Raw genomic sequence first — 55,501 nt, 5'->3', positions numbered from 1 at the left:
GCGCGACAAATACCTTTCCGGAACCACCATCCAGAGCTACCAGTCGGTGCGTCGGGCCCTGGAGGCCGTTGCCTTCGGTCAGGCGGACTTCTACGTCGGGGATGCCTTCAGTGCTCAGTATCTGATCAGCCAGGGGTACCTGGCGAACCTCAAGCCGCTGAATTTCGCCGGCTTCGATGGCCTGGGGTTCAGCTTCGCCGTCATCTCCTCCGGGCATGAGCTGCTGGATATTCTCAACCATACCCTGGCTGCCATTCCACGCCAGACCAAGAGCGCAATCCAGCGACGCTGGAGTCCTGGCGGGGCATTCTCGATCGTCAATCAGCGACTCATCCTCACTCCCCGGGAACAGCGCTGGCTTGATCTTCATCCGCGCCCGGTGGTCGTCGTGGATCAGGCTCTGGCTCCCGTCTCATTTTTCGATGCTCAGGGGCAGTTCCGCGGCATTGCCGCGGACGTACTGGACCTCGTCCAGAGCCGCACTGGCCTCGACTTCGAGGTACGTCCTCAGCCCAGCGTCACGGCAATGCTGGAGCAGGTGAAAACGGGCAAAGCAGACATCATCTCAGCGTTGACACCGACGGCTCAGCGTGAAGAGTGGCTCGGCTTCACTCGTCCTTACATGACCGCCTCCTTCGTGGTCGTGGTGTCCGGAAAGAGTGACTGGCTACATTCGCTGGGTGATCTGGATGGGCGTCGAGTAGCGGTTCCAAAGGGCTCTGTCATCGCCGACTTTCTGCGTATGCATCATCCTCAGGCCAAACTGGTTGAGGTCGAAAACAACGTCGATGATCTGTCGATGATCAGCGAAGGCAAGGTCGATGCAGGAATTCATCTGCTGTCTTCCGCCAATTACCTGATCTCTCGCTATTACCCGGAGCTGCGTGTGGCACTTGCCCTCGACCGGGAGCCGGGCCAGTTCTCCCTGGCCGTTTCCCAGACGGACCCGGAGCTTCTCGGTATTCTGAACAAGGCGATCCTCGCCATTTCCCCCGAGGATATGAGCAACATCGTTACCCGCTGGTCCGCCAGCATGGAAAAGCCGGACAGCATCTGGCAAGGCTATCGCACGCAATTCATCCAGTTCGCGTGGGCCGCAACACTGTTGCTGCTCCTGCTATTGTTGTGGAACTGGCGCTTGTGGTTGAAGGTCCGGCACCGACAGGACTCCGAGCGCGAGCTCAATTACCGACTCGCATTCAAGCGTGCCCTGATCGATGGTATTCCCCAGCCGGTGGCCGTACGGGACCGCGAAGGACGTCTTGTCACCTGCAATATCGGATTCCTGACCGAGACCGGCATGTCCCACGACACGGTTGGCGGCACCCGAGTTGCCGATTGCTCGTGGCTGGATGCGCGCGACGCAGCCACGCTCCAGCTGATTCATCAGCAGGCTATGGAGCAGAATGGCAAAGTGGCCTCCGATCTGATGCTGCAGATTTGCGGCAATGTTCGTGAAATCCATTACTGGGCGACGCCATACCGTGGGCCCGGTGGGGAGCTCTCCGGCGTGGTGACCGGTTGGATCGATGTGACCGAGCGAGAGCGCCTGCATCACCAACTGGAGGCGGCCAAGGAGCAGGCCGAGGAAGCCAACCGTGCCAAGAGTACCTTCCTGGCGACCATGAGTCATGAGATCCGCACTCCCATGAACGCAGTGATCGGGATGCTGGAGCTGGCGTTGACTCGCGCCGATCAAGGCCACTGGGAGCGCGAACCGGTGGAAGTAGCCTATGACTCTGCGCACTCGCTGCTGACGTTGATCGGTGACATTCTCGACGTGGCCAAGATCGAGTCCGGACGACTGACCCTCCTGCCGGAGCGCGCGCACCTGCGCGAACTGGTGGAGTCCGTGGCCCGGGTGTTCGACGGGCTGGCCCGACAGAAGGCACTGGAACTGCGGCTGGAGATCGAGGCGGACGCCGCCTGTGACGTGCTCATCGATCCGCTGCGGTTCAAGCAGATTCTTTCCAACTTGGTCAGCAATGCCATCAAGTTCACCGATATTGGCCATGTGCGAATCCACGTCTCCGGAGAGAGGGTCGCTGGTGAGCGCCTGTCCCTCGAAGTCAGCGTGAAAGACAGCGGTATTGGGATTTCCGAAGAGGATCAGCGGCAGTTGTTCGAGCCCTTCAGCCAGGTTGCCCGCAGCAGCCACGCAAGTCGTGGCGGCACTGGGTTGGGCCTGACCATCTGCCGCAAGTTAGCGGAAATGATGGGCGGCACGGTGCGTATGGAGAGCCGCCCCGGCGTAGGAACGACGGTCACCGTGCGGTTGTTGCTGCAAACACTCGAGAGCCTGCCCGAAGGAGATGTGCGTCCGGCGCCGGATGTGCCGAGGTCTGTGCATTCGCTCAAGGTGCTGGTGGTCGACGACCACGCTGCCAACAGGATGTTACTGACCCAGCAACTGGAGCACCTGGGGCACCGGGTCGAAGTGGCGTCCGATGGTTCTCTGGCACTTCAGGCATGGCATCCGGGCGATTTTGATTTGGTCATTACCGACTGCAACATGCCGGTTCTCAACGGCTATGGCCTGGCGCGCAGAATTCGCGAACTGGAAGCGGAGATGGAGGCTGAGCCTTGCGTGATCTTCGGTTTCACCGCCAATGCCCAACCGGACGAGGTCGAGAACTGTCGACGCGCCGGGATGGACGATTGCCTGTTCAAGCCCATTGGTCTGGACAATTTGCGGGTACGGCTGGAAACAGTACCGAAGATCACCGCTGCCGATGACCGACCAAGAGACGCCCAGAGCAAGCGAGCCGATGGGGTTGACCTGAAGTCCCTGCGGGAGATGACCGGCGGTGACCCCGGTCTGATTCGCCGCCTGCTGGAGGAGTTGCACAGCAGCAACCGGCTCGATATTGACCAGGTTCGGCCTCTATGGGAGGCGGGTGACTGGAAGCAACTGGCGGACCTCGCCCACCGCATGAAAGGTGCCGCTCGCTTGGTCAACGCGGGTGCGCTTCAGGAGTTGTGCGGTCAGCTTGAAGGCGGCTGCAAGGATGGCCTGAGCAGCAAGGAGGTGCTCAATCGGGCATTGGCGGTGGAGCAGGCGATGGCGCTTTTGCAGGACGAATTGCTGGCGCAACTGCGGACACTCGTCGCCTAGTCGGCGCGACCGCTTCAGCTGGGGCTGGAGCGGCCGGTCATCTCGCGAGCCATCTCTGTGGCGTAGCTGTCCGTCATCCCGGCGATGAAGTCGATGACTCGAAGGAACGCGCGATAGAGCGTCCAGTCCGGTTCCGGTGCATTGTTGCCGAGCAGATCAAGGATGCGTTGGTTCTTGAATGACGGTTTACTCCGGCCGTACTGCTCGAGTGCCGCGCCGCAGAAGGAATTCAGCAGGATTTCAAGGGTGGTGTAGGCGCCGATCTCGTGCAGTGTCTTGCGCTTGTCCTGGAATATCTTTTCTCGCGCCATGGCCTTGGCTCGCTGCACGCAGTGTTTGGCGGGACCATGCATGTGCTCCACCAGGTCGCCTGGCAGGCTGCCGGCGAGCAGAGCAGGTTCCTGTTCGACGAAGGCTCGTGCGGCGGCGTTGGTCAGGTGCTCGATAGCCTTGCCGCGCAGGATGGCTAGCTTGCGCCGGCGTGAATCCTTCGGGCCAAGCTGGCGGTAGGTTTCCGGCAGGTCATCCCCCACCAGGTCGAGTAGCAGCGATTCGACTTCCGCGTAATCGAGCAACTCCATTTCCAGGCCGTCCTCCAGGTCGATCAGTCCATAGCAGATGTCATCGGCAGCCTCCATCAGATAGACCAGCGGGTGCCGCGCCCAGCGTTCGTCCTCCAATTGCGGCATGCCGAGCTTTTGGGTGATCTGCTCCAGCAACGGTAGTTCGCTGCGGTAGCAACCGAACTTGTGCTTCTTGTAGCCGAGGGAGTCGGCATGGCGTGCCGTCCAGGGGTATTTCAGGTAGGTGCCGAGGGTGGCGTAAGTCAGGCGAGTTCCACCGTCGAACTGGTGGTATTCGAGTTGCGTGAGGACGCGGAAGCCCTGGGCGTTGCCTTCGAAGTTCAGAAAGTCGGAGCTCTCCTCTTCGCTCATCCCATCCAACCAGCCGCGCCCGGCGGCCTGCTGGAACCAGTGGCGGATGGCATCCTCGCCGGAATGGCCGAAGGGCGGGTTACCGATATCGTGGGCGAGGCATGCGGACTGCACTATGACGCCCATGTCCCCCGGGTCGCACCATTCAGGCAGGCGATCGCGGAGGATTTCACCGACGCGCATGCCCAGCGAGCGGCCGACGCAGGCCACTTCCAGGGAGTGGGTCAGGCGGGTATGGATGTGGTCGTTGCTCGATACCGGGTGCACCTGAGTCTTGCGCCCCAGGCGGCGGAAGGCGCCGGAGAAGATGATGCGGTCGTGGTCCTTGTGGAAGGCGCTGCGGCCGAGTTCGGCGCTGCTGTGCACCGGTTTGCCGAGGCGTTCTCGAGGGAGCAGGGTGTGCCAATCCATTCTTCTTTCCGCAATCGAGAGAGTTACTGGCAACGCTAGCCGTTCGTGCCGGCAATCTCAATCGTGGCGCTAGAGACCTTCGGCGTCGATGTCGATGAGCAGAAGCCGTCGACCCTGGTCGATGAATTGCCCGGCAGTCATGCAGTATTGGTTGGTGGTGGCGTCGCGGTAGGTGTTGGAGAGTGTCAGGCGGCGTTCTTCCCAGCCCTCGGCGAGCAGTTGGTAGAAGTACGGACGCCAGGACCAGTTGTGCCCCAGGTAGCGGCGGTTTTCCTTCCAGAACAGGCCGTTCCACTCCAGGTTTGGCGAGGTCTGGGTGCCGTGGCGGTCGCACTGGTAAATGCGCAGCAGGCGGCTGAAGGACTCCGGCGCTGGTGGCAGGCTGCTGAGCATGGCGCCGCCTTCGGCCCAGGGGCGCAGCATGTTCATCAGTTCGGAGAGTTGTTGCCGCAACTGGATGAGGTTGGCGCGCTCCCGCAGCTTGCGATTCACGTAATGGTCGCGGCGCTGGGCAAAGGCGGCCCGGAAGGCGTCGCTGGCGGGAAACTCCAACGCAGGCTTGGCGAACAGGTAGCCCTGCACATAGCGCGCACCGCACTCCAGGGCGAAGTCCATCTCCTCTTCGGTTTCCACGCCCTCGGCGATGATCCAGCAGCCGGTCTTCTCGGCCATCTGCGCCAGGGCTTTCACTACCTCGCCGCTGGGGCCGCCGCGTGCTGCCTCCTGGAACAGGCGCATGTCCAGCTTGAGGATGTCCGGTTGCAGCGCCAGCACGCGATCCAACTGCGAGTAACCGGCACCGAAGTCGTCGATGGCGATACGCGCACCTGCGTCTCGATAGCGCGCCACCACTTCGGGCAGACGCTGGTGGGCACCGCCCAACTCGGTGATCTCGAAGACCACCCGTTCGGGCGGCACGCCTTGCTGTTGCAGTTGCTTGAGGCTGGGCAGTGGCTGGTTCGGGCGTAGGCGGCTGATCCAGCGCGGCGAAATGTTCAGGCTGAGGAACCAGTCCTTGGGCGCCTCATGGATGCGGGCGAGGGCGGCATCGCGGATTTGCCGGTCGAGGCGGCGCAGTTCGGCGAGGCCGACTCGCGGGTTGAAGAACAGCGGGCCGACCGATTGCAGGTCACCGTTGTCCTGGCGCAACCGCCCCAGCGCCTCGACACCGGCGATCAGGCCGGTCGCGGTGTCGATGAATGGCTGGAAGCAGGCGATGGGTTGCCCGTCGATCAAGGGACACATCCTTAGTGGCGTGACAGGAAAGCGCCGGAGCGCTGCTCCATGTCACTTTGCAAGAATGTGGCCAGTATGGACGTCAGAGGTGCGTCGAGGGCGCGGGAGGGTCCTGATGGTCGGGCTTCCTGCGCATCTGCAGGATGACTGGCGCCAGGGCGATCCCCAGCCGCAGCAGCCGTATCCAGCGACGCTTGCGTCCGAACAGGAGTGCCAGGGCTGCGGCACCGCCGGCGCCCCACAGCGGGATATTGCCGGCCAGTCCACCACGCAAGCTCTGGCCGACATGGCGAACCTGTTTCAGGGGTTGCAGCAGCAATTCACCTTCCTGGCGAAGCTGCTGGCGTTGCATTTCCAGGCGCAGGCGGACGATGGCCTTGCGCAGCTCGGCCCGGCTCAGGTTGCGGGCGTCCGGCATTTCACTCATGGCAACAGGCGCTCCCGGTCGCGGGCCAGTTCATCGAGGGTGGCACTGAAGGGCGAGCCTTCATCGGTGACCAACAGGTGCAGACGCCACGCGCAGAGCAGGCTACCGCCGACGTAAAAGAGGCACAGGCCGATGGCGGCCTGCAGGCGGTAGCTGTCCCAGAAGACAATCAACACCAGCACCGACAGCGCAACCAGCAGGAGCAAGGCGAAGACCAGTGCGAGGCCGGCCATCAGGAGCATCTGCACGGTACGGGTCTTCTGTTCCTGCAGCTCGATGCCCAACAGCTCGATGTGACCGTGCAGCAGGCCAAGGGCTGCGGCGCCGAAGCGCCGCAGGGAAGGAGAGTTGGCCGAGGACTTCGGCCCGGCGTCCATTCCGTCGCTCATCGGTCAGCGCCGGCTGACCAGCAAGCCGAGGAGGAAGCCGACACCGGCGGCGATACCCACGGCCTGCCAGGGGTGGTCACCGACGTAGTCCTCGGTGGCGTCCACGGCGGCCTTGCCCTGGTCGCGCACGGAGTCCTTGGTGGAGTAGATGGCATCGCGGGCACGCTTGAGGCTCTCGTGGATCTGCGTGCGCATCTGGTCGGCTTCGGCGCCGGCCAGGTCGGCGGAGCTCTGCAGGAGTTTCTCGGTGTCGCTGACGAGGGCTTGGAATTCGGCCAGGAGTTCATCCTTGGCGGCGTTCACTGCGGTCTTGCGAGGCATGTGATGCTCCTTGTGCGGGTTGAGGTTCCTAGTTTTCGAGCCCCGGGGGCGGAGGAAAGTTTCTCATAAATTCACCACGGGGCCGCTCTTGCGTGCGAGATGAAGCCTAGCTGTTGATGACCTGACTGGTGGTATGACGCTTGCATTTCTCTGGTGCGCATGGAGAGCAGAGCGCCCCACGGCGGGGCGTTTCCGGTGTCTTGACCGGCGCGGAAAATAAGCTCAAATCATTGAAAAACATAAGGAAGTACAGGAAATTGCGAAGCTGGTCGGTTGGCCTGTGGGCCAGTCTGGGTCAGCGCTCGGCTCTTCTGCGGTGCATCACTGCTTCAGCGTGGTGCGGCGCAGGGTCGCCGCGAGCCGTTTTGGTGCTTTCCCCTTGACCTCCGGGGCTGCCTGTAGCGATGGAAAACCTCAATAGTGCCGTAGAGACGCTGGTCCACGGCTCCAACACGCTGTTCCTCCTGATGGGCGCGGTCATGGTGCTGGCCATGCACGCGGGCTTCGCTTTCCTGGAAGTTGGCACGGTGCGCCTGAAGAACCAGGTCAATGCGTTGTCGAAAATTCTCTCGGACTTCGCTATCTCGGCCCTGGCCTATTTCTTCGTCGGCTACTGGATCGCCTATGGCGTGACTTTTCTGCAGCCGGCGGCGCAACTGACGAACGAAAACGGCTACGCGCTGGTGAAGTTCTTCTTCCTGCTGACCTTCGCCGCAGCGATTCCCGCGATCATCTCGGGCGGCATCGCCGAGCGGGCAAAGTTCGGCCCGCAGCTGATGGCGACCGCGCTGATCGTGGCTTTTGTCTATCCCTTCTTCGAAGGGCTGATCTGGAACGGCAACTTCGGTTTTCAGGACTGGCTCAAGGCCGAGTTCGGCGCGGCTTTCCATGATTTCGCCGGTTCCGTGGTGGTGCACGCCTTTGGCGGCTGGCTAGCGCTGGCGGCGGTGGTCCTGCTGGGGCAGCGCAATGGCCGTTATCGCGAAGGGCGCCTGGTGGCCTTCGCGCCGTCGAACATTCCATTCCTGGCGGCGGGCTCCTGGATTCTCATCGTTGGCTGGTTCGGCTTCAACGTGATGAGCGCTCAGTCGCTGGCTGGCGCCAGCGGCCTGGTGGCGGTGAACTCACTGCTGGCGATGGTCGGCGGCACGGTGGCGTCGCTGCTGGTTGGCCGCAACGATCCGGGCTTCCTGCACAACGGCCCGCTGGCCGGGCTGGTCGCCGTCTGTGCCGGTTCCGACCTGATGCACCCCATCGGTGCCTTGGCCACCGGCATGGTGGCCGGCGCGCTGTTCGTCTGGGCGTTCACCGCGACCCAGGTGCGCTGGAAGATCGACGACGTACTCGGTGTCTGGCCGCTGCATGGCCTGTGCGGCGCCTGGGGCGGGATCGCCTGCGGGATCTTCGGGCATCAGGCGCTTGGCGGCTTGGGCGGTGTGAGTCTTGCCAGCCAGGCGATCGGGACATTGCTGGGAGTCGTCGTGGCCTTCGCCGGTGGTCTGCTGGTGTACGGCCTGGTGAAGTCGGCAGTGGGAATTCGTCTGACGAAGGAAGAGGAGTACTACGGCGCCGACCTGTCGATCCACAAGATCGGGGCGCTCAGCCAGGACTGATCGGTCCATGACGAGACAAAGAAAAAGCCCGGCATCCGCCGGGCTTTTTCGTCATGCCGTGAGGGTTACCAGAGCGGCATGGTGTAGCTGACGATCAGACGGTTCTCGTCATAATCGTTGGTGTAGTTGGTGCGCATGGTCGCGTTACGCCACTTCACGCCCAGATTCTTCAGCGGGCCGTCCTGGAAGACGTAGGCGATGTCGGTGTCGCGTTCCCATTCCTTGCCTTCGCCGTCGGTGGTGATCAGGTCGATGTTGTCGCCCTTCACATAGCGGGTCATGAAGGTCAGACCGGGGATCCCGAGGCCGGCGAAGTTGTAGTCGTAGCGCGCCTGCCAGGATTTCTCGTCCTTGTTGGCGAAGTCGCCGATCTGGATGTAGTTCACCAGGTAGGGGTCGGTACCGTTGATGTAGGCGAAGCCGGTGTCGCCGCTCATCTTCTGGTAGCCCAGGCCGAAGGCGTGGTAGCCCAGGGCATAGGTGAACATGGCGTTGAGCGCCTTGTTGTCGATGTTGCTGCCGCCGTCGTCATTGGACTTGGCCCAGCGGATGTCGGACTTCAGCGACTGCTTGTCGGCGATCGGCAATACGTGGATCAGGCCCAGGTAGTGCTGCTTGTAGATGTCTTCCAGGCCGCCGTAGTGGTAGCTGGTGCTCAGACTGTCGGTCCACTTGTAGGTGAGGCCGCCGAACAGGAACTTGTTGGACGTCAGGCTATCGCCGAGCTTGATGTTGCGCTTGCCGCCGCCGGTGATGGTCATGTCCTCGTAGTCCGAGGAGTCGCGCTGGTTGACCTGGTAGAGGCGGCCGCCGTCGACGGTCAGGCCGTCCAGTTCGGCGGAGTTCAGGGCGAAGCCGCTGAAGGTCTGCGGCAGCAGGCGGGTGTCGTTGAACTGCACCACCGGCATCTTCGGCATCAGGGTGCCGCCCTTGAGCGTGGTCTTGGACGCGCGCAGCTTGGCGGTAACGCCCAGGTCGCCATAGCTGTCCTCTGCGCGCTTGTCGCTGGAGGAGCGTTGCAGCAGGCCGGTGCCGCTGCGGTCAGGCGAGGAGTCGAGTTTCAGGCCCAGGGTGCCCAGGGCATCGACGCCAACGCCGATGGTGCCGTCGGTGTAGCCGGACTCGTACTTGAGGATGAAGCCCTGGGCCCACTCCTCGGCCTTGTTCTGGGCAGGGGCCGGGCTGTCCTGGCGGAAGTCGCGGTTGAAGTAGAAGTTGCGCAGTTCGACGGTGGCCTTGCTGTCCTTGATGAAGTCAGCGTGGGCGAGTGTCGGAAGGATAAAGCTGGTACCCAGCGTGGACAAAGCCACGGCACGGGCGATCGGGGTCTTGCTCATTGTTATTGTCTCCTCGAGCGCTTGGGGCAGTTCGGTGATGCCGGTGGATCGGGCCGGCATGTCGATCTGTTACAGCCTACCTACTAAATCATTACCGAATGTTGACGACCCTTAGACCTTAGTCGCTGATTAGTGAGCTGGCTATTGAAGCGCCGAGTGACAGCTGGCGTAGCTTTCAGTCGATCCAATGGGGGTAGTAGCCGAGTTTGTCCTGCACCTGGGCATCGTGGGCAGGCACGACGGTCAACTTTGGATACGCACGCATCAATTCGTGTACGCGGGCCACTTCGGCCAGGGTCCGCTCGCGGTCGCTGTCCACCAGTTTGCGGCTGACCCAGAACTTCTCGCGGGGGCCGGTGAAACCGGACAGGCGCCAGGTGGTATCGCCGCTGAAGAAGAAGCGCCGACCGTCGTCGAGGGTGATGAACAGGCCGACCGCGCCGGGGGTATGGCCGTGCATCGGCACCAGCACCAGGCTGCCGTCGCCGAACAGGTCGAGGCTGCGGTCATAGCTCAGGAAGGGGCCGGATTCGAACTGGAACGGTACCCATTTCAGTGGATGGCGGAACTGGCTGGGGAATACCGCCGGAGGCTGGGCGATGTGGGCGTAGTTGATTTCCTCGTAGGTCGCCCAGACCGGCACGTCCGGGAAGTCGGACAGGCCGGAGGCATGGTCCCAGTGAGCATGGGAGAGAATGATCCGGTCGATGCGGATGCCGCTGCCCTGCAACTGTTCGCGCACCGGCTTCAGCCCTTGGTACTGGAACAGCGGCTTGTCCCACCAGGGCATGTCCTGCTTGAACTGCGCGTCCGCCTGGCTGCCCAGTCCGGTATCGAACAGCAAGGTCGCAGCGTGGTGCTGGATCAATACCGCGGTGTGGTTGAGCGGGACCTTCTGCGTCCAGTTGCCGCCGGCCACAGTGAATGCATCGAGGGTGGTTACGCCGGAGGTGCGGATCAGCGAGAAGCGCAGGTCGGCGGCCTGGCTGTTCAGGCCGGCGAGGGCGAGCAGCCCGGCCAGCAGTAGGGATGGCAGACGCATCGAGATTTCCTTTTCGTGGAGCGGAGAAGGGCGCCGCCAGGTTCGCGGCGGCGCGCAGATTCAGAGGGCGGGTTGTGCCACGTAGCCGGGCAGGGCGCGCACGCGGGCCAGCCAATCCTGCACATAGGGATAGCCGGATGGCTCGAGCCCGCCTTCCGGCGCCAGGGCGACGTAGGGGTAGACGGCAATGTCGGCGATGCTGGGCCTTTCCGTCTGCGCCAGCCAGCGGTGGTCGGCCAGCGTCGCGTCCAGCAGTTCCAGTGCATGGCGGCCCTTTGCCTGCGCCGTAGCCAGGTCGCCGGGGCGCTTGAATAGTTGGATCACCCGTGCCTGGGCCAGGCCGTGCTGCACCTCGTTGGCCGAGAAGCTCAGCCAGCTGGCGATTCGCCCCTGGGTCATGGCGTCCTGGGGATGCCAGTGCGGCTCGCCGTACTGCCGTGCGAGGTAGGCCAGGATGGCGTGGGAGTCGCCCAGGCGCAGTTCGCCGTCTTCCAGCGCGGGCACCTGGCCGCGCGGATTGATTGCCAGAAAGGCCGGGCGCTTGTGCGCGCCGCCCTGCAGGTCCACCTGCACCAGTTCAGCCTTGTGGCCGATGAGCCCGAGGAACAGACGAACCTTGTAGCAGTTACCGGAAAGCGCGACGTCGTGGAGTTTCATGGCGAGAGCCCTGTGCATTGTTGTGGGGACGGCGGAATAGATATTAGACAGACAGGTCTGTATAGTTCAAGCGAAATGACCGTCCACCCACCGGCACTTGCGCGGTCCTCCCTGCAACGCTCCGGCTCCCCATGGGCGCCGAGCCTCGCGCATAATGTCCGGTCAGGAGGTAATGCCATGGCATCCAGCAAACGCGAGCTGCTGCTCACCACCGCTCAGGACCTGTTCTACCGCGAGGGCTACCACGCTACCGGCATCGACCGAATCCTTGCCGAGTCGGGCGTGGCGAAGATGACGCTGTACAAGCACTTCAAGTCCAAGGACGAGCTGATCATGGCGGCGCTGGAAGAGCGCCACGCCCGCATGGTCGAGCGCATGGAGGTGGCCGGACGCATCCTCGCGCCGCGCGAGTCGATCCTGGCGATCTTCGACGGCCTGCAGGAGGTGCTCGACAGCCCGGACTTCTGCGGCTGCGCCTTCATCCACGCCGCGGGCGAATTCCACAACCGCGAACACCCCATCCACCAGCAGGCCGCTGAACACAAGGCCTTTCTCGGCCGCTTCTTCGCCGCCCAGCTGATGCGCCTTGGTGCTGCGGAGCCGGAGGCTCTGGCCCGCCAGCTGCAATACCTGCTCGAGGGCGTGCTGGTGATGGCGCATATGCAGGGCCCGGCGCAGCAAGGGCGAGAAGCCCGCGCCATGGCCGACACCTTGCTCAAGCACGCCGGAGTCTGAACCTATGCCGCCACCCCTGGAGCCTCACATGCCCCCGGAATGCCAACTCTTCGGCACCCTTGGCTGCCATCTCTGCGAAGTGGCCGAAGCCGTGCTGATGACCTTTGTCGAACACGGACTGTTGGTCGAGTTGGTGGACATCGCCGATCGCGAGGAATGGGTCGAGCAATATGGCTTGAGCATTCCCGTGTTGCGCCGCTGCGACTCCGGCGCCGAGCTGAACTGGCCCTTCGACGCCGAGCAGGTCGCCATTTTCCTCCGCCGCTGATGCCTTTGGCGGCTTTTCCTCTCCTCAATCAACTGATGCGAGGCGCATTGCAATGAAGATCGGATTTCTCGGATTGGGCGGCATGGGTGCTGCCATGGCTGCAAACCTCATCAAGGCCGGCCACCAGGTTGTCGTCTGGAACCGTTCGCCAGCGGCTGCCGAGCCCCTGGTGGCGCTGGGTGCCGTTGCCGCCACCACGCCTGTGCAGGCTTTCGACGTCGAGCTGGTGATTTCCATGCTGGCCGACGACAACTCCACCCGCACCGTGCTGCTGGACAGCGGCGCCCTGGCCTCGGCCAAGGCAGGGCTGGTGCACCTGAGCATGGCCACGCTGTCCACCGCCCTCGTCACCGAGCTGGTGGAGCTGCATCGCGAACAGGGCGTCGAGTTTGTTGCTGCGCCGGTGTTTGGTCGCACCGACGTTGCCGCCGCCGGCAAGCTGAACATCCTGGTCGCCGGCCCCGAGACGGCTATCGCCAAGGCGCAGCCGGTCCTTGATGTGCTGGGACAGAAGACCTGGCCGCTGGGCGACGACCCTTTGCGCGCCGTTGCGGTGAAAATCGCCGGCAATTTCATGATTGCCAGCGCCATCGAGGCGATGGGGGAGAGCACTGCGCTGGTGAAAACCTACGGGGTGGCGCCGGGCGAGTTCATGGAGATCATGGGCAACACCCTGTTCAACGCGCCGGTGTATCGCAACTATGGCGCCCTGATCGCCGAGCAGCGCTTCGATCCGGCGGCGTTCCGCCTGGTGCTGGGCCTCAAGGACGTGGGGCTGGCGTTGTCGGCCGGGCAGGAGCAGCGCGTGCCGCTGCCGTTCGCCAGCGTCCTGCGTGACAACCTGCTCGAAGCCATTGCCCACGGCGATGGCGATCTGGACTGGAGCGCGCTATCGCAGGTGGCGCTGCGCAAGTCCGGGCAGCTCTGATTCGCCCATGAAAAAGCCCGTCCGGCTGGACGGGCTTTTTTGTGCCTGATGATTGGTCTGCATGCAAAATCACAGGCAATAAAAAACCCGCCGTTAGGCGGGTTTTTCGGGATTTGGTCGGAGCGACTGGATTCGAACCAGCGACCTTCTCGTCCCGAACGAGACGCGCTACCAAGCTGCGCTACGCTCCGTTTGATGGCGCGCATTCTACCGAAAAACTTTTGACGCACAAGGGGTTAGCGAAAAATATTTTTCGCCCCCCGGTAAAACGCGAACGCCCCGCAGACCGGTCAGGGGCTGCGGGGCGTTTTCACCGCCGGGAGAATCAGAGGTCCTTGACGGTCCGTACCTGATCCTTGTTCACGCGGGCGGTTTTGCCATCCAGCTGTTCGAACTCATAGAAGCCGGATTCTTCGTCGTACTTGGGTTTGTCGACCGACTGAATCTCGCGACCATCGTTCAGGGTGATGACCGACGGAGTGGAGCAACCAGCGAGCACTCCGAAGCCCAGGGCGAGCAGGAAGGCGGGAAGCATCCGTTTGTTCATTAGTGAATCTCCTGATGAGCGAACATAAAGGTACGAAAAGTCTGACAGGGTGCTTCTTGGCATAGTTCCCGGAAAATTTTCGAATACGTCGCTATCGTGCGTGATAGAGCAGCTCTGGCGTGTTGAGATTGGCCAGGCGCGGGTCGTTCGCCGGGCAATCCACTGCCTGAAGCCCCAGGTTCGAGAACACATGGCGCGGGCTGCGGTCGCCCTGGTGCCAGGCCTGTTCTATCGGTTCGCGCATCGCCACCGGAATGATGCTGAACAGCGGCTCCCACTGCGTGCCGCAGCGCAGCATGTGCACGACGTCCGGCGCTTCAGCCGATGCGAGCAGCAGGCGCTCCAGCAGTTCGGTGTCCAGCAGCGGCGCGTCGCAGGGCAGCACCAGCAGGTGTGAGTGGCGTGCAGCGGCGAGACCCGCGCGAATGCCGGCCAGCGGGCCGGGGAAGTCCGGGCTGTCGTCCTGTACCAGGCGGTCGGCGTAGCCCGCGTAGACGTTCGCGTTGCGGTTGCAGGAAATGATCAGGTCGTCGCTGTACGGGCGGGCGAGGGCGGCGGCGTAGCTCACCAGCGGCTTGCCCTGCCAGTCCAGCAGGCCCTTGTCCTGGCCACCCATGCGCTGGCCGCGTCCTCCGGCGAGAATCAGGACGGAACAGCGGGGTAGCGGGGCTTGTGGCATGTCAGGGTCTCCAGGGGCGGGCCTGTGATATAACACCGCGCATTCCAACCTCACAAGCAAGGGCCCTCATCATGAGCCACAAGGCCGAGCAGCCATTCGTCCCGCTGAACATCGCCGTTCTTACCGTCAGCGACACCCGTACCCTGGAAACCGACACCTCCGGCCAGCTCTTCGTCGACCGCCTTAAGGCCGCCGGCCACAACCTCGCCGCTCGCGTCCTGCTCAAGGATGACCTCTATCGCATCCGCGCCCAGGTCGCGACCTGGATCGCCGAGGACGAGGTCCAGGTCGTGCTGATCACCGGTGGCACCGGCTTCACCGGCCGCGACAGCACCCCGGAAGCCGTGACTTGCCTGCTGGACAAGGTAGTGGACGGCTTCGGCGAGCTGTTCCGGCAGATTTCCGTGGCCGACATCGGCACCTCCACGGTGCAGTCCCGCGCGCTGGCGGGGCTCTCCAACGGCACCCTGGTCTGCTGCCTGCCGGGTTCCACCAACGCCTGCCGCACTGCCTGGGACGGCATCCTCGGCGAACAGCTGGACGCCAGTCATCGTCCCTGCAACTTTGTGCCGCACCTGAAGAAGGCGGCGCCCTGCGAGAGCCGCGGATGAGCTGCTGCGACAAGCCCGGCCTGCTGCCGGTCGAGGAAGCCCTGGCGCGCTTGTTGGCGCTGGCCGAACAGTCTCCGGTCTCCGAGTGCGAAACCTTGCCGTTGGCCGACGCCGATGGCCGCGTGCTGGCCGAGCCGCTGCTGGCCGGCCTGGACCTGCCGCCATGGCCGAACAGCGCCATGGACGGCTACGCGCTGCGCCTGGCCGACTGGCGGGGCGAAGCGCTGCCGGTAAGCCAGAAGATCTTCGCCGGCCAGGCCGGTGAACCGCTGCAACCGGGCACCTGTGTGCGCATCTTCACCGGCGCGCCTGTGCCGCAAGGCGCCGACTGCGTGGAAATGCAGGAAAACGCCGAGGTGCTGGAGGATGGCCGTGTGCGCTTCCTCGAAGCGATGGAAGCCGGCCAGCACATTCGCCCGCAGGGCCAGGAAACCCGCAAGGGAGACTGCGTGCTGCCCAACGGCACGCGCATCGGCCCCATCGAGATCGGCCTGGCCGCGTCCCTCGGCCACGCTGAATTGAAAGTACGTCGCCGCCCGCGCGTGGCGCTGCTGTCCACCGGCGACGAACTGGTCGAGCCGGGCACGCCGCTGGCGCTCGGGCAGATCTACAACAGCAACCGTCACCTGCTGCGCACCTGGCTGCTGCGCTTGGGTTGCGAGGTAGTGGACGCTGGCATCCTTCCGGACGACCTGGAGCGCACCCGCGCCGCACTGGCGGGGCTGTCGAACGTCGAGCTGATCCTCTCCACCGGTGGCGTGTCCGTCGGCGAGGCGGACTTCCTCGGAGCGGCCTTGCGCGAAGCAGGTGATCTGGCGCTGTGGAAGCTGGCGATCAAGCCGGGCAAGCCGCTGACCGTCGGCCACTACCAGGGCGTGCCGGTGATCGGGCTGCCGGGTAACCCCGCATCCACCCTGGTGACTTTCGCCCTGCTGGCGCGGCCCTACCTGATGCGCCGCCTCGGCATGCAGAAGGTCGAGCCGCTGCGCCTGCAGGTCCCGGCCGGCTTCAACCGGACCAAGCCGGGCAACCGTCGTGAGTACTTGCGCGCGCGTTTGGAAAATGGCCGTGCAGTGCCCTACGCCAATCAGAGCTCCGGCGTGCTGCTTAGCGCAGCCTGGGCCGAAGGGCTGGTGGAAGTGCGCGAGGGCACGACCTTGGCCGAAGGCGATTGGCTGAACTTCATTCCCTTCAGTGAGTTGCTGGACTGAGTGCTGGGAGCACCATGAACAACGCCGGTCTCAGACCGGCGTTTTCTTATGCTGCTGGCGATACTCGCCCGGTGTCTGGTCGGTCCAGCCCTTGAAGCTGCGGTGGAACGAGCGCGACTCGGTGAAGCCCAGATACTGGGCGATGTCCTGGATCGGCAGGTCGCTGTGTACCAGGTAATGCTCGGCCAGCTCCTGGCGCAGCTCGTCGAGGATCTGCTGGTAGCTGGTGCCGGCCTGCTGCAGGTGGCGCTGCAGGGTGCGCACCGTCATCTCGAAACGTTCGGCGACACGCTCCTTGCGCGGCAGGCCATCCTTGAGCAGCAGGCGCAGGGCGTTCTTCACCCGCAGCGGCAGCGGCTCGTCGTCGTCCAGCTCGGCCATCAGCGCCAGGGCGTGCTCTTCCAGGGTGCGCAGCAGGTTGGCGTCGGCCTGGCGCAGGGGATAGCTCAGCAGTTGCAGGGGCACCAGCAGGGCGCTGAAGGGTTGCTCGAAACGCACCGGGCAGCCGAATAGCTGCTCGTACTCGGCGATATCGGTGCCCTCGGGCTGTGCGTGTTCGAACCAGACTTCCTGCGGGGAGCCGCTGGTGTCGGCGATCCAGCGCGCATACAGCAGCCAGGACGCCAGCACGTTCTCCACCATGTGCCGGCGGATCTGCGCGGCCTCGTGGCGGCAATTCCAGATCAGCTTGATGTGGTCTCCGCCAGGCTCCAGGCGGCTGACGCCCATGTCGCCGACCAGCTTCTCGTAGGGAATGATGCGGCCCATGGCTTCGCCCAGGTTGGCGCAGTTCATGGTGATGTAGCCCAGCACGCTCCACGAGCCCGGCTGCACGAAGCGTGCAGAGTGCAGGCCGAACAGCGGGTCGCCGGAATGCGCGCACAAATGCTGCAGCAGGCGTTCGTGAGCCTCGCTGGGCAGGCGCTGGCTGTTGTCGCTCAGTTGCGAGCGCGCAAGGCCCGCGGCCTTGAGGGCGACGTCCAGGTCCATGCCGAGGGACTCGGCGTGGCGCAGGTATTTCAGCAATGCGGGGACGGAGGTATAGCCGAGGGAATGCATGGCGTTCGTTCTTGTTCTGGTGTCTCGATCGGCAACTGCGCCTGTCTTGATCCGACAGTGACAGGGCAGGGCGGCTGGCTAGTATAGGCAGCCATCAAGCGGCACCGAAATAGCAATCGAAATTGCAGACAGAGACCCTGAATAAAAGGAGCGGGCATGCGACGCTGGAACGGCTGGGGTGAAGAAACGACGGTGGTGGAACTGCCCGACAACGGACGCAGTTTTCTCGCCGAACTGGTCGGCCCGGGCCTGACGCTGCCGGACGCGACGCTGGAGCAGGTACTGGCCAAGGTACCGGCCTCGCGCCTGCCCGAGCATCCGCTGGTGGTGCGCGAAGCCCGCGACCGCCTGCTGCACGCCCGAGGCCAGAGCCTGCCGGACTGGCTGGCGATGCGCGAAGGCGAGTTCGGTGTGTTCCCCGATGGCGTGGCCTACCCGCAGACTGCCGAGCAGATCCGCGAGCTGCTGAAGTTCGCCGAGCTCTGGGACTGCCTGGTGATCCCCTACGGCGGCGGTACCTCGGTGGCCGGCCATATCAACCCGCCGGAGTCCGACAAGGCGGTGCTCACCGTTTCCCTGGAACACATGAACCGCCTGCTGGAGCTGGACGAGCAGAGCCTGATCGCCAGTTTTGGCCCCGGCGCCAACGGCCCGCAGGTGGAAAGCCAGCTGCGTGCCCGTGGTTACACCCTCGGCCACTTCCCGCAGTCCTGGGAGCTTTCCACCCTCGGCGGCTGGGTTGCCAGCCGCTCCAGTGGCCAGCAGTCGCTGCGCTACGGGCGCATCGAGCAACTGTTCGCCGGCGGCACACTGGAAACCTTCGCCGGCAGCCTGGAGATCCCGACCTTCCCGGCGTCCTCCGCAGGCCCGGACCTGCGCGAGATGGTGATGGGTTCCGAAGGCCGTTTCGGCATCCTCTCGTCGGTGAAGGTGCGGGTCACGCGCATCGCCGACGATGAGCGTTTCTATGCGGTGTTCCTGCCATCCTGGGAGCAGGCGCTGGAAGGCATCCGCACCCTGGTGCAGGCGCGCGTGCCGCTGTCGATGTTGCGCTTGTCGAATGCCATCGAGACCACCACTCAACTGGCCCTGGCCGGCCATCCGGGACAGATCGCCTGGCTGGAGCGCTACCTGAAGATGCGCGGCGCGGCCGAGGGCAAGTGCATGCTGACCTTCGGCGTCACCGGTGACCGCGCGCAGAACGCGACGTCGCTGCGCGCCGCGCGCCGCCTGCTCAAGGGCTTCGGCGGCGTGTTCACCGGCACCCTGCTGGGCAGGAAATGGGCGCAGAACCGCTTCCGCTTCCCCTACCTGCGCGAAGCGCTGTGGGAGAACGGCTACGTGGTCGATACCCTGGAAACCGCCACCGACTGGTCCAACGTGGACAACCTGCTCAACCGTATCGAGGCCTGCCTGCGCGAAGGCCTGGCCGCCGAGGGCGAGCGCGTGCACGTGTTCACCCACCTGTCGCACGTCTACGGCGAGGGTTCTAGCATCTACACCACCTACGTGTTCCGCCCGGCCGCCAGCTATGCGCAGACACACGAGCGCTGGCGCAAGCTCAAGCATGCCGCCAGCCAGACCATCGCCCAGAACCGCGGCACCATCAGCCACCAGCACGGCGTGGGCAAGGACCACGCGCCTTACCTGCCGGTGGAAAAGGGCCCGCTGGGCATGGCGGCGATCAAGGCGCTGGCCGGGCATTTCGATCCCTCCGGCCGGCTGAACCCCGGCACCTTGCTGCAGGACTGAACCCATGCCTGCCTGGAACGCAGCCTGGCGCGCGCAGGCGCTGCCGGAGCTGGCGGCACGCGACTGGGACCTGATCGTGGTCGGCGGCGGCATCACCGGCGCCGGCATCCTGCGCGAAGCGGCACGGCGCGGATGGCGCTGCCTGCTGGTCGAGCAGCGCGATTTCGCCTGGGGCACCTCCAGCCGCTCATCGAAGATGGTTCACGGCGGCCTGCGCTACATCGCCAAGGGCCAGTTCGGCCTGACCCGTGACTCGGTGCGCGAGCGCCAGCGCCTGCTGGGCGAGGCGCCGGGGCTGGTCGATCCGCTGAGCTTCATCATGCCGCACTACCAGGGCGGCTTCCCCGGCCCGCGGGTGTTCGGCACCCTGCTGTCGCTGTACGACGCGCTGGCGGGGCGGCGCAATCACCTGTTTCATCGCCTGGAGGAACTGCGCTACCTGGCGCCGGGCCTGAAGGAAGATCGCCTGCTGGGCGGCACCCGCTTCCAGGATGCGGTAACCGATGACGCGCGCCTGGTCATGCGTGTGCTGGGCGAAGCGCGAGCCGAGGGCGGCGAAGCACTGAATGGTTTGAAGGTGATCGAACTGGATCGCCGCGATGGTCGCGTTCAGGGGCTGGTTGCCGAGGATCGCGAGAGCGGCGAGCGCTTCACCTTCCGTAGCCGCGCCGTGGCCTTGGCCACTGGCGCCTGGGCCGATGCGCTGCGGCAGAAGCACGGCAGCGAGCACATCCGCCCGCTGCGTGGCAGCCACCTGTTACTGCCGGCCTGGCGCCTGCCGGTCACCCATGCGTTCAGCTTCATGCACGGGCAGGACAAGCGTCCGGTCTTTGTCTTCCCCTGGGAAGGGGCGACCGTGGTCGGCACCACCGACCTGGATCACCGGGAAACCCTGGACGATGACGCAGCCATCAGCCGCGAAGAGCTGGAGTACTTGCTGGCCGCCTGCGCGCAGCAGTTTCCTGCTGCGCAGATCACCGCCGGCGATGTGCGCTCCACCTGGGCCGGTGTACGCCCGGTGGTCAGCGATGGCACGCCCTCGCTCAAGCCGTCGGATGAAAAACGCGAGCATGCGCTGTGGGTCGAGCCCGGGTGCGTGACTCTTGCTGGCGGCAAGCTCACGACCTTCCGCCTGCTGGCGCTGGAGGTGCTTGCCGCTTGTGCGCCAATGCTGGAGCGCCAGCTGGAAACTGCGCCTGACCACGTCTTCGCGGCCGTCGAGGACGTCGTCCTGCCGGGCCTCATTCCACCTCAGCAGCGCCGCCTGCGCGGGCGCCATGGGCGCTCCTTGCCGGAACTGGCGCGCCTTCTGAACGAGGTGGGCAGCGAGTGTATCGGCCATACCGATTCGCTCTGGGCCGAGCTGGCCTGGGCGGCGGAAGGCGAACTGGTGCTGCACCTGGACGACCTGCTGCTGCGTCGCACCCGCATTGGCCTGCTGCTGGCCGATGGTGGCGCTGCCGAGTTGCCGAGGATTCGCGCCTTGTGTCAGCGCCGCCTGGGCTGGGACGACGCGCGCTGGAAACAGGAAGAACAGGACTACCTGGAGCTGTGGCGCCGCAGCTACAGCGTTCCGCACTGACCGACCCTCCATGACCAAGAGCCCCATGAATAACAACAACTACCTGCTGGCCATCGACAACGGCACTCAGAGCGTGCGCGCGCTGCTCTTCGATCTCCAGGGCAACCTGGTGGGCAAGGGCAAGGTCGAACTGGAGGCGTATTTCTCCTCGCAGCCCGGTTGGGCGGAGCAGCACCCGGACTATTACTGGGAGCAGCTGGGCGAGGCGTGCAAGCGCCTGTGGGCCAGTGTCGACATCGACCGCAGCCGCATTCGTGGCGTGTCGCTGACTACCCAACGCGGCACGGTGATTCACCTCGACGAAGCCGGCCAGGCCCTGCGCCCGGCGATCATCTGGCTGGACCAGCGCCGCGCGGAGCTGGGCGATCCGATCAAGGGGCCCTGGGGCTGGCTGTTCAAGCTGGTGGGCGCGCAGGGCGCGGTGGACTACTTCCGCACCCAGGCCGAAGCGAACTGGGTGGCCCAGCAGCAGCCGGACATCCACCAGCGCACCCACAAGCTGCTGCTGCTCTCGGGCTTCCTCACCCAGCGCCTGTGCGGGCGTTACGTGGACTCGGTGGCCTGCAGCGTTGCCTACCTGCCGTTCGACTACAAGAAGCTCGCCTGGGCTGCGCCGCGGGACTGGAAGTGGCAGGCGATCGACGTGCGCCCCGAGCAATTGCCGGAGCTGTACAAGCCCGGTGAGAAACTGGGCGAGATCACCGCCGAGGCCAGCCGCCTGACCGGTATTCCCGAAGGCCTGCCGCTGATCGCCGCGGGTGCCGACAAGGCCTGCGAAGTACTCGGCGCGGGCGCGATCGACCCGAGCGTGGCGTGCCTGTCGTACGGCACCACCGCGACCATCAACACCACCCGTTCGCGCTACCTGGAAACCATCCCGCTGATCCCGCCGTACCCGGCGGCGATTCCCGATCACTACAACACCGAGGTGATGATCTACCGCGGCTTCTGGATGGTCAGTTGGTTCAAGCGCGAGTTCGGCCTGCGCGAGATGCAGCGTGCCGAGGAGCTGGGCGTCGAGCCGGAGAAACTCTTCGACGAACTGGTCAACAGCGTGCCAGCCGGCTCCATGGGCCTGATGCTGCAACCCTACTGGACGCCGGGCATCCGCGAGCCGGGCCTGGAGGCCAAGGGCTCGATCATCGGTTTCGGCGACGTGCACACCCGCGCGCACATCTACCGCGCCATCCTCGAAGGCCTGGCCTACGCGCTGCGCCAGGGCAAGGAGCGCATCGAGAAACGCTCCGGCACCCGCATCCAGCGCCTGCGCGTGGCCGGTGGCGGCTCGCAGAGCGACGCGGCGATGCAGCTTACTGCCGACATCTTCGGCCTGCCGGCGGAGCGCCCGCACGTCTACGAAGCCTCCGGCCTGGGCGCTGCCATCGATTGCGCGGTGGGGCTGAAGCTTTATCCGGACTTCGCCAGCGCCATCGCCGCCATGACCCGCGTCGGCGACGTCTTCCACCCGCGCCCCGAGGCGCAGCGGACCTACGAGCGGCTGTACAACGAGGTCTACCAGCGCATGTACAAGCAGCTCAAGCCGCTGTACCAGAGCATTCGGGAGATCACCGGCTACCCGGCCTGAACCGCCCATTCCCGATTCAGTGATGAAAAGCGAGGAAATTTTCCCGCGCTACTCTGGGTCCATTAGTTGACGCTCAATGGACTACTCGCGAGGAAGCCGACCATGACCCAGCCCAGGGCCCTGCTGATCCTGCACGGCAAGCAAGCCGCCAACGACGAAGTGCGTGCCGCCGTGCTGGCCACGCGCGAAGCGGGGCGCCAGTTGGATGTCAGGGTGACCTGGGAGGGCGGTGATGCTCGGCGGCTGGTGGAGGAGGGCCTGGCGGCGGGATACACCACGCTGATCGCCGGCGGTGGCGACGGCACCGTGCGCGACGTCGCCGAGGCGCTGGTCCAGGCCGGCGGCAAGGCCAGCCTGGCCATCCTGCCGCTGGGCACCGCCAACGACTTCGCCCGCGCCGCCGGCGTTCCGCTCGAACCCGCGGCCGCGCTGGCCTTGCTGGACGTGCCGCCGCGCCCTATCGACCTGGGGGAGGTCGACGGACAGTTCTTCCTGAACATGGCCACGGGTGGCTTCGGTTCGAAGGTCACCGCCAACACCCCGGAAGACTTGAAGAAGCTGCTCGGCGGCGCAGCCTACCTGCTGACCGGCCTGACGCGCTTTTCTGAAGTCCATGCGGCCCAGGGGCGCTTTACCGGACCGGATTTCGAGTGGGAAGGCGAATTCCTCGCCCTGGGCATCGGCAATGGCCGACAGGCTGGCGGCGGACATGTGCTCTGCCCGCAGGCCACGGCGGATGACGGGCTGCTGGACGTGAGCATCCTGCCCACCCCGCAGGACATGGTCGGTACGCTGGGCGCCTTGCTGGGCAGTAGCGGGTTCGGCATCCAGGACGTCTTCATCCGGGCGCGCCTGCCCTGGGTTGAGGTCGAAGCCCGCGAGGGCCTGGACGTCAATCTCGACGGTGAGCCGCTGGAGGGCCGCAAGCTGCGCTTCGAGGTGCGCCCGGCAGCGCTCGCCATGCACCTGCCGGCAGACTCGCCGCTGCTCTCGTCCACTGGGCGGCTCGTTGCCGAACAAGGCTGATCGCGCTGGTCCGGACCGGACAAGTCGTGCATGATGGCGCACGGCCAGTATCTTGTTGGTGTCGATACGGCCGATAGCTCTCCCGCACGACTCATTCCGAATCTGGAGCAGGCATGGCCGGTATTCTCGACACTGTCGATCAACGCACCCAACTGGTAGGCGAGAATCGCCTGGAAATCCTGGTCTTCCGCCTCGCCGGGCGGCAACAGTTCGCGATCAACGTGTTCAAGGTGCAGGAGGTGCTGCAGCTGCCGCGCCTGACGCTGATCCCGCAGCGCCATCCGATGATCTGCGGGGTGATCAACCTGCGCGGCCAGACGCTGCCGGTGATCGACCTGTCGCGCGCCATCGGCATGCGCGCGCTGACCCCGGATGCCAACAGCACCATCATCGTTACCGAGTACAACCGCTCGGTGCAGGCGTTCCTGGTGGGTGGGGTGGAGCGCATCCTCAACCTCAACTGGGAATCGATCCAGCCGCCGCCCGGTGGCGCCGGCCGCCAGCATTACCTGACCGCGATCACCAAGGTGGAAGACCGCCTGGTGGAGATCATTGACGTGGAGAAGGTGCTCGCGGAGATCGTACCGATGAACACCCGTGTCTCCAGCGACCGCCTGGACGGCACGCTGCTCAGCCAGACCCGAGGCCGCGAAGTGCTGGTGGTGGACGACTCCAGTGTCGCTATCTCTCAGCTGCGCGATACCCTTGGCCAGCTCGGCCTGCGCCTGCATGTGGCGACCGACGGCCTGCGCGCGCTGCAGCAACTCAAGCGCTGGGCCGATGAAGGCCTGGACATGGAAGAGAAGCTGCTGATGATCTTCACCGACGCCGAGATGCCGGAAATGGACGGCTACCGGCTGACTACCGAGATCCGCAACGACCCGCGCCTGCGTGACCTCTACGTGGTGCTGCACACCTCGCTGTCGGGTAGCTTCAACGACGCCATGGTGAAGAAGGTCGGCTGCGACGACTTCCTCTCCAAGTTCCAGCCGGACCAGCTGGTGGAGGTGGTACGCCGCCGCCTGCAGAAAGTTCCCGCCTAGCTCCGATCTCCCTGTAGGAGCGAGGGGGGACGCCTAGTTCTTGCTCGCGAACGCTCGTCGTCGGATATACCGGCATCCAGCTGTTCGCTAGCAAGCCCGCTCCTGCAGGAGAGTGCCCATTGCTAGACGCCCGTTCCACACCGTATAAGGTCGCTTTCGCCTGCACGAAAGGAAGCCTCCGATGTACACCCTCAGCGAGCTCTACCGCTACCCGGTCAAATCCACTGCCTACGAGCCCCTGGAGTCCGTTCGCCTGGACGCCCTGGGCCTGGAAGGGGATCGACGCTGGATGGTGGTCGACTCCGCCAACGGGCGCTTCCTCACCCAGCGCCTGCTGCCGCAGATGGGCCGTATCGAGGCGCGCTGGCAGGACGAATTCCAGGCGTTGCGCCTGCGTGCACCGGGCATGGACGACCTGCTGGTGCAAGTGCCGGGACGCGATGACAACCTGCGTGGCGTGCTGATTTGGCGTGACATGCTGCAGGTGCCGGATGCCGGCGATGCCGCCGCGCAGTGGCTGAGCGCATTCCTCGAGCGTGATGTGCGCCTGGTGCAGATGCCCGAGCAGCGTGCGCGGCAGGTGGACACCGCCTACGCCTCGCCCGGCGAGCACGTGCACTTCGCCGATGGCTTCCCGCTGCTGCTGATCGGCCAGGGCTCGCTGGACGACCTGTCGACGAAGGTTGGCCGCCCGCTGGAGATGCTGCGCTTCCGCCCGAACCTGGTGGTCACTGGCGCCGAACCGTTTGCGGAAGACGGCTGGAAGCGCATCCGCATCGGCGACGTCACCTTCAAGGTGGCCAAGCCCTGCGCGCGCTGCATCCTCACCACCATCGACCCGCATACTGGCGAGCGCGACGCTGCCCGTGAACCGCTGGCCACGCTACTGGGTTATCGCAACGTCAATGGCGAGGCGCTGTTCGGCGAGAATCTGATCGCCCTGAACAGCGGGACACTGCGCGTGGGTATGGAAGTAGAAGTTCTGGAGTAGGGCGCATAGTCACATCACGCGTAGGGTTGTGCGCCTGGCCCCAACGTGCAGGAGCGAGCTTGCTCGCGAACCCGCCTGCCGCCTGTGCCGCCGGAAACTTTTCGCGAGCAAGCTAGCGCCTGCAGGTAACCGCAGGGCGAACAACTTTCACGGTTGTTCGCCGTCGGCGCCTTACAGCTTGCTGTCGACGCAACCGGTGCTCTGGCACTCGCGCTCACGCTCGCGCAGCACGGCCAGGCGCTCGTTGGTCTTGTCCACGGCGCACTGCAGGTTGACGAAGTAACCGCCGTCGCGCTCGTAGCTGCACTGGGCGTCGCGGTCCTTGATCCAGGCGATCTGGCTCTTCTTCAGCGCGGCCTTCTGGCCGTCGTTGAGCATCTTGCGCAGGGTGCCGAATTCATTGTTCAGCTCGCGGTCGACCTGGGCGTACTCGGTGCTCAGGCAGTACACGCTGTCGAAGGCGTTGCGCGGCTTCTCGCAGGCGGCGAGGGCGAGGTCGGCGCTGAGCAGGCCTGCGGCAAGCATGGAAAGGGAGAGAACGGTCTTGCGCATGGAAATTTCCTTTTTTCCTTGAGGGAATGAAAACCGCCCGGCGGGTGCCGGGCGGTGGAGGGGTGTCAGAGCTCGTCGAAGAAGCGTTCGTGCCAGTCGACGATGGGTTGTGGCGCATTGAGCTTCTGTCCGTAGATCACCGCGTAGGACAGCACGTTCTGCACGTAGGAACGGGTCTCGTCGAACGGAATGGTCTCCACCCAGACGTCGAAGGCCAGGTGGCGCGCATCCTTCAGCCATTGCCTTACGCGGCCGGGGCCGGCGTTGTAGGCGGCGGTGGCGAGCACGCGGTTGCCGTTGAACTGGCCGTGAACCTGGCTCAGGTAGGCGGCGCCGAGCTGGATGTTCACATCCGGCACTATCAGTTGCTGCGGCGAGGCCAGCGGGATGCCGAACTTACGCGAGGTTTCCTTGGCGGTGGCCGGCATCAGTTGCATCAGGCCGGTGGCGCCGACGCCAGAGCGCGCATCGGACATGAAGGCGCTTTCCTGGCGGGTGATGGCGAACACCCAGCTGGAATGCAGGCCGCGGTTGCGCGCCTCGCGCACCAGGGTGTTGCGGTAGGCCATCGGGAAACGGATATCCAGGTCGTCCCAGTACTTGGCCTGGCTGATGGCGCGAATGGCCGGGAAGTACCACTGCATGTCGTAGGCGATCTTGGCCTGGGCCAGCAGCTCATCGTGGCTCAGGTGGCGGGCGGCGTGGTACCACTCGCGGCGGGCGTTGATGATCTCGCCACGGGCGTAGAATTCCAGCGCGCGGCGGGTACTCGGCGCATTGCGAACGCGTTGCATGGTGCCGGCATCCGGCGAAACCGGGCGGTTGTTCAGCTGGTACGGTGCATTGATCCGGTCGGCGGCGAGGAAGCCATAGAAGTCACGCTCGTCGGCCACTGGCTTGTACAGGCTGACGGCTTGCTTGTTCTGCGGCTGCGCCAGTTGCAGCGAGCGCGCCTGCCAGTACTTCCAGCGGTTGGTCTCGGCCAGCGACGGCGGCAGCGCGCGGGTCAGCTCGTAGGCGTCTTCCCAGCGGCCCAGGCGCAGCAGCAGGCGCAGGCGCCATTCGGTGACGGTGTCGTCGCGCAGTTGCGGGTCGTACTTGACCATCATCGGCAGGGCGCGCGGATCGTAGCGGCGCGCCAGGCTCAGGCCGATCTCGCGGGCGATGGAGACCTTCTCGTCGCTGGAGAAGGGCAGCACCGAACTGTAGTAGTCCAGCAGGGTGATGGCCTTTTCCGGGTCCTGCTTGGCCAGGCGGCGCAGACCCAGGCCGACGACGTCGGCGGTAGCATGGTCGCGGGCGCCAAAGCGGGTGGTCTGGCTCAGCTGCGCGGGGTTCTGCGCCACGTTGACCATCAGTGCGCCCTGGCTGCCGAGGGTCGGCAGGCGCTTGGAGAGCACGGTGGCGAGGCTGTAGTTGCCTTTCTCGGCGGCCAGCTTCAGGCGCTTCCAGACCTTCTCTTCGGTGAGCTGGCCATCGGCCTGCCACATGGCGAAGGTAGTGTCGCAGGCGTCGGGCTGCGGCTTGCCGACCAACCAGAGCTTCTCGGCGGTGGCATAGCCCTCGGCCTTGTTGCCATGGCCGAGCTGATACTGGCCGTAGAGACAGTCCAGTTCGGTGAAGTTCATCTTCGGGTCGTAATAACGGACGAAGGTGTTCCAGTCGCCCTGATCGGCCAGCTGGCGCATCCAGCGCAGCTTCAACCAGTTGATCTGCGGCAGGTCGCCGTGCTGCTCGATGAAGCGCTCGATCTCGGCGTTGCTGGCGCTTTTCAGGCGGTTGGTCAGCTCGTCATAGGCCAGGTACGGCTGCAGCGGATAATCGGCCAATGCCGACTGGTAGCGGAAATACGGGCCGCTGTCATTGCGCGCCAGTGCCTTCTGCGCCTCGTCGTACATCTGGCGCTGCTGGGGCAGGGACGCTGCATTGGCTGTCGAAGCGGACAGGCTGAGGATCAGGCAGGAGAACAGTGAGAAAAGGCGACCGCGCATGGCTCTTCCGGGAAGATGATCGGTGGGCGCTGGATGGCGCGCGCCCGCTGCCCTGTAGCTTAGCCTGTTGCGCGAGGGCGGCGAAAGCGCCACCACAGATGCACCGCGCAAAGGCGGACGCCTGTCTCGCTGCGCGAGTTTGCGCGCGACCCTCTGACTTTTCCGCGCTTTCCCTTAAACTGCGCGCCCTGTTTGTGGAGATACCCAATGACCCTGCTCAAGTTCACCGACGTGTCACTCGCCTTTGGCACCACTCCGCTGCTGGATAAGGTGTCCTGGCAGATCGCCCGGGGTGAGCGGGTGTGCGTCATTGGCCGCAACGGTACCGGCAAGTCGAGCATGCTCAAGCTGGTCAAGGGCGAGCAGAAGCCCGACGACGGCGACATCTGGCGCGCCCCGGCGCTGAAGATCGGCGAACTGCCGCAGGAGTTGCCGCGCGCCGACGACCGCACCGTCTACGACGTGGTCGCTGAAGGTCTGGCCGAGGTGGGCGAGCTGCTGGCGCGCTATCACCACCTGAGCATGCACATCGAAAGCGAAGAGGACCTGAACAAGCTGGCGCGCGTCCAGCAGGAGCTGGAGGCCCGCGACGGCTGGCGCCTGGGGCAACTGGTGGACACCACACTGACGCGCCTGCAACTGCCGGCCGACAAGACCCTCGCCGAGCTCTCCGGTGGCTGGCGCCGCCGCGTGCTGCTGGCCCAGGCGCTGGTGGCCGAGCCCGACCTGCTGCTGCTGGACGAGCCGACCAACCACCTGGACATCGGTGCCATCGCCTGGCTGGAAAATGCCCTGGCCGACTTCCCCGGCGCCGTGCTGTTCATCACCCACGACCGTGCCTTCCTGCAGGCCGTGGCCACCCGTATCCTCGAACTGGATCGCGGCCACCTGATCGACTGGAACGGCGACTACGCCAGCTTCCTCGTGCATAAAGAGCAGGAATTGGCTGCGGAAGAGGCAGCCAACGCGCTGTTCGACAAGCGCCTGGCCCAGGAGGAAGTGTGGATTCGCCAGGGCATCAAGGCCCGTCGTACCCGTAACGAGGGCCGTGTGCGAGCGCTGAAGGCAATGCGCAACGAGCGTGCCGATCGCCGTGAGCGCCAGGGCAAGGCCAGTTTCCAGCTGGAGACTGCGGAGAAGTCCGGCAAGCAGGTCATCGTCGTCGAGAACGCCGGCTTCGCCCACCCGGGCGGCCCGGCGCTGATTCGTGATTTCTCCCTGGTGCTGCAGCGCGGTGACCGCATCGGCCTGCTGGGCGCCAACGGCACCGGCAAGACCACCCTGCTCAAGCTGCTGCTGGGCGACCTGCAGCCGACTTCCGGCAGCGTCAAGGAAGGCACCCGACTGGAAGTGGCTTATTTCGACCAGTTGCGTCACCAGCTGGAGCCGGAAAAGACCGTCATCGACAACATTGCCGAAGGTCGCGAATTCATCACGATCAACGGGCAGAACCGCCACGTTCTCAGCTACCTGGGCGACTTCCTGTTCTCCCCCCAGCGCGCCCGCACTCCGGTGAAGGCGCTCTCCGGAGGCGAGCGGGCACGCCTGTTGCTGGCGAAGCTGTTCAGCAAGCCGGCCAACCTGCTGGTGCTGGACGAACCGACCAACGACCTGGACGTGGAAACCCTGGAGCTGCTCGAAGAAGTGCTGCTGACCTTCGACGGCACCGTACTGATGGTCAGCCACGATCGAGCCTTCCTCGACAATGTGGTCACCAGCACCCTGGTGTTCGAAGGTGAAGGTCGCGTGCGCGAATTCGTCGGCGGCTACCAGGACTGGCTGCGCCAGGGCGGTTCGCCCAAGTTGCTCGGTGTAGGTGAAGAGAAGGGTGACAAGCCCGCTGCTGCTGCCGTTGCCGAGCAGCCGGTGGCTGTCAGTGCGCCGGCGGAAGCCGCGCCGAAGAAGAAACTCAGTTACAAATTGCAGCGCGAGCTGGAAGCCATCCCCGGGCAGATCGAGGCCCTGGAAAGCGAGATGGCAGCGTTGCAGGAAGAAACCGCGTCGCCGGATTTCTACCAGCGCCCGCAGGGCGAAACCCAGGCCGCCCTGGCGCGCCTGAGCTCCCTGCAGGAAGAGCTGGACCGGCTGATCGAGCGCTGGGCCGAACTGGAAGAATAATCCGGTCGGTCCGGCGATGTGCCCGTGCATATCGCTGATCAAAGACTGCTAGGAATGGCCGAATGGCAATCGAGTACCGCATCACCCTGGATGATGAGCACGAGTTCAGTTACCGCATCGAGCTGGAGCGCCAGTACGATCCGCAGATAGCCGCCCAGGCGCCGCGCTGGACGCGCCTGGAGAACAACCGCTGTAGCAATTGCCCGCTGAGCACGGCGCAATACAGCCACTGCCCGGCGGCAGTGGATCTGCACCGGGTGATCGAGGACTTTCGTGGTTTGCCGGCTTTCAAGAAGGTCTCGGTGCAGGTCCGTACGCCCGAGCGGGAATACATCAAGCATGCGGGGCTGGAAGAGGGACTGCGTGCACTGCTGGGGGTGATCATGGCCACCAGCGCCTGTCCGCTGCTGGGCCGACTCAAGCCCATGGCGCAGCAGCACCTTCCGTTCGCCAGCAACCAGGAGTTCATCCTGCGCGCAGTGTCGCTCTACCTGATGCGGCAGTACTTCAACTTCCGCGAAGGGCGGCATGCGGATTGGGAGCTGAAGGGGCTGGTTAAGCAGTTCCAGCAGTTGCAGCTGGTCAACCAGGCGTTCTGGCAGCGCATCCACGAGACCTGCGAAGGCGACTCGAACCTGAAGGCATTCCTCAGCTTCTTCTCCATGGCGTCGAGCATGAGCTATTCGCTCGAGGCACAGTTGCAGAAGGTGCGACCACTGCTGATGAGCGGGGACATGCTCGGGGCTTGAAACGAAGCGGGCCCCGCAGGGCCCGCTGTCTCACCTTGAGCTGGTTCAGCTGGTTTTCTGCAGGCGCACGGCGAGAACGTCGCAGGGCGCACCGTGCAGCACGTCGTTGGCGGTAGAGCCCAGCAGCAGGGCTAGACCGTGGCGGCCGTGGCTGCCGACGACGATCAGGTCGCAGTCCTGTTCATCGGCAAGGCGGTGGATTTCCTGGCGTGGCTGGCCGTAGACCAGGTGGCACTGGGAACTGGTGATCTCGGCGTAGGTCAGGGTGAACTGGTGCAGGCGCTCCTTGGCCTGGTCGAACTGCTGCTGTTGCAGCATCGACAGGTCCATCGGCACGTCGCCACCGAAGGCCATGGCCATGGGCTCGACCACATGCACCGCCGAGAGCCGGGCATCATTGGCCTTGGCCAGGGCGACCGCCCGTTTCATCACCGGGTCGCATTCTTCGGTAAGGTCGACGGCGACCAGAATGTGTTGGTAGGGCATGAGCGTCTCCTCCGGGGGACTCGATAATTATCAGTATGGCCCTAACGGCCGTGCTTGACCTGTTTGACCGGTATACCCGATATGACCACGTGGATGGTAATTCTTCTTGTCGCATTGGTGCTCAGCCCCCTGACCTGGCTGATTCCTTCGCGCGGCCAGCGCGGGCAGATGGACTTGCGCCTGCAGGCGCGACGCCTGGGCCTGGCTATGCAGATGGCGCAGCAGGACTGGCCGCACTGGCTGGAACGGCAGCCGCCGCGCCAGTGCGCCCAGTACCACCGCGCGCGCGGCAGGAACCGCGATGTCTGGTGCTACTGGCAGAGCGAGCCGGGTGTCTGGCTGGACCGCTGGCGCGAGGCGAGCGCCCCGGTCGAGCTGGCCCAGGCGCTGGCCAGCCTGCCGAAGGATGTCTACATGGTCGAGGCCACGCCCCAGTTCCTGGCGTTGTACTGGGGCGAGCGGGGCGACAGCAGCGATCTTGAGCGTGTCGCGACCTTCCTCAGGCAGCATGCCTGATTCGATCAGCTCTGCTGCGCGGCATAAAGGCCGGAGACCTTCTCCAGGTCTTCAATGATGCGGTCGGAGTACTTGTTGATCAGGAACGGCACGCTGTTCTGGTTGTAGTTCTGCAGCGATTTTTCGATGTAGCGCCACTTGATCGCCACGCCGCGCAGCTCCTGGCCGATCTCCGGCGTGGTCTGCGGCGCCTGCTGCAGCTTCACCAGGTTGATCGCGAAGCGGTTGGCGAGGTCGTCCAGCGGGCGTTCCTCGCCGCCGCCGAAGAAGCTGGCGCCCACCGAGGCATTGCGTGAGGCGTAGTCCACCGCGATGTCCTGCATCAGCAGGCTCTGCTCACGGGTCTGCTGGGTCAGCGGCGGGACCTTGCTGCCGCTTTCTTCCTGGATCTTCGCGTAGAGCTGCTCGGCGGTGTCCAGCAGCTTGCGGTTCTGTGCGGCGAGGTCGGCCACCGGTTGCAGGTCGGTGTAGCCGCTCTTGTCCAGTGCGCCGGTGAGGGTGTGCAACTGAGCCGCGTAGGCTTTCCATTCATCCTGCAGCTCGCTTCTGAGCTTCTTCGATTCGTTGCCGGGCATTTCCCCCAGCTTGCCCAGAGCGTCAGTCGCGCTCTGCGACGAGGCGTCGACCATCTTGGCGTACTTCTGGTCGCCTTCCATCGCGTTGAACATGAAGAAATCGCCGAGGCTGCGCTGGGCGGCCAGGCGCGTCTGGTGGACATTGAGCAGGTCGCTGGCGGTGTCGGCGGCAGCGATGAGGGGCAGGGCGGTGAGCGCGAGCGCGGACAGCAGACGCACGAGCGGACGGCTGGACATCGTTCCAACTCCTTGGAGCCATGGGCTTCTTGTTGTTTTGTTTTGCACAGGTTCCAGGCGTCCGCCGGTGTTGGCAGGAGGCAGATCGCCATTGCGCCCGACTCTAGCGCGGGCCATGGGGTTTGAACAGTGGCTGTCGGAACGGTGGTGCCAGGTAGCGATTGTCATGATAGGCGTGATGAATGGGGTATCAGGACTGCGCTGAATGCTCCGGCCCAGACGCCCCGGCCGCTTTGCGACTGTTACGTCTCGCCGATTGACAAGCATTGGCTTTTGCTAGAAGGTGGGCGCACCCAAATCAAACGGGCGTATGAATCGAGCGTTTGCCCTGCGCAGTGACTCGATCAGAACGCCCCGGCTATCGCGTCGGCGGGTGTGCCGCAAGCTTTGGGACTATCCTCGGCGACTGCCGGGCCGTCCCGATACACGGTGTCCGACGTGTGATTTCAAGCTTCCCTAGCGTGGAGATCAGTTGATGATTTACCAAGGTAAAGCCATCACGGTTAAGGCTCTTGAGAGCGGCATCGTCGAACTGAATTTCGACCTCAAGGGCGAGTCCGTCAACAAGTTCAACCGACTCACCCTGAATGAACTGCGCCAAGCAGTCGATACCATCAAGGCCGATGCGTCCGTCAAGGGCGTGATCGTGACCAGCGGCAAAGGCGTGTTCATCGTCGGCGCCGACATCACCGAGTTCGTCGACAACTTCAAGCTGCCTGACGAAGAGCTGCTGGCCGGCAACCTCGAAGCCAACAAGATCTTCAGCGACTTCGAAGACCTCAACGTTCCGACCGTAGCCGCGATCAACGGCATCGCCCTGGGCGGCGGTCTGGAAATGTGCCTGGCGGCCGACTTCCGTGTCATGAGCGCCACCGCCAAGGTCGGCCTGCCGGAAGTGAAACTGGGTATCTACCCGGGCTTCGGCGGCACCGTTCGCCTGCCGCGCATCATCGGCTGCGACAACGCGGTCGAGTGGATTGCCTCGGGCAAGGAAAACAAGGCTGAAGACGCGCTGAAAGTCGGCGCCGTCGATGCCGTCGTGGCTCCCGAGCAGCTGCAAGCCGCCGCTCTGGACCTGGTCAAGCGCGCCATCGCCGGCGAGCTGGACCACAAGGCCCGCCGTCAGCCGAAGCTGGAAAAGCTCAAGCTGAACGCCATCGAGCAGATGATGGCCTTCGAGACCGCCAAGGGCTTCGTTGCTGGCCAGGCCGGCCCGAACTACCCGGCTCCGGTCGAAGCGATCAAGTCGATCCAGAAAGCCGCCAACTTCGGCCGTGACAAAGCGCTGGAAATCGAAGCCCAGGGCTTCGTGAAGCTGGCCAAGACTTCGGTTGCGCAGAGCCTGATCGGCCTGTTCCTGAACGACCAGGATCTGAAGAAGAAGGCCAAGCAGTACGACGAGATCGCCAAGGACGTGAAACTGGCCGCCGTACTGGGCGCCGGCATCATGGGCGGCGGCATCGCCTACCAGTCCGCTTCCAAGGGCACTCCGATCCTGATGAAGGATATCCGCGAAGAGGGTATCCAGATGGGGCTGAACGAGGCCTCGAAGCTGCTGGGCAAGCGCGTCGAGAAAGGCCGCATGACCCCGGCGAAAATGGCCGAGGCACTGAACGCCATTCGCCCGACCATGTCCTACGGCGACTTCGGCAACGTCGACATCGTCGTCGAAGCCGTGGTCGAGAATCCGAAGGTCAAGCAGATCGTTCTGGCTGAAGTTGAAGGCGTAGTGAAGGAAGACGCGATCCTCGCGTCGAACACCTCCACGATCTCCATCAACCTGCTGGCCAAGGCGCTCAAGCGTCCGGAAAACTTCGTCGGCATGCACTTCTTCAACCCGGTGCACATGATGCCGCTGGTAGAAGTCATCCGTGGCGAGAAGTCCAGCGACGTCGCCGTCGCCACCACCGTGGCCTACGCCAAGAAGATGGGCAAGAACCCCATCGTGGTGAATGACTGCCCCGGCTTCCTGGTCAATCGCGTGCTGTTCCCGTACTTCGGCGGCTTCTCCAAGCTGCTGGGCTTCGGTGTGGACTTCGTGCGTATCGACAAGATCATGGAGAAGTTCGGCTGGCCCATGGGCCCGGCCTATCTGTCCGACGTGGTCGGCATCGACACCGGCCACCATGGCCGTGACGTGATGGCTGAAGGCTTCCCGGACCGCATGGCCGTGGAAGGCAAGACTGCCGTCGACGTGATGTACGACGCCAACCGCCTGGGCCAGAAGAACGGCAAGGGCTTCTACGCCTACGAGACCGACAAGCGCGGCAAGCCGAAGAAAGTCACCGACCCGCAGGCGTATGAGCTGCTGAAGTCCATCGTCACCGAACAGCGCGAGCTGAGCGACGAGGACATCATCAACTACATGATGATCCCGCTGTGCCTGGAAACCGTGCGCTGCCTGGAAGACGGCATCGTCGAGACCGCTGCCGAGGCCGACATGGGCCTGATCTACGGCATCGGCTTCCCTCCCTTCCGTGGCGGTGCCCTGCGTTACATCGACTCCATCGGTGTGGCCGAATTCGTCGCACTGGCCGACCAATACGCCGACCTGGGTGCGCTGTACCACCCGACCGCGAAGCTGCGTGAAATGGCCAAGAACGGCCAGAAGTTCTTCGGTTGAGTGCGCAACGAATAGAGCGAGAGTGAATTTATGAGCCTGAATCCGAGAGACGCCGTCATTGTCGACTTCGGCCGCACCCCGATGGGCCGTTCGAAGGGTGGCATGCACCGCAACACCCGCGCGGAGAACATGTCCGCGCACCTGATCAGCAAGCTCCTGGAGCGCAACCCGAAGATCGACCCGGCGGAAGTCGAGGACGTGATCTGGGGCTGCGTGAACCAGACCCTGGAGCAGGGCTGGAACATCGCGCGCATGGCGTCGCTGATGACTCAGATCCCGCACACCAGCGCCGGCCAGACCGTCAGCCGCCTGTGCGGCTCGTCCATGAGCGCCCTACACACCGCCGTGCAGGCGATCCAGACCGGCAACGGTGACGTCTTCGTCATCGGTGGCGTGGAGCACATGGGCCACGTCGGCATGATGCACGGCGTCGATCCGAACCCGCACATGTCCCTGTACGCCGCCAAGGCGTCGGGCATGATGGGCCTGACCGCCGAGATGCTGGGCAAGATGCACGGCATCACCCGCGAGGCGCAGGACAAGTTCGGCGTGCGTTCGCACCAGCTGGCCTGGAAAGCGACCCAGGAAGGCAAGTTCAAAGACGAAATCATCCCGATGGAAGGCTACGACGAGAACGGCTTCCTGAAGATCTTCGACTTCGACGAAACCATCCGTCCGGAAACCACCCTGGAAAGCCTGGCCGCCCTGAAGCCGGCCTTCAACCCCAAGGGCGGCACCGTGACCGCGGGTACTTCCTCGCAGATCACCGACGGCGCTTCCTGCATGATCGTCATGAGCGCCCAGCGCGCCCAGGACCTGGGTGTACAGCCGATGGCCGTGGTTCGCGCCATGGCCGTGGCGGGCGTTGATCCGGCGATCATGGGCTACGGCCCGGTTCCGTCGACCAACAAGGCGCTCAAGCGCGCCGGCCTGACCATCAACGACATCGACTTCTTCGAGCTCAACGAAGCCTTCGCCGCACAGGCCCTGCCGGTGCTGAAGGACCTCAAGATCCTCGACAAGATGGAAGAGAAGGTCAACCTGCACGGCGGCGCCATCGCCCTGGGTCACCCGTTCGGCTGCTCTGGAGCGCGTATCTCCGGCACCCTGCTGAACGTGATGAAGCAGAACAGTGGCACCCTGGGCGTGTCCACCATGTGCGTGGGCCTCGGTCAGGGCATCACCACCGTCTTCGAACGCGTCTAAGCTTTCGTGGATGGGATAGCCGGGGCCTTGTGCCCCGGCTTTCGTTTTTGTCGGGTGGGGATTGCCCGGCGGCCGCGCAATCAGCACAATCGCCGCCTTTTGGCCGGCGGAGGGAGAACCGACATGCACTTGCAGCCCGGATTGTATCGACACTACAAGGGACAGCAGTACCGCGTGCTCGGCGTCGCCCGGCATTCGGAGACCGAGGAAGACCTGGTGATCTACCAGGCGCTTTACGGCGAATTCGGCCTCTGGGTTCGCCCGCTGAGCATGTTCACCGAAGCGGTGGAAGTGAATGGCGAGAAGGTTCCGCGATTCGCTCTGATCAGCGCCGAAGATGATCCGTTGGGTCTCCAGACCGGCCCGTCCGGCGAAACCCAAGCTTGACCTTGGCGCGACCGCCACTATATATAGCGGTGCCGCTCCAAGCGCCTCCCTCCTTGTAAATTCATCTTTTCGACGCAGGAATCTTCCGATCCATGGGTAAATCGCTGGTCATCGTGGAATCACCGGCCAAGGCCAAGACCATCAACAAGTACCTGGGCAACCAGTACGTGGTGAAGTCGAGCATCGGCCACATCCGCGACCTGCCCACCAGCGGCTCGTCCGCGTCGAAGGAGCCTGCGGCGAAAGCGCGCAAGACCGCTTCCGAAGCGCCGGCCCTGTCGCCGAAGGAGAAGGCCAAGCGCCAGCTCGTCACCCGCATGGGCGTCGACCCGGAGCACGGCTGGAAGGCCAAGTACGAGATCCTGCCCGGCAAGGAAAAGGTGATCGAGGAACTGCGCCGCCTGGCCAAGGACGCCGACACCATCTATCTCGCAACCGACTTGGACCGCGAAGGGGAGGCCATTGCCTGGCACCTGCGCGAGGCTATCGGTGGCGACGACTCGCGCTACAAGCGCGTGGTCTTCAACGAAATCACCAAGAAGGCCATCCAGGAGGCCTTCTCCCAGCCCGGCGAGCTGGATATCAACCGCGTGAATGCCCAGCAGGCGCGCCGCTTCCTCGACCGCGTGGTGGGCTACATGGTCTCTCCGCTGCTGTGGGCGAAGATCGCCCGCGGCCTGTCCGCCGGCCGTGTGCAGTCGGTGGCGGTGAAGCTGGTGGTGGAGCGCGAGCGCGAGATCCGCGCCTTTGTCCCGGAAGAGTACTGGGAAGTGCATGCCGACCTCGGCACGCCGAAGAATGACAAGGTCCGCTTCGAGGTGGTGCGCGAGAAGGGCGAAGCCTTCAAACCGCTTAATGAAGCGCAGGCCATGGCCGCGCTGGAGAAGCTCAAGGCTTCCAGCTACAGCATCGCCAAGCGCGAGGACAAGCCGACCTCCAGCAAGCCCTCGGCCCCGTTCATCACTTCCACTCTGCAGCAGGCTGCGAGCAATCGCCTGGGCTTCGGTGTGAAGAAGACCATGATGATGGCCCAGCGTCTCTACGAAGCCGGCTACATCACTTATATGCGTACCGACTCGACCAACCTGTCGGCCGACGCCATCGACATGGTGCGCGGCTTCATCGACAGCGAGTTCGGCAAGAAGTACCTGCCGGCCAAGCCGAACTTCTACTCCAGCAAGGAAGGCGCCCAGGAAGCGCACGAAGCGATTCGTCCTTCCGACGTCAACCTGCGTCCGACCCAGCTGTCGGGCATGGAGCGCGACGCCGAGCGCCTGTACGACCTGATCTGGCGCCAGTTCGTGGCCTGCCAGATGCCGCCGGCTGAGTACCTGTCCACCACCGTCAGCGCCGCTGCCGGTGACTTCGAGCTGCGTGCCAAGGGCCGCATCCTCAAGTTCGATGGCTACACCAAGGTGCTGCCGCAGCAGAGCAAGCCGGGCGAGGACGACGTTCTGCCGGTCATGAACCAGGGCGACGCGATGAAGCTGCTCAAGCTCGACCCGAGCCAGCACTTCACCAAGCCGCCGGCGCGCTTCTCCGAAGCCAGCCTGGTCAAGGAACTGGAAAAACGCGGCATCGGTCGCCCGTCCACCTACGCGGCGATCATCTCCACCATCCAGGAGCGCGGCTACGTCACCACCCATAACCGCCGCTTCTACGCGGAAAAGATGGGCGACATCGTCACCGACCGCCTCAACGAGAGCTTCTCCAACCTGATGGACTACGGCTTTACCGCCGGCATGGAGGAGAACCTCGATGACGTGGCCCAGGGCGAGCGCGACTGGAAGAATGTGCTGGACGAGTTCTACGGCGACTTCCGCAAGAAGCTCGACCTGGCCGAGGCCGCCAACGACGGCATGCGCGCCAATCAGCCGACACTGACCGACATCCCCTGCCGCGAGTGCGGCCGACCGATGATGATCCGTACCGCCTCCACCGGTGTGTTCCTCGGCTGCTCCGGCTACAGCCTGCCACCCAAGGAGCGCTGCAAGGCGACCGTGAACCTGATTCCGGGCGACGAGATTGCCGCGGATGACGAGGGCGAGTCCGAGTCCCGCGTGCTGCGTGGCAAGCATCGCTGCCCGATCTGCAGCACCGCGATGGATGCCTATCTGGTCGACGAGAAGCGCAAGCTGCACATCTGTGGTAACAACCCGGATTGCGCCGGCTACGAGATCGAAGAGGGGCAGTACCGCATCAAGGGTTACGAAGGCCCGAGCCTGGAATGCGACAAGTGCGGCAGCGAGATGCAGCTCAAGACCGGCCGCTTCGGCAAGTTCTTCGGCTGCACCAACCCGACTTGTAAGAACACCCGCAAGCTGCTGAAGAATGGCGAGCCTGCACCGCCGAAGATGGACGCCATCCGCATGCCGGAACTCAAGTGCGAGAAGGTGGACGACATCTACGTACTGCGTGACGGCGCTTCCGGCCTGTTCCTGGCCGCCAGCCAGTTCCCGAAGAATCGCGAGACCCGTGCTCCGCTGGTGGCCGAGCTGATTCCGCACAAGGAAGAGCTGGATCCGAAGTACCACTTCCTGCTCGCCGCGCCGGCAAAAGATCCGGATGGCCGCCCGGCGGTGATCCGCTTCAGCCGCAAGACCAAGGAGCAGTACGTGCAGTCCGAGGTCGACGGCAAGCCCACTGGCTGGCGTGCCTTCTTCGACGGCGGCAAGTGGAAGGTCGAAGACAAGCGCTGATGGAAGGCGCGCCCCGCTGAGGCGGGGCGTGCTTATACTGCCGAAGTCGACTGCAGAGGGCCCGGTCATGGCGAACGAACTCTATACCCGCACCAACCAGAAGCTGTTCTTCGCCGGCCTTGCCCTGGAAGCCTGGCGCAGCGCCGAAACGGCGCGTGCGATGAATGCCCAGGCGCGCATCCAGGCCGAGCGCGAAGCGGCGTTGTTCCATCTCTATGGTGCCGTGCTGGGTGTGGCCCATGAGATCGCCGGTTACTACCGCCTGCCCCAGGCTGGTGCGCCGCGCGTCGATATGCTGCTGAATGCCGAGGTGCTGGCCGCCGCTCCAAGCCCGGAGCTGGCCGAAATGGTCGAGCTGGCGCAATCGCCCGAAGCCTGGCTGGGTCGCCTGCTGGCCGCCTATGCTGCGCTGTTCCAGCCCCCGAGCGAGCCGAAGAAAGCCAAGGTCGATCCGACCCAGCCGTTGATCCAGGCGGTGAATGTCGACGACGAGACGCCGGACGAACTGGGCAATGAAGAGCTGGAAGCCTGGCGCAAAGCCCTGAAGGATCTGGTGCTGCGTTTCCGCGCCTCGCTCACCGAGCTCTGATTCCCGCTTCACACTGTGCCGGCCTTCTGGTCGGCCGATGCGCGCTTTGGCTAGGGCGTAGTGGGTGTGGCTGTTACACTACGCGTTCTGCTGTGGAGAACTTCGCTATGCCAACCTCATTTCTGGAAATTGTCGAGCTGCCTGACGGGCGCATTGTGCTGCGTCGCGCGGACGAGGAGGAGGCGCTGGTGACCCTGGAGTTCTCCGCCGATGCCAAGGGCTTCCTGCAGGGCCAGCACATCGAGATCGCCAAGGCGATGTTCAATGTCGGTGTGCAGATGGCCGGTCGTCTCGCCGAAGGTGGTGACATGGGCATGGACGACGAAGGTCCGCGCGTCCTGCACTGAGTTCTGCCGCCTCACTGCGCTCGCGGTGAGGCTTCTTGTTCAGTTCATCCCAGACGAATATTCAGGCTCTGCGCCTGGCCGGCAACGGCAGCGCGGGAAAGCTGCCTGCGCGCGCTTTCGCTGAGATTCAGCCAGCTCACCACCGTATGGCTGTTGCCCAGGCGCAATGCTTCGCAGGCCAGGGCCTGTGCTGCGGCCTGATCGCGGGCAGGCAGCAGGAGGATACGTTCGCGATTCAGGCCGGCCTTGCGCAACCAGTCCGGCGTCAGGCTGAGGGGCGGGGCGATCAGTGTCAGCCAGCGGGAGTCGCTTTCCTCGCTGAGCCCACGGAGCATTGGCGCCAGCAGCGTCAGGCACTGGCCGGGTAGCCCGCGCAGGGCAATCTCGCTGAAGGCACTCTCGTCGGCAACCGGCTCGTCTTCCAGCAGTTCAGGGAGCAGGGGGGCAGTACCGCTCGCCCAGAGTGCTTCCTGGAACAGCGGGAGTTGCGGCAGGTTCTGTGGCTGCGGGTACTGCATGGTTGTCTCCTGTTCAGCGACGGATAACGCCGACGCTCAAGCCTTCGATGACCAGTTCCTGTTCCTTGAGATCGACCTCAATGGGGGCGAACTCCGGGTTCTCGGCCAGCAGCCAGACCTTGCTGCCTTCGCGCTTGAAGCGCTTGACCGTCACCTCTTCACCCAGGCGGGCGACCACGATCTGGCCGTTGCGCGCCTCGCGGGTGACATGCACGGCGAGCAGGTCGCCGTCCATGATGCCGACATCCTTCATGCTCTGGCCGCGAACGCGCAGCAGGTAGTCCGCCGGCGGGTTGAAGAAGGTGGGGTTGATTCGGCAGGTGTCGTCGACGTTCTGCTCGGCGAGGATCGGCGCGCCGGCAGCGACGCGGCCGATGATCGGCAGTTCGTCGTCATTGGCGGCGGCCTTGGGTTCGAAGCCGGGGATGCGGATGCCGCGGGAGGCGCCCGGGGTCATCTCGATGGCGCCTTTGCGGGCGAGGGCTTTCAGGTGCTCCTCGGCGGCGTTGGGCGACTTGAAGCCGAGTTCATGGGCGATCTCCGCGCGGGTGGGCGGATAGCCGTTGGCTTCCAGGCAGCGTTTGATGAAGGCGAGGATCTCGGCTTGGCGCGGCGTGAGCTTCAGCATGTCCATACTCTGGCTTTTTATACAGTGCCTGGAATTATATACAGTGATAGCGGGCTGGCAATGCTTTTATTGGGCGAGGCTGTTGGTGGAACGTTCGTGCATGTAACCTTTGGACGCTGGCAGGCGTCTTGCTGTACATACGGTCTCTCGTCGCATTGCCATGATATTGGTAACAATCCATCGCACTTTGCTTGACAATAGAAGACGCTGAAACGTATGTTTCAAACAAGTGTTTGTCAGGCGGAGTAGCCATGGCCCAGTCGGAAACCGTCGAACGCATCCTGGATGCTGCGGAACAGCTGTTCGCGGAGAAAGGCTTCGCCGAAACCTCCTTGCGTCTGATCACCAGCAAGGCGGGGGTGAACCTCGCGGCGGTGAACTACCACTTCGGCTCGAAGAAGGCGCTGATCCAGGCGGTCTTCTCGCGCTTCCTCGGTCCGTTCTGCGCCAGTCTCGAGAAGGAGCTGGATCGCCGCCAGGCCAAGCCCGATGCGCCGCGTGCCACGCTGGAAGAGCTGCTCGAACTGCTCGTTGTCCAGGCCATGGCCGTCAAGCCGCGCAGCGGCAATGACCTGTCCATCTTCATGCGCCTGCTGGGCCTGGCGTTCAGCCAGAGCCAGGGGCACCTGCGCAAGTACCTCGAAGAGGTCTATGGCAAGGTGTTCCGCCGCTACATGCTGCTGGTGAACGAGTCCGCACCGCGTCTGCCGCCGCTGGAGCTCTTCTGGCGTGTGCACTTCATGCTGGGTACTGCCGTATTCAGCATGTCCGGCATCAAGGCGTTGCGCGCCATGGCCGAGAACGATTTCGGCGTGAACACCTCCATCGAGCAGGTGATGCGCCTGATGGTGCCGTTCCTGGCTGCCGGCATGCGAGCCGATAGCGGTGTAAGCGATCCGTCGCTGGCCGGCGCCCAGCTCAAGCCGCGCACCAAGTCGAGCGCCGCACAGGCTCCCGCCAAAGTCTGATTTGCGCCCGGCTTCGCGCTGGGCTGCGCCGGTCCGATCGGCTACAGTAGCCGGCCATGGCCGATCTTGATCTTCTCCATATCTCCCTTGCTGACCAGATGCTCTACGGCTTTGCCGCGGGGTGTCTCGTCGTCCGTGTTCAGGTATCCACTGCTGTCAACGGCGCGGGGGAGCGCAACGGGTCCGGCTGCACGCCGCGTGGCCTGCACCAGATACGCGCACGCGTCGGTGATGGGCTCCCCAAAGGAGCGGTGCTGAAGGGGCGGCGCTGGACCGGGGAAACCTGGACGCCTGCGCTGCACGAAGAGTTTCCCGGCCGCGACTGGATCCTCTCGCGCATTCTCTGGCTCAGCGGCTGCGAACAGGGCCGCAACCGGATGGGCGAGGTCGACACCTTTCGCCGCTACATCTATCTGCACGGCACTCCCGACTGCGAGCCCATGGCCGTCCCGCTGTCGCACGGCTGTATCCGCCTGCGCAATGACGACCTGCTGGAACTCTTTCCGCGGGTTCCCCTCCATTGCCGGGTCCGAATCGAAGAGGCTGCATGCCCCGAGTGGCACGCAGCGCAATTGAATTGAAAGGAATGCATATGCAAGGCTCCCTGATGCTCGACATCGGCGGCACCTGGCTCACCGCCGAGGACCGCCAGATTCTGCGCCACCCGGAAGTGGGTGGCCTGATCATCTTCGCCCGCAACATCGAGTCGCCGCGCCAGGTGCGCGAGCTGATGGCCGCCATCCGCGCGGTGCGCCCCGATTTGCTGCTCGCGGTGGACCAGGAAGGTGGCCGCGTGCAGCGCCTGCGCCAGGGCTTCCTGCGTCTGCCGGCAATGCGTGCCATCGCCGATAACGCCAACGCTGAGCGCCTGGCCGAGCAGTGCGGCTGGCTGATGGCGACCGAGGTGCTGGCGGTGGGGCTCGACCTGAGCTTCGCTCCGGTGCTGGATCTGGACCACCAGCGCAACGCCGTCGTCGGCAGCCGCGCCTTCGAAGGCAATCCGGAGCGTGCCGTTGCGCTGGCTGGTGCGTTCATCCGTGGTATGCGCGCCGCCGGCATGGCCTCTACCGGCAAGCACTTCCCCGGCCACGGTTGGGCGGAAGTCGATTCCCATGTGGGGATTCCCGAGGACGAGCGCACGCTGCAGCAGATCCGCGCCGTGGACCTGGTGCCGTTCCAGCGTCTTTCCGGCGAGCTGGATGCGCTGATGCCGGCCCACGTGATCTACCCGCAGGTCGACCCGAATCCAGCCGGCTTCTCCCGTCGCTGGCTGCAGGACATCCTGCGCGGCGAACTGGGCTTCGACGGTGTGATCTTCAGCGATGACCTGTCCATGGCCGGCGCCCATGTGGTCGGCGATGCCGCCAACCGCATCGAGGCCGCCCTGAGTGCCGGCTGCGACATGGGGCTGGTGTGCAATGACCGCGCCTCCGCCGAGCTGGCCCTGAGTGCCCTGCAGCGCCTGAAGGTCAGCGCGCCGCAGCGCCTTGAACGCATGCGTGCCAGAGCTTGGCCGGGCACCGAATACAAGCAACTGCCGCGTTGGCAACAAGCCGTCGGCGAATTGCGTGCCGCACAACTGATCGACTAAGGATTTGCCATGACTGTCTACGCCATCATCGGCGGTACCGGCCTGACCCAATTGGAAGGGTTGACCCTGAAGGATGCCATCGAGCTGGAGACGCCCTACGGTGCCCCCTCGGCGACCGTTCAGCGCGGCGAGTTCGCCGGTCGCGAGGTGCTGTTCCTCGCTCGCCACGGCCATCCGCACCGTTTTCCCCCGCATCAGGTGAACTACCGCGCCAACCTCTGGGCGCTGCAGCAGGCTGGCGCCCAGGCCGTGCTTGCGGTGAACGCCGTGGGCGGCATCCATGCTGCGATGGGGAGTGGTCACCTGTGTGTGCCGCACCAGATCGTCGATTACACCTGGGGCCGTGAGCACACGTATTTCGCCGGTGACATTGACCATGTCACCCATATCGACTTCAGCCACCCCTACGATGAGCCGCTGCGGCAGAAGCTGATCGCCGCACTGCAGGCGTTGGGATATGCGTACAGCAGTCATGGTGTCTACGCGGCTACCCAGGGGCCGCGCCTGGAAACCGTGGCGGAGATCGCCAGGCTGGAGCGCGACGGCTGCGACATCGTCGGCATGACCGGTATGCCCGAAGCCGCGCTGGCACGTGAGCTGGATTTGCCGTATGCCTGCCTGTCGCTGGTGGTGAATCCCGCGGCGGGCAAGTCCAGCGGCATCATCACCATGGCCGAGATCGAGCAGGCGCTGCACGACGGCATCGGCAAGGTGCGCGAGGTGCTGGGGCGCGTGCTGGTGAGTTGACGCTTCGCTCCTGCAGGTGAAAAAAAGCCCGGCGATTGCCGGGCTTTTTCTTTATTGCGCGGGCTGGGCCGGCGGCGGGGCGTCGAAGCCACCGTCTGCCGGAGCGGCCGGCGCAGGCTGCTGCGGCGCATCCGGGCCGGTCGGCGCCTCGTCTTCCATGCCCGGCGGCGGGGCGGCGGCCGGCTTGGCGTTGAGCGGGGTCACTTTAATCAACATGCCCAGGCTCGGGTGGTCGAGGTAGGTCAGCACGCTGTTCTTCAGGCTGGCTTCCTGGACCATGTGCTGGCTGGCGGCGAGCAGGCCGTCCTGGCCGAACTGGTTGATCCAGAAGTCGGTCTGGGTGTTCACGAAGCGTTGTTGGCTGAGAGTGACGGTACCTTCCACCGGGAAGTGGCTGTCACGCTGGGCGCCCTCGGTCAGGGAAACCTTCACCGGGTTGGCATCGATCTCCTGGCGCCAGGCCTTGTGCATCAGCACCTGGAAGCCTTCGTTCTGCTTGAGCTTGGCGACCTGGGCGTCCATGGCAGTAGGGCGCGAGCTGTCCGGGCCGGGCGGTTGCGCACCCTTGGCCCAGTCATCCGGGGCGGGGCGACTGGCGAGCACGACGTCGCCGGACTGCTGGAAGAGGATCAGCTCTACCTGGTAAGGCTCGGCAAAGGCCGCCGGCGACAGCAGTGCCAGCGACAGCAGCAGGGGTTGGAACAGGCGCATTGCACGGAATCCTTAGTGAGTCTGTGGCGTGAGGCGCTCGAGCAGCGCTTCCAGCGTGTTGAACCGTTCTTCCGGGCGCTCCATGGGCACCTGGAACTTGAAGAGGGTGGCCCCTTCGAATTTGTACCGATTGGGCTGGCTCTGGATCATCTTGATCAGCACCAGCGGGTCGACGCAGGTATCGGCGGCGAATTCTACCCGGCCTCCCTGGGGCCCGGCATCTACCTTCACTATCCCGAGCTTTTCCGCCTGCAGTTTCAGCAAAGTCAGACGGATCAGGTTCTTCGCCGGCTCTGGCAGCAGGCCGAATCGGTCGATCATTTCCACCTGCAGTTCGCGCAGGCCGTCTTCGTCGGCGGCGTTGGCGATGCGCTTGTAGAGGATCAGGCGGGCGTGGACGTCCGGCAGGTAGTCTTCCGGGATCAGCGCCGGTACGCGCAGGTTGATGTCCGGGCCGCCGCCCAGCGGCTGCTCCAGGTTCGGCTGCTCGCCCTTGCGGATTGCCTTCACCGCGCGCTCGAGCATTTCCATATAGAGGGTGAAGCCCACCGCCTGGATCTGCCCGCTCTGGCCATCGCCGAGCAGTTCGCCGGCGCCGCGGATCTCCAGGTCATGGGTGGCCAGCACGAAGCCGGCGCCGAGGTCCTGGGCGTTGGCGATGGCTTCCAGGCGCTTCTCGGCGTCCGGGGTCATCTGCTTGCGTGGCGGGGTGAGCAGGTAGGCGTAGGCCTGGTGGTGGCTGCGGCCGACCCGGCCGCGCAGTTGGTGCAACTGGGCCAGGCCGAATTTGTCGGCGCGTTCGATGAGGATGGTGTTGGCGCTGGGCACGTCGATGCCGGTCTCGATGATGGTCGAGGCCACCAGCACGTTGAAGCGCTTGTGGTAGAAGTCGCTCATCACCCGTTCCAGGTCGCGCTCGTTCATCTGCCCGTGGCCGATGCCGATGCGCGCTTCGGGAACCAGCTCCGCCAGGTCGCGGGCGCACTTCTCGATGGTCTTCACTTCGTTGTGCAGGAAGTACACCTGGCCGCCGCGCAGCAGTTCGCGCAGCAGGGCTTCCTTGATCACCGACTTCTGCTCTTCCATGACGAAGGTGCGCACGGACAACCGGCGCGCCGGCGGCGTGGCGATGATCGACAGGTCTCGCATGCCGGCGACCGCCATGTTCAGTGTGCGCGGGATCGGCGTGGCGGTGAGGGTGAGGATGTCCACCTCGCTGCGCAGCGCCTTGAGCTGCTCCTTCTGGCGCACGCCGAAGCGGTGCTCTTCGTCGATGATGACCAGGCCGAGGTTCTTGAACTTCACATCGTCCTGCAACAGTTTGTGGGTGCCGATGACGATGTCGACCTTGCCCTCGGCGAGCTGGCCTACGGCGCCTTCGACTTCCTTGGCGGACTTGAAGCGGCTCATCACCTCGACCGTTACCGGCCAGTCGGCGAAACGGTCGCGGAAGCTGTTGTAGTGCTGTTGGGCGAGGAGGGTGGTGGGCACCAGCACGGCGACCTGCTTGCCGCTGTGCACCGCGACGAAGGCCGCGCGCATGGCCACTTCGGTCTTGCCGAAGCCCACGTCGCCGCAGACCAGGCGGTCCATCGGCTTTTCCGAGAGCATGTCGGCGACCACGGCTTCGATGGCGGTCTGCTGGTCCGGGGTTTCCTCGAAGGGGAAGCCGGCGGAGAAGGTGGCGTAGTCGACCTGCGGGTCCTTGAAGGCATAGCCCTTGCGCGCGGCGCGGCGGGCATAGATGTCGAGCAGTTCGGCGGCGACGTCGCGGACCTGTTCGGCAGCCTTGCGCTTGGCCTTCTGCCAGGTTTCCGAACCCAGCTTGTGCAACGGCGCCAGGGCATCGTCGCTGCCGGTGTAGCGGGCGATGAGGTGCAGGTTGGCCACCGGCACGTAAAGCTTGGCTTCGTCGGCGTATTGCAGGGCGAGGAATTCGGCGTTCTGGCCGTCGATCTCCAGGGTGATCAGGCCCATGTAGCGGCCGACGCCGTGGTCGATGTGCACCACCGGCGCGCCTTCGCGCAGCTCGGTGAGGTTCTTGATGACGTTCTCGCCACCGTCGCGGGTCTTCTCGCGGCGCCGACGCTGCATGACGCGCTGGCCGAACAGCGGGCTCTCGGCCACCAGGGCGATGCCCGGTTGGCCAATGCCTGCGTCCAGCAGCAGGCCTTCGTCCATCGGTGCGATGGTGATCGCCAGGCGGTCCTTGTGCGCCAGGAAGCCTGGCCAGCCTTCGACCTCGACCGGGCGCAGCTTCAGTCGCGCCAGCAGTTCCAGCAGCACTTCGCGGCGGCCGGCGGACTCGGCGGTGAAGAGTATGCGTCCGTCAAATTGCTCGATGAACTGGCGCAGGCGCGCCAGCGGCTCGGTGGCCTTGGCCTCGATGGCCAGCTCCGGCAGCGGCTCGGCAGGGAAGCGCTCGCGGCCGACGCCGGTCTCGATGGGCTCGGGGCTGACCACCACGCGCGGCCAGTTCTTCAGGCGGGCGAAGCAGTCCTCTACTGGCAGGAAGACTTCAGCGGGCGGCAGCAGCGGGCGCTCCGGATCGTAGCGGCGGTCTTCGTAGCGGTTGCGTACGTCGGTCCAGAACTGCTCGGCGGCAGTTTCGATGCCTGGCAGGGAGAACACCTGGGTGTCCTGGGGCAGGTAGTCGAACAGCGTCGATGTCTCGCCATCTTCGAAGAACAGCGGGATGTAGTACTCGATGCCGGCAGGTGTCAGGCCGCTGGCCAGGTCCTGGTAGATCGGGCAACGGCGGTAGTCGACGTCGAAACGCTCGCGGAAGCGGCCGCGGAAGCCGGTCACCGCTTCCTTGCGCAGCGGGAACTCGCGCGCCGGCAGCAGGCGGATGCTCTCCACCTTATCGATGGAGCGCTGGGTTTCCGGATCGAAGGTACGAAGCGTCTCGATTTCGTCGTCGAACAGGTCGATGCGGTAGGGCAGTTCGCTGCCCATCGGGAACAGGTCGATCAATGCGCCGCGCACGGCGAACTCGCCGTGTTCGTAGACGGTGTCCACACAACGATAGCCGGCGGCTTCGAAGCGGCTGCGCATCTGCTCGACATCGAGTTTCTGGCCGACGTCCAGCACCAGGCTGATGCCAAGCAGGAATTTGGCCGGCGCCAGGCGGTGCAAGGCGGTGGTGATGGGTACCACAAGCACGCCGCGGCGCAGTTCGGGCAGTTGATAAAGGGCGGCGACGCGCTGGGAGATGATGTCCTGGTGCGGCGAGAAAACGTCGTAGGGCAGGGTTTCCCAGTCCGGCAGCTGCAGTACCGGCAGGTCTGGCGCAAAGAAGCGCAGCTCCTGCTCCAGGCGCTCGGCGCTCTGGCTGTCGGCGGTCAGCAACAGGGTGAAACGTTTGGCTGGGCCGGCCGCTTCAGCGATGGCCAGGCTCAGGGCGGCCCCGGGGAGGTTGCCCCAGGATTGCTTGCCGGCAGCTGTCGGCAATGTAGGGATACGCAATACGGACACGGGCGTTCGTGGCTCCGGTCGAGGAATTTGACCGGTCGGATTGTAACTATCCCGATTGACGGATGTCAGTCATACGACCGCTGCGGATTGCCGGCGATTGTTCACGCCGTCATAATGTAGCCCCTTTTTTCTTCTCCTACATGTGGAAGGTATTGCCCGTGACCCAGAAGCCCGACCAGTGTCTCGGTGAGTGGATCGATCGTGAAGCCCTCGCGGAAGCCATGATTCCGCTGATCGGCCAACTCTACCGTAACAACAACGTGGTGACCTCGATCTACGGCCGTGGCCTGATCAACCGTTCGGTGATCGCGATCCTCAAAGCGCACCGTTTCGCCCGTCACCGCCTGGCCGAAGAAGGCGGGCTGTCGGTTCACGACACTTTCCCGATCCTCAAGGCGATGAGCGAGCTCAAGCTGGGCGCCGCTTCCGTCGACCTGGGCAAGATGGTTGCCAAGTTCAAGGCCGAAGGTAACGGTCGCAGCATCGAGCAGTTCACCAAGGACGAGCTGGCCGACGTGGTCGGCAAGCAGAACGGCGGCGCTCGCGAAGGCACCGACGTCGTCCTGTACGGCTTCGGTCGTATCGGCCGCCTGCTGGCGCGCATCCTCATCGAGAAGACCGGTGGTGGCGACGGCCTGCGCCTGCGCGCCATCGTCGTCCGCAAGGGCGCCGAGAACGATCTGGTCAAGCGCGCCAGCCTGCTGCGTCGCGACTCCGTGCATGGTCCGTTCGATGGCACCATCACCATCGACGAAGAACACAACACCATCACTGCCAACGGCAACCTGATCCAGGTGATCTACTCCAACGACCCGGCGTCGATCGACTACACCCAGTACGGCATCAAGAAAGCCCTGCTGGTCGACAACACCGGCAAATGGCGTGACGCCGAAGGCCTGGGCCAGCACCTGAAGTGCCCGGGTATCGACCGCGTGATCCTCACCGCTCCGGGCAAGGGCGCGCTGAAGAACGTCGTGCATGGCATCAACCATGGTGATATCACCGCTGACGACAAGATCGTTTCCGCCGCTTCCTGCACCACCAACGCCATCGTGCCGGTGCTGAAAGCCGTCAACGACCAGTACGGCATCGTCAACGGTCACGTCGAAACCGTTCACTCGTTCACCAACGACCAGAACCTGATCGACAACTTCCACAAGGGCAGCCGCCGTGGCCGCGCTGCGCCGCTGAACATGGTGATCACCGAGACTGGCGCCGCGACCGCTGCCGCCAAGGCTCTGCCGGTTCTGAAGGGCAAGCTGACCGGCAACGCCATCCGCGTTCCGACGCCGAACGTCTCCATGGCGATCCTGAACCTGAACCTGGAAAAAGCCACTACCCGCGAAGAGATCAACGAGTACCTGCGCCAGATGGCCATGCACTCGGACCTGCAGAAGCAGATCGACTTCGTTGCTTCCCAGGAAGTGGTCTCCACCGACTTCGTCGGCTCCCGCCATGCGGGCGTCGTCGATGCCGAAGCGACTATCGCCAACGACAACCGCGTCGTTCTGTACGTGTGGTACGACAACGAGTTCGGCTACAGCTGCCAGGTCGTCCGCGTGATGGAAGACATGGCTGGCGTGAACCCGCCGGCTTTCCCGCGCTGATCCAGGCGGTCTAGATAAACGGGAGCTCTCGGGCTCCCGTTTTTCGTTACTGGCTCCACCATAATCATCAATAAAATCTGCCAATTCCTGAACCTGGAAAGACTTCAAATGGATGGACAACATCTGCATGAAGGCGAGCTGAAGCGCGGTCTGAAGAACCGCCACATCCAGCTGATCGCCCTCGGCGGCGCCATCGGTACCGGCCTGTTCCTGGGCTCGGCCGGCGTCCTGCAATCCGCCGGCCCGTCGATGATCCTCGGCTACGCCATCGGCGGCTTCATTGCGTTCCTGATCATGCGCCAGCTGGGCGAGATGATCGTCGAGGAGCCTGTCGCCGGTTCCTTCAGCCACTTCGCGCACAAGTACTGGGGTGGTTTCGCCGGCTTCATGTCGGGCTGGAACTATTGGGTGCTGTACATCCTGGTGGGCATGTCGGAGCTGACCGCGGTCGGCAAGTACATCCAGTTCTGGTGGCCGGACTTCCCGACCTGGGCGACGGCGGCGGTTTTCTTCGTGCTGATCAACGCCATCAACCTGTTCAACGTGAAGGCTTTCGGCGAAACCGAGTTCTGGTTCGCGATCATCAAGGTCGTCGCCATCATCGGCATGATCCTGCTCGGCGTCTGGCTGCTGGTCAGCGGCGCCGGCGGCCCGCAGGCCTCGGTGAGCAACCTGTGGGCCCATGGCGGCTTCTTCCCCAATGGCTGGAAGGGGCTGATCATGGTCCTGGCGATCATCATGTTCTCCTTCGGTGGCCTGGAGCTGGTCGGTATCACCGCCGCCGAAGCCTCCGAGCCGAAGAAAGTGATCCCCAAGGCGATCAACCAGGTCATCTACCGGATCCTGATCTTCTACATCGGCGCCCTGGCCGTGCTGCTCTCGCTGTACCCGTGGGATGCACTGCTGCAGAGCATCAACAGCGCTGGCGACCCCTACAGCGGCAGCCCGTTCGTGAAGGTCTTCTCGCTGCTGGGCAGTGAGTACGCGGCGAACATCCTGAACTTCGTGGTGCTCACCGCCGCGCTGTCGGTCTATAACAGCTGCGTGTACTGCAACAGCCGCATGCTTTACGGCCTGGCCGAGCAGGGCGACGCCCCGCGCGCCTTCGCCAAGGTCGATGACCGTGGCGTACCGCTGCTGGCCATTGGCGTGTCGGCCTTCATCACCCTGGCGTGCGTCGTGGTCAACTACGTGATCCCGCACCAGGCGCTGGAGCTGCTGATGTCCCTGGTGGTCGCCGCGCTGGTGATCAACTGGGCGATGATCAGCCTGGCTCACATGAAGTTCCGCAAGGCCATGGCGGCCAAGGGCGTGCAGCCGTTCTTCCGCGCGCTGTGGTACCCCTTCGGCAACTGGCTGTGCCTGGCCTTCGTGGTGTTCATCCTGGGCATCATGCTGCAGATCCCTGGCATCGACGTGTCGGTGTATGCGATCCCGGTGTGGATCGTGCTGATGGGCGCCTGCTATTTCCTGTTCAAGCGCAAGTCCCCGACCAAGACTGACGCCTGAGCCGGTCGGGAAACGGGAGCTTCGGCTCCCGTTTTCTTTTGGTAATGCACCTTTGTCACAGCGGAAACAGTGCAGCGGGGTGCTTGCGGTAGAATGCCCGGCGCCGCGCGCCTGCCGGCTGATGGAGAAGACCTTGTCCCGTGCAAGCCTGTTGATCGTGCTACTGGTCGCGACCTTGACTGGCTGCGGGCAGTCCATCGAACGCTTCGGTGGCCCGACCATGGGCAGCAGCTACACGGTGCAATACGTGCCGACCGGCAAGGCGCCGGACGCTGCGAAGCTCAAGGCGGAGGTCGATACGATTCTGGCCAGCCTCGACGAGCAGTTCTCGACCTACCGCGACGATTCCGTGGTCTCCCGTTTTAATGCGCTGCCGGCCGGCGCCTGCATGGCGTTGCCGGCGGACATGCTCAAGCTCTGGCGCTATGGCGAGGAGTTGTCGCAGCAGAGCGGAGGTGCCTTCGACCTGACCGTCGAGCCGCTGATGAACCTGTGGGGCTTCGGCCCGCAGTCGCGCAGTGAAAAGGTGCCCGATGCCGTCGCTCTGGAGCGTGAACGCGCCCGTGTTGGCCATCAGCATCTGCGTCTCGAAGGTGAGCATCTGTGCAAGGACGTCGACGCACAGCTGGACTTCGACAGCATCGTCGCCGGCTATGCGGTGGACCAGGTCAGCGCGCGCCTCGCCGAGCTGGGCCTGACGGATTATCTGGTGGAAATCACCGGCGAGCTCAAGGCCGTGGGCCACAAGCCCGATGGCACGCCCTGGCGCATTGCCCTGGAAGTGCCCAGCGGCGAGCGCGAGCGGCAGGTGGAGCGCTCGGTGGCGGTGGACGGTTTCGGCCTGTCCACCTCGGGCGACTACCGCAATTATTTCGAGGAAGGTGGGCAGCGCTACTCGCACACCTTCGACCCGCGCACTGGCGCGCCGGTCCGGCATGCGCTGGCGTCGGCGACCGTGGCGGAAGCCCAGGCCTTGCGTGCCGATGGCCTGTCGACCCTGCTGATGGTGCTGGGGCCGGAGGAGGGCTATACCTTTGCCGAGCGCAACGGGCTGGCAGCTTTCTTCATCGTGCGCCAGGGCGAAGGTTTCGTGACCCGCGCGACGCCGCGCTTCGAAGCGCTGTTCCCGTCGCCTGAATGAAAGCTTCGGCGGGCATGATGGCGGCCCGCAGTGAGGGGCACGGCTTGTAGTGGCGGCAAAATTCGCCTACCTGCCGACCAACCGCTAATGTGCAGCCTTTTGCCGCAGGGCTAAGCTGCGCCAATGATTTCGATCCGCCTCGGCGCATGTGGTGCCGGGGCTTCGCCGGGAGCGCCACGCGGGCGCCCCGGCCTGTTCTGAAGGAGTACGCATGGCTGTCTACAACTACGACGTGGTGATTCTCGGCACGGGCCCGGCAGGCGAGGGAGCGGCGATGAACGCCTCCAAGTACGGGCGCAAGCTGGCGGTGGTGGACAGCCGTCGCGTGGTCGGCGGCAACTGCACGCACCTGGGCACCATCCCGTCCAAGGCGCTGCGTCACTCGGTGAAGCAGATCATCGAGTTCAACACCAACCCGATGTTCCGCCAGATCGGCGAGCCGCGCTGGTTCTCCTTCCCGGACGTACTGAAAAGCGCCGAGCGGGTGATCTCCAAGCAGGTCTCCTCGCGCACCGGCTACTACGCGCGCAACCGCATCGACATGTTCAACGGTACCGCCAGCTTCGTCGATGAGCGCACTGTCGAAGTCGTGACGCCCAGCGGCGCCGTGGAGCGCCTGGTGGCCGACCAGTTCGTCATCGCCACCGGTTCGCGCCCGTATCGCCCGTCGGACATCAACTTCAATCACCCGCGCGTCTACGACAGCGACACCATCCTCTCGCTGAGCCACACCCCGCGCCGCCTGATCATCTACGGAGCCGGCGTGATCGGCTGCGAGTACGCCTCGATCTTCAGTGGCCTGGGCGTGCTGGTAGACCTGATCGACACCCGCGACCAACTGCTGAGCTTCCTCGACGACGAGATCTCCGATGCGCTGAGCTATCACCTGCGCAACAACAACGTGCTGATCCGTCACAACGAGGAATACGAGCGCGTGGAAGGCCTGGACAACGGGGTGATCCTGCACCTGAAGTCCGGCAAGAAGATCAAGGCAGATGCCCTGCTGTGGTGCAACGGCCGTACCGGCAACACCGATCGCCTGGGTCTGGAGAATATCGGCATCAAGGTCAACAGCCGCGGCCAGATCGAGACGGACGAGAACTACCGTACTTCGGTCTCGAACATCTATGCCGCGGGCGACGTGATCGGCTGGCCGAGCCTGGCCAGCGCTGCATACGACCAGGGCCGTTCCGCCGCCGGCAACATCGTCGAGCACGATGGCTGGCGCTTCGTGAATGACGTGCCGACCGGCATCTATACCATTCCGGAGATCAGCTCCATCGGCAAGAACGAGCAGGAACTGACGGTCGCGAAGATTCCCTACGAGGTAGGCAAGGCCTTCTTCAAGGGCATGGCCCGCGCGCAGATCTCCAACGAGCCGGTGGGCATGCTGAAGATTCTGTTCCACCGCGAGACCCTGGAAATCCTCGGCGTGCATTGCTTCGGCGACCAGGCTTCGGAGATCGTCCACATCGGCCAGGCGATCATGAACCAGCCGGGTGAGCTGAACACCCTGAAGTATTTCGTCAACACCACCTTCAACTATCCGACCATGGCCGAAGCCTACCGCGTAGCGGCGTTCGACGGCCTGAACCGGATTTTTTGAAATACCCCGACCGGCGGCCTGAGCCGGTCGGGGGGAACCTGCTCAGCGATTCCCGATCGTGGCAGTGGCCAAACCGGGAAAGTCTGTGATCAGGCTATCCACGCCAAAATCGGCGAGCCGGCGCATCAGGGCCGGCTCGTTGACCGTCCAGACCGACACATGCAGCCCCTGCTTCTGCGCTTTCAGCAGGCGCTCCGGGGTGCACAGCATCCAGTTCAGCGCCAGCAGATCGCAGCCGTAGTGCGCGGCGACCTTCAATGGGTCGAGCCAGGCGTATTCGGCCACCAGCCCGCGTGACAGGTCCGGCGCCAGTTCCTCCAGCGCGCGCAGCACTGTGCGCGAGCTCGATGTCACGGTAATCCGGTCGCGCAGACCGAAACGGCCCACCAACTGGTGGATGGCCTGTACCGTGCGGCTGGCACG

Annotated in this window: 49 protein-coding genes, 1 tRNA gene and 1 pseudogene (2 of these 51 only partly in view); 30 read left to right on the top strand and 21 right to left on the bottom strand. The window is 64.4% G+C overall.

The window, feature by feature from the left end; translation table 11 throughout:
* Window positions 1–3,115 carry the 3' portion of a transporter substrate-binding domain-containing protein gene (locus tag LDJ84_RS20475; protein WP_226045346.1) on the top strand. 446 nt of this gene lie to the left of the window's left edge, so only the last 3,115 of its 3,561 coding nucleotides appear in the window; its start codon lies off the left edge, out of view; it ends in the stop codon at window positions 3,113–3,115.
* 14 nt (window positions 3,116–3,129) lie between these two features.
* Here LDJ84_RS20475 and LDJ84_RS20470 read toward each other — a convergent pair whose 3' ends face one another.
* The 5 genes from LDJ84_RS20470 to LDJ84_RS20450 all read right to left on the bottom strand — a co-directional run bounded on the left by LDJ84_RS20470 (window position 3,130) and on the right by LDJ84_RS20450 (window position 6,834).
* Window positions 3,130–4,461 carry a deoxyguanosinetriphosphate triphosphohydrolase gene (locus LDJ84_RS20470; RefSeq protein ID WP_226045345.1) on the bottom strand — a complete coding sequence of 444 codons (1,332 nt, stop codon included), beginning with the start codon at window positions 4,459–4,461 and terminating at the stop codon, window positions 3,130–3,132.
* 69 nt (window positions 4,462–4,530) lie between these two features.
* Window positions 4,531–5,697: an EAL domain-containing protein gene (locus LDJ84_RS20465; protein ID WP_065327405.1), complete on the bottom strand. Its 1,167-nt coding sequence runs from the start codon at window positions 5,695–5,697 to the stop codon at window positions 4,531–4,533.
* A gap of 82 nt (window positions 5,698–5,779) precedes the next feature.
* Window positions 5,780–6,124 (bottom strand): hypothetical protein, encoded by a 345-nt coding sequence (locus LDJ84_RS20460; RefSeq protein ID WP_226045344.1) that lies wholly within the window; start codon window positions 6,122–6,124, stop codon window positions 5,780–5,782.
* Complete coding sequence (locus LDJ84_RS20455) at window positions 6,121–6,501, bottom strand: phage holin family protein (RefSeq protein WP_024765074.1); 381 nt, start codon at window positions 6,499–6,501, stop codon at window positions 6,121–6,123. The genes LDJ84_RS20460 and LDJ84_RS20455 overlap by 4 nt, the downstream gene beginning before the upstream one ends.
* Window positions 6,502–6,516: 15 nt before the next feature.
* Window positions 6,517–6,834: a DUF883 family protein gene (locus LDJ84_RS20450; RefSeq protein ID WP_024765073.1), complete on the bottom strand. Its 318-nt coding sequence runs from the start codon at window positions 6,832–6,834 to the stop codon at window positions 6,517–6,519.
* A gap of 404 nt (window positions 6,835–7,238) precedes the next feature.
* Here LDJ84_RS20450 and LDJ84_RS20445 point away from each other — a divergent pair, with 404 nt between their 5' ends.
* Window positions 7,239–8,447, top strand: a complete 1,209-nt coding sequence (locus LDJ84_RS20445; protein WP_024765072.1) for an ammonium transporter — start codon at window positions 7,239–7,241, stop codon at window positions 8,445–8,447.
* A gap of 65 nt (window positions 8,448–8,512) precedes the next feature.
* On the opposite strand, the gene LDJ84_RS20440 is transcribed toward LDJ84_RS20445, so the two are convergent.
* The 3 genes from LDJ84_RS20440 to LDJ84_RS20430 form a co-directional block, all read right to left on the bottom strand.
* On the bottom strand, window positions 8,513–9,784 hold the full coding sequence (locus LDJ84_RS20440) for an OprD family porin (RefSeq protein WP_024765071.1): 1,272 nt from the start codon (window positions 9,782–9,784) through the stop codon (window positions 8,513–8,515).
* 175 nt (window positions 9,785–9,959) lie between these two features.
* The gene (locus LDJ84_RS20435) at window positions 9,960–10,826 is read right to left on the bottom strand and encodes an MBL fold metallo-hydrolase (protein ID WP_413247431.1); all 867 of its coding nucleotides are present in this window, start codon (window positions 10,824–10,826) and stop codon (window positions 9,960–9,962) included.
* Window positions 10,827–10,886: 60 nt separating this feature from the next.
* Window positions 10,887–11,483 (bottom strand): glutathione S-transferase family protein, encoded by a 597-nt coding sequence (locus LDJ84_RS20430; protein ID WP_226045343.1) that lies wholly within the window; start codon window positions 11,481–11,483, stop codon window positions 10,887–10,889.
* A gap of 177 nt (window positions 11,484–11,660) precedes the next feature.
* On the opposite strand from LDJ84_RS20430, the gene LDJ84_RS20425 reads away from it, so the two are divergent.
* Genes LDJ84_RS20425 through LDJ84_RS20415 form a run of 3 tightly spaced genes read left to right on the top strand, consistent with a single transcriptional unit; the run spans window position 11,661 to window position 13,414 of the window.
* A complete protein-coding gene (locus tag LDJ84_RS20425; RefSeq protein WP_024765068.1) occupies window positions 11,661–12,218 on the top strand; it encodes a TetR/AcrR family transcriptional regulator in 558 nt (185 codons plus the stop codon).
* Between the two features lie 28 nt (window positions 12,219–12,246).
* A complete protein-coding gene (locus LDJ84_RS20420) occupies window positions 12,247–12,486 on the top strand; it encodes a glutaredoxin family protein (protein WP_318784710.1) in 240 nt (79 codons plus the stop codon).
* Between the two features lie 52 nt (window positions 12,487–12,538).
* Window positions 12,539–13,414: an NAD(P)-dependent oxidoreductase gene (locus LDJ84_RS20415; protein WP_065327408.1), complete on the top strand. Its 876-nt coding sequence runs from the start codon at window positions 12,539–12,541 to the stop codon at window positions 13,412–13,414.
* Window positions 13,415–13,528: 114 nt separating this feature from the next.
* Here LDJ84_RS20415 and LDJ84_RS20410 read toward each other — a convergent pair.
* The 3 genes from LDJ84_RS20410 to mobA all read right to left on the bottom strand — a co-directional run bounded on the left by LDJ84_RS20410 (window position 13,529) and on the right by mobA (window position 14,640).
* Window positions 13,529–13,605, bottom strand: a tRNA-Pro gene (locus LDJ84_RS20410).
* Between the two features lie 134 nt (window positions 13,606–13,739).
* A complete protein-coding gene (locus LDJ84_RS20405) occupies window positions 13,740–13,961 on the bottom strand; it encodes a YgdI/YgdR family lipoprotein (protein ID WP_017519306.1) in 222 nt (73 codons plus the stop codon).
* Between the two features lie 91 nt (window positions 13,962–14,052).
* Window positions 14,053–14,640: a molybdenum cofactor guanylyltransferase MobA gene (mobA, locus tag LDJ84_RS20400; protein WP_226045341.1), complete on the bottom strand. Its 588-nt coding sequence runs from the start codon at window positions 14,638–14,640 to the stop codon at window positions 14,053–14,055.
* Between the two features lie 71 nt (window positions 14,641–14,711).
* Between mobA and moaB the strand changes: the two genes are divergently transcribed.
* Both moaB and glp read left to right on the top strand, forming a co-directional pair.
* On the top strand, window positions 14,712–15,251 hold the full coding sequence (moaB, locus tag LDJ84_RS20395) for a molybdenum cofactor biosynthesis protein B (RefSeq protein ID WP_024767350.1): 540 nt from the start codon (window positions 14,712–14,714) through the stop codon (window positions 15,249–15,251).
* Entirely contained in the window at window positions 15,248–16,462 is a 1,215-nt protein-coding gene (gene glp, locus LDJ84_RS20390) for a gephyrin-like molybdotransferase Glp (RefSeq protein WP_226045340.1), read from the top strand. The genes moaB and glp overlap by 4 nt, the downstream gene beginning before the upstream one ends.
* Before the next feature lie 30 nt (window positions 16,463–16,492).
* On the opposite strand, the gene LDJ84_RS20385 is transcribed toward glp, so the two are convergent.
* Window positions 16,493–17,521, bottom strand: coding sequence for an AraC family transcriptional regulator (locus LDJ84_RS20385; protein ID WP_024767352.1), 1,029 nt, complete (start codon window positions 17,519–17,521; stop codon window positions 16,493–16,495).
* A 156-nt stretch (window positions 17,522–17,677) separates the two neighbouring features.
* Between LDJ84_RS20385 and LDJ84_RS20380 the strand changes: the two genes are divergently transcribed.
* The 6 genes from LDJ84_RS20380 to LDJ84_RS20355 all read left to right on the top strand — a co-directional run bounded on the left by LDJ84_RS20380 (window position 17,678) and on the right by LDJ84_RS20355 (window position 25,500).
* Complete coding sequence (locus tag LDJ84_RS20380) at window positions 17,678–19,273, top strand: FAD-binding oxidoreductase (RefSeq protein WP_024767353.1); 1,596 nt, start codon at window positions 17,678–17,680, stop codon at window positions 19,271–19,273.
* Between the two features lie 4 nt (window positions 19,274–19,277).
* A complete protein-coding gene (locus LDJ84_RS20375; RefSeq protein ID WP_226045339.1) occupies window positions 19,278–20,855 on the top strand; it encodes a glycerol-3-phosphate dehydrogenase/oxidase in 1,578 nt (525 codons plus the stop codon).
* 25 nt (window positions 20,856–20,880) lie between these two features.
* Window positions 20,881–22,440: an FGGY-family carbohydrate kinase gene (locus LDJ84_RS20370; protein ID WP_170858370.1), complete on the top strand. Its 1,560-nt coding sequence runs from the start codon at window positions 20,881–20,883 to the stop codon at window positions 22,438–22,440.
* Between the two features lie 102 nt (window positions 22,441–22,542).
* On the top strand, window positions 22,543–23,466 hold the full coding sequence (gene yegS, locus LDJ84_RS20365; RefSeq protein ID WP_038803715.1) for a lipid kinase YegS: 924 nt from the start codon (window positions 22,543–22,545) through the stop codon (window positions 23,464–23,466).
* 113 nt (window positions 23,467–23,579) lie between these two features.
* A complete protein-coding gene (locus LDJ84_RS20360) occupies window positions 23,580–24,509 on the top strand; it encodes a chemotaxis protein CheV (protein ID WP_226045338.1) in 930 nt (309 codons plus the stop codon).
* A gap of 181 nt (window positions 24,510–24,690) precedes the next feature.
* Window positions 24,691–25,500 (top strand): MOSC domain-containing protein, encoded by an 810-nt coding sequence (locus tag LDJ84_RS20355; RefSeq protein WP_226045337.1) that lies wholly within the window; start codon window positions 24,691–24,693, stop codon window positions 25,498–25,500.
* Between the two features lie 171 nt (window positions 25,501–25,671).
* Here the strand turns inward: LDJ84_RS20355 and LDJ84_RS20350 are convergent, their stop codons facing one another.
* Together LDJ84_RS20350 and LDJ84_RS20345 are read right to left on the bottom strand one after the other, a co-directional pair.
* On the bottom strand, window positions 25,672–26,052 hold the full coding sequence (locus LDJ84_RS20350) for a lysozyme inhibitor LprI family protein (RefSeq protein ID WP_024766845.1): 381 nt from the start codon (window positions 26,050–26,052) through the stop codon (window positions 25,672–25,674).
* 65 nt (window positions 26,053–26,117) lie between these two features.
* Window positions 26,118–28,043: a transglycosylase SLT domain-containing protein gene (locus LDJ84_RS20345; RefSeq protein ID WP_170858373.1), complete on the bottom strand. Its 1,926-nt coding sequence runs from the start codon at window positions 28,041–28,043 to the stop codon at window positions 26,118–26,120.
* Between the two features lie 207 nt (window positions 28,044–28,250).
* Here LDJ84_RS20345 and LDJ84_RS20340 point away from each other — a divergent pair, with 207 nt between their 5' ends.
* Window positions 28,251–30,161, top strand: coding sequence for an ATP-binding cassette domain-containing protein (locus LDJ84_RS20340; RefSeq protein WP_065084884.1), 1,911 nt, complete (start codon window positions 28,251–28,253; stop codon window positions 30,159–30,161).
* Between the two features lie 62 nt (window positions 30,162–30,223).
* Window positions 30,224–30,910, top strand: a complete 687-nt coding sequence (locus tag LDJ84_RS20335; protein WP_024766848.1) for a DUF6901 family protein — start codon at window positions 30,224–30,226, stop codon at window positions 30,908–30,910.
* A 45-nt stretch (window positions 30,911–30,955) separates the two neighbouring features.
* Here LDJ84_RS20335 and LDJ84_RS20330 read toward each other — a convergent pair whose 3' ends face one another.
* The gene (locus tag LDJ84_RS20330; RefSeq protein ID WP_024766849.1) at window positions 30,956–31,396 is read right to left on the bottom strand and encodes a universal stress protein; all 441 of its coding nucleotides are present in this window, start codon (window positions 31,394–31,396) and stop codon (window positions 30,956–30,958) included.
* An 81-nt stretch (window positions 31,397–31,477) separates the two neighbouring features.
* Between LDJ84_RS20330 and LDJ84_RS20325 the strand changes: the two genes are divergently transcribed.
* The gene (locus tag LDJ84_RS20325) at window positions 31,478–31,912 is read left to right on the top strand and encodes a hypothetical protein (protein ID WP_024766850.1); all 435 of its coding nucleotides are present in this window, start codon (window positions 31,478–31,480) and stop codon (window positions 31,910–31,912) included.
* Window positions 31,913–31,917: 5 nt separating this feature from the next.
* On the opposite strand, the gene LDJ84_RS20320 is transcribed toward LDJ84_RS20325, so the two are convergent.
* Window positions 31,918–32,724 carry a hypothetical protein gene (locus LDJ84_RS20320; protein WP_054910440.1) on the bottom strand — a complete coding sequence of 269 codons (807 nt, stop codon included), beginning with the start codon at window positions 32,722–32,724 and terminating at the stop codon, window positions 31,918–31,920.
* Between the two features lie 475 nt (window positions 32,725–33,199).
* Here LDJ84_RS20320 and fadB point away from each other — a divergent pair, with 475 nt between their 5' ends.
* From fadB to LDJ84_RS20290, 6 genes are all read left to right on the top strand, one after another.
* On the top strand, window positions 33,200–35,347 hold the full coding sequence (gene fadB, locus LDJ84_RS20315; protein ID WP_226045336.1) for a fatty acid oxidation complex subunit alpha FadB: 2,148 nt from the start codon (window positions 33,200–33,202) through the stop codon (window positions 35,345–35,347).
* A 30-nt stretch (window positions 35,348–35,377) separates the two neighbouring features.
* Window positions 35,378–36,553, top strand: a complete 1,176-nt coding sequence (gene fadA / locus LDJ84_RS20310) for an acetyl-CoA C-acyltransferase FadA (protein WP_045211692.1) — start codon at window positions 35,378–35,380, stop codon at window positions 36,551–36,553.
* Window positions 36,554–36,676: 123 nt separating this feature from the next.
* Window positions 36,677–36,940 carry a DUF1653 domain-containing protein gene (locus LDJ84_RS20305; RefSeq protein WP_054910438.1) on the top strand — a complete coding sequence of 88 codons (264 nt, stop codon included), beginning with the start codon at window positions 36,677–36,679 and terminating at the stop codon, window positions 36,938–36,940.
* A gap of 92 nt (window positions 36,941–37,032) precedes the next feature.
* Window positions 37,033–39,639 carry a type I DNA topoisomerase gene (gene topA, locus LDJ84_RS20300; protein ID WP_024766855.1) on the top strand — a complete coding sequence of 869 codons (2,607 nt, stop codon included), beginning with the start codon at window positions 37,033–37,035 and terminating at the stop codon, window positions 39,637–39,639.
* Window positions 39,640–39,706: 67 nt separating this feature from the next.
* Window positions 39,707–40,228: a DUF6586 family protein gene (locus LDJ84_RS20295; protein WP_196912100.1), complete on the top strand. Its 522-nt coding sequence runs from the start codon at window positions 39,707–39,709 to the stop codon at window positions 40,226–40,228.
* Window positions 40,229–40,335: 107 nt separating this feature from the next.
* Window positions 40,336–40,575 (top strand): hypothetical protein, encoded by a 240-nt coding sequence (locus tag LDJ84_RS20290; RefSeq protein ID WP_024766857.1) that lies wholly within the window; start codon window positions 40,336–40,338, stop codon window positions 40,573–40,575.
* A 44-nt stretch (window positions 40,576–40,619) separates the two neighbouring features.
* Here LDJ84_RS20290 and sulA read toward each other — a convergent pair whose 3' ends face one another.
* Together sulA and lexA are read right to left on the bottom strand one after the other, a co-directional pair.
* A complete protein-coding gene (gene sulA / locus LDJ84_RS20285; protein ID WP_037012655.1) occupies window positions 40,620–41,093 on the bottom strand; it encodes an SOS-induced cell division inhibitor SulA in 474 nt (157 codons plus the stop codon).
* Window positions 41,094–41,106: 13 nt separating this feature from the next.
* A complete protein-coding gene (lexA, locus tag LDJ84_RS20280; RefSeq protein WP_024766859.1) occupies window positions 41,107–41,721 on the bottom strand; it encodes a transcriptional repressor LexA in 615 nt (204 codons plus the stop codon).
* Window positions 41,722–41,972: 251 nt separating this feature from the next.
* On the opposite strand from lexA, the gene LDJ84_RS20275 reads away from it, so the two are divergent.
* Genes LDJ84_RS20275 through LDJ84_RS20260 form a run of 4 tightly spaced genes read left to right on the top strand, consistent with a single transcriptional unit; the run spans window position 41,973 to window position 45,027 of the window.
* Window positions 41,973–42,689, top strand: coding sequence for a TetR/AcrR family transcriptional regulator (locus tag LDJ84_RS20275; RefSeq protein WP_024766860.1), 717 nt, complete (start codon window positions 41,973–41,975; stop codon window positions 42,687–42,689).
* A 56-nt stretch (window positions 42,690–42,745) separates the two neighbouring features.
* Entirely contained in the window at window positions 42,746–43,270 is a 525-nt protein-coding gene (locus LDJ84_RS20270; protein ID WP_084357385.1) for a L,D-transpeptidase, read from the top strand.
* Window positions 43,271–43,281: 11 nt separating this feature from the next.
* The gene (nagZ, locus tag LDJ84_RS20265; RefSeq protein WP_024766862.1) at window positions 43,282–44,280 is read left to right on the top strand and encodes a beta-N-acetylhexosaminidase; all 999 of its coding nucleotides are present in this window, start codon (window positions 43,282–43,284) and stop codon (window positions 44,278–44,280) included.
* 9 nt (window positions 44,281–44,289) lie between these two features.
* The gene (locus LDJ84_RS20260; protein WP_037012652.1) at window positions 44,290–45,027 is read left to right on the top strand and encodes an S-methyl-5'-thioinosine phosphorylase; all 738 of its coding nucleotides are present in this window, start codon (window positions 44,290–44,292) and stop codon (window positions 45,025–45,027) included.
* Between the two features lie 51 nt (window positions 45,028–45,078).
* On the opposite strand, the gene LDJ84_RS20255 is transcribed toward LDJ84_RS20260, so the two are convergent.
* Window positions 45,079–45,738 carry a CsiV family protein gene (locus tag LDJ84_RS20255; protein ID WP_038803716.1) on the bottom strand — a complete coding sequence of 220 codons (660 nt, stop codon included), beginning with the start codon at window positions 45,736–45,738 and terminating at the stop codon, window positions 45,079–45,081.
* Window positions 45,739–45,750: 12 nt separating this feature from the next.
* Window positions 45,751–49,215, bottom strand: a complete 3,465-nt coding sequence (gene mfd / locus LDJ84_RS20250) for a transcription-repair coupling factor (protein ID WP_226045335.1) — start codon at window positions 49,213–49,215, stop codon at window positions 45,751–45,753.
* 140 nt (window positions 49,216–49,355) lie between these two features.
* Between mfd and LDJ84_RS20245 the strand changes: the two genes are divergently transcribed.
* The 4 genes and pseudogenes from LDJ84_RS20245 (at window position 49,356) to sthA (ending at window position 55,078) form a co-directional block, all read left to right on the top strand.
* Window positions 49,356–50,822, top strand: a complete 1,467-nt coding sequence (locus LDJ84_RS20245; protein WP_037007634.1) for a glyceraldehyde-3-phosphate dehydrogenase — start codon at window positions 49,356–49,358, stop codon at window positions 50,820–50,822.
* A gap of 108 nt (window positions 50,823–50,930) precedes the next feature.
* Window positions 50,931–52,289 (top strand): annotated as a pseudogene (locus LDJ84_RS20240) (amino acid permease); the annotation flags it as partial.
* 163 nt (window positions 52,290–52,452) lie between these two features.
* Window positions 52,453–53,472 carry an FAD:protein FMN transferase gene (locus tag LDJ84_RS20235; RefSeq protein WP_051445709.1) on the top strand — a complete coding sequence of 340 codons (1,020 nt, stop codon included), beginning with the start codon at window positions 52,453–52,455 and terminating at the stop codon, window positions 53,470–53,472.
* A 211-nt stretch (window positions 53,473–53,683) separates the two neighbouring features.
* On the top strand, window positions 53,684–55,078 hold the full coding sequence (sthA, locus tag LDJ84_RS20230; protein ID WP_024766684.1) for a Si-specific NAD(P)(+) transhydrogenase: 1,395 nt from the start codon (window positions 53,684–53,686) through the stop codon (window positions 55,076–55,078).
* A 42-nt stretch (window positions 55,079–55,120) separates the two neighbouring features.
* Here sthA and LDJ84_RS20225 read toward each other — a convergent pair whose 3' ends face one another.
* Window positions 55,121–55,501, bottom strand: the 3' portion of a protein-coding gene (locus tag LDJ84_RS20225) for a glycerophosphodiester phosphodiesterase (RefSeq protein WP_024766683.1). 342 nt of this gene lie beyond the right edge of the window; 381 of the gene's 723 nt are visible here — the last part of the coding sequence; its start codon lies beyond the right edge, outside the window; its stop codon occupies window positions 55,121–55,123.

The organism is Pseudomonas sp. HS-18 (assembly GCF_020401845.1).
GTDB lineage: Bacteria > Pseudomonadota > Gammaproteobacteria > Pseudomonadales > Pseudomonadaceae > Pseudomonas > Pseudomonas nitroreducens.
The sequence above is the reverse complement of the archived record's forward strand: the minus strand, read 5'-3'. Positions and strand labels throughout refer to the sequence as shown.

What these genes read in the sequence shown, in the direction of transcription:
- LDJ84_RS20470 (WP_226045345.1), bottom strand. Translation starts at nt 4,461, where the DNA reads ATGGATTGGCACACCCTGCTCCCTCGAGAACGCCTCGGCAAACCGGTG.
- LDJ84_RS20460 (WP_226045344.1), bottom strand. Translation starts at nt 6,124, where the DNA reads ATGAGTGAAATGCCGGACGCCCGCAACCTGAGCCGGGCCGAGCTGCGC.
- LDJ84_RS20455 (WP_024765074.1), bottom strand. Translation starts at nt 6,501, where the DNA reads ATGGACGCCGGGCCGAAGTCCTCGGCCAACTCTCCTTCCCTGCGGCGC.
- LDJ84_RS20450 (WP_024765073.1), bottom strand. Translation starts at nt 6,834, where the DNA reads ATGCCTCGCAAGACCGCAGTGAACGCCGCCAAGGATGAACTCCTGGCC.
- LDJ84_RS20445 (WP_024765072.1), top strand. Translation starts at nt 7,239, where the DNA reads ATGGAAAACCTCAATAGTGCCGTAGAGACGCTGGTCCACGGCTCCAAC.
- LDJ84_RS20440 (WP_024765071.1), bottom strand. Translation starts at nt 9,784, where the DNA reads ATGAGCAAGACCCCGATCGCCCGTGCCGTGGCTTTGTCCACGCTGGGT.
- LDJ84_RS20435 (WP_413247431.1), bottom strand. Translation starts at nt 10,826, where the DNA reads ATGCGTCTGCCATCCCTACTGCTGGCCGGGCTGCTCGCCCTCGCCGGC.
- LDJ84_RS20430 (WP_226045343.1), bottom strand. Translation starts at nt 11,483, where the DNA reads ATGAAACTCCACGACGTCGCGCTTTCCGGTAACTGCTACAAGGTTCGT.
- LDJ84_RS20425 (WP_024765068.1), top strand. Translation starts at nt 11,661, where the DNA reads ATGGCATCCAGCAAACGCGAGCTGCTGCTCACCACCGCTCAGGACCTG.
- LDJ84_RS20420 (WP_318784710.1), top strand. Translation starts at nt 12,247, where the DNA reads ATGCCCCCGGAATGCCAACTCTTCGGCACCCTTGGCTGCCATCTCTGC.
- LDJ84_RS20415 (WP_065327408.1), top strand. Translation starts at nt 12,539, where the DNA reads ATGAAGATCGGATTTCTCGGATTGGGCGGCATGGGTGCTGCCATGGCT.
- LDJ84_RS20405 (WP_017519306.1), bottom strand. Translation starts at nt 13,961, where the DNA reads ATGAACAAACGGATGCTTCCCGCCTTCCTGCTCGCCCTGGGCTTCGGA.
- mobA (WP_226045341.1), bottom strand. Translation starts at nt 14,640, where the DNA reads ATGCCACAAGCCCCGCTACCCCGCTGTTCCGTCCTGATTCTCGCCGGA.
- moaB (WP_024767350.1), top strand. Translation starts at nt 14,712, where the DNA reads ATGAGCCACAAGGCCGAGCAGCCATTCGTCCCGCTGAACATCGCCGTT.
- glp (WP_226045340.1), top strand. Translation starts at nt 15,248, where the DNA reads ATGAGCTGCTGCGACAAGCCCGGCCTGCTGCCGGTCGAGGAAGCCCTG.
- LDJ84_RS20385 (WP_024767352.1), bottom strand. Translation starts at nt 17,521, where the DNA reads ATGCATTCCCTCGGCTATACCTCCGTCCCCGCATTGCTGAAATACCTG.
- LDJ84_RS20380 (WP_024767353.1), top strand. Translation starts at nt 17,678, where the DNA reads ATGCGACGCTGGAACGGCTGGGGTGAAGAAACGACGGTGGTGGAACTG.
- LDJ84_RS20375 (WP_226045339.1), top strand. Translation starts at nt 19,278, where the DNA reads ATGCCTGCCTGGAACGCAGCCTGGCGCGCGCAGGCGCTGCCGGAGCTG.
- LDJ84_RS20370 (WP_170858370.1), top strand. Translation starts at nt 20,881, where the DNA reads ATGAATAACAACAACTACCTGCTGGCCATCGACAACGGCACTCAGAGC.
- yegS (WP_038803715.1), top strand. Translation starts at nt 22,543, where the DNA reads ATGACCCAGCCCAGGGCCCTGCTGATCCTGCACGGCAAGCAAGCCGCC.
- LDJ84_RS20360 (WP_226045338.1), top strand. Translation starts at nt 23,580, where the DNA reads ATGGCCGGTATTCTCGACACTGTCGATCAACGCACCCAACTGGTAGGC.
- LDJ84_RS20355 (WP_226045337.1), top strand. Translation starts at nt 24,691, where the DNA reads ATGTACACCCTCAGCGAGCTCTACCGCTACCCGGTCAAATCCACTGCC.
- LDJ84_RS20350 (WP_024766845.1), bottom strand. Translation starts at nt 26,052, where the DNA reads ATGCGCAAGACCGTTCTCTCCCTTTCCATGCTTGCCGCAGGCCTGCTC.
- LDJ84_RS20345 (WP_170858373.1), bottom strand. Translation starts at nt 28,043, where the DNA reads ATGCGCGGTCGCCTTTTCTCACTGTTCTCCTGCCTGATCCTCAGCCTG.
- LDJ84_RS20340 (WP_065084884.1), top strand. Translation starts at nt 28,251, where the DNA reads ATGACCCTGCTCAAGTTCACCGACGTGTCACTCGCCTTTGGCACCACT.
- LDJ84_RS20335 (WP_024766848.1), top strand. Translation starts at nt 30,224, where the DNA reads ATGGCAATCGAGTACCGCATCACCCTGGATGATGAGCACGAGTTCAGT.
- LDJ84_RS20330 (WP_024766849.1), bottom strand. Translation starts at nt 31,396, where the DNA reads ATGCCCTACCAACACATTCTGGTCGCCGTCGACCTTACCGAAGAATGC.
- LDJ84_RS20325 (WP_024766850.1), top strand. Translation starts at nt 31,478, where the DNA reads ATGACCACGTGGATGGTAATTCTTCTTGTCGCATTGGTGCTCAGCCCC.
- LDJ84_RS20320 (WP_054910440.1), bottom strand. Translation starts at nt 32,724, where the DNA reads ATGTCCAGCCGTCCGCTCGTGCGTCTGCTGTCCGCGCTCGCGCTCACC.
- fadB (WP_226045336.1), top strand. Translation starts at nt 33,200, where the DNA reads ATGATTTACCAAGGTAAAGCCATCACGGTTAAGGCTCTTGAGAGCGGC.
- fadA (WP_045211692.1), top strand. Translation starts at nt 35,378, where the DNA reads ATGAGCCTGAATCCGAGAGACGCCGTCATTGTCGACTTCGGCCGCACC.
- LDJ84_RS20305 (WP_054910438.1), top strand. Translation starts at nt 36,677, where the DNA reads ATGCACTTGCAGCCCGGATTGTATCGACACTACAAGGGACAGCAGTAC.
- topA (WP_024766855.1), top strand. Translation starts at nt 37,033, where the DNA reads ATGGGTAAATCGCTGGTCATCGTGGAATCACCGGCCAAGGCCAAGACC.
- LDJ84_RS20295 (WP_196912100.1), top strand. Translation starts at nt 39,707, where the DNA reads ATGGCGAACGAACTCTATACCCGCACCAACCAGAAGCTGTTCTTCGCC.
- LDJ84_RS20290 (WP_024766857.1), top strand. Translation starts at nt 40,336, where the DNA reads ATGCCAACCTCATTTCTGGAAATTGTCGAGCTGCCTGACGGGCGCATT.
- sulA (WP_037012655.1), bottom strand. Translation starts at nt 41,093, where the DNA reads ATGCAGTACCCGCAGCCACAGAACCTGCCGCAACTCCCGCTGTTCCAG.
- lexA (WP_024766859.1), bottom strand. Translation starts at nt 41,721, where the DNA reads ATGCTGAAGCTCACGCCGCGCCAAGCCGAGATCCTCGCCTTCATCAAA.
- LDJ84_RS20275 (WP_024766860.1), top strand. Translation starts at nt 41,973, where the DNA reads ATGGCCCAGTCGGAAACCGTCGAACGCATCCTGGATGCTGCGGAACAG.
- LDJ84_RS20270 (WP_084357385.1), top strand. Translation starts at nt 42,746, where the DNA reads ATGGCCGATCTTGATCTTCTCCATATCTCCCTTGCTGACCAGATGCTC.
- nagZ (WP_024766862.1), top strand. Translation starts at nt 43,282, where the DNA reads ATGCAAGGCTCCCTGATGCTCGACATCGGCGGCACCTGGCTCACCGCC.
- LDJ84_RS20260 (WP_037012652.1), top strand. Translation starts at nt 44,290, where the DNA reads ATGACTGTCTACGCCATCATCGGCGGTACCGGCCTGACCCAATTGGAA.
- LDJ84_RS20255 (WP_038803716.1), bottom strand. Translation starts at nt 45,738, where the DNA reads ATGCGCCTGTTCCAACCCCTGCTGCTGTCGCTGGCACTGCTGTCGCCG.
- LDJ84_RS20245 (WP_037007634.1), top strand. Translation starts at nt 49,356, where the DNA reads ATGTGGAAGGTATTGCCCGTGACCCAGAAGCCCGACCAGTGTCTCGGT.
- LDJ84_RS20235 (WP_051445709.1), top strand. Translation starts at nt 52,453, where the DNA reads ATGGAGAAGACCTTGTCCCGTGCAAGCCTGTTGATCGTGCTACTGGTC.
- sthA (WP_024766684.1), top strand. Translation starts at nt 53,684, where the DNA reads ATGGCTGTCTACAACTACGACGTGGTGATTCTCGGCACGGGCCCGGCA.